The sequence below is a fragment of the Microcoleus sp. D2_18a_B4 genome, assembly GCF_036702475.1.
Lineage (GTDB): Bacteria > Cyanobacteriota > Cyanobacteriia > Cyanobacteriales > Microcoleaceae > Microcoleus.
On sequence record NZ_JAUBTL010000007.1, the window covers coordinates 57,672 to 115,342 of the forward strand.

Annotated in this window: 57 protein-coding genes (2 of these 57 cut by a window edge); 25 read left to right on the forward strand and 32 right to left on the reverse strand. The window is 45.9% G+C overall.

What is annotated here, in order from left to right; genetic code table 11:
- The 7 genes from QUB04_RS06320 to gor all read right to left on the reverse strand — a co-directional run.
- Positions 1-13, reverse strand: partial view of a hypothetical protein gene (locus QUB04_RS06320; protein ID WP_333282322.1) — the 5' end (the start) only. 434 nt of this gene lie to the left of the window's left edge; 13 of the gene's 447 nt are visible here — the first part of the coding sequence; the start codon lies at positions 11-13; its stop codon lies off the left edge, out of view.
- A complete protein-coding gene (locus tag QUB04_RS06325) occupies positions 10-600 on the reverse strand; it encodes a sigma-70 family RNA polymerase sigma factor (RefSeq protein WP_333282586.1) in 591 nt (196 codons plus the stop codon). Before QUB04_RS06325 ends, QUB04_RS06320 begins: the two co-directional genes overlap by 4 nt.
- Positions 601-985: 385 nt before the next feature.
- Entirely contained in the window at positions 986-3,031 is a 2,046-nt protein-coding gene (locus QUB04_RS06330; protein ID WP_333282325.1) for a transglutaminase domain-containing protein, read from the reverse strand.
- A gap of 2 nt (positions 3,032-3,033) precedes the next feature.
- The gene (locus QUB04_RS06335; protein ID WP_333282328.1) at positions 3,034-4,245 is read right to left on the reverse strand and encodes a DUF58 domain-containing protein; all 1,212 of its coding nucleotides are present in this window, start codon (positions 4,243-4,245) and stop codon (positions 3,034-3,036) included.
- Positions 4,246-4,389: 144 nt separating this feature from the next.
- Positions 4,390-5,352 (reverse strand): MoxR family ATPase, encoded by a 963-nt coding sequence (locus tag QUB04_RS06340; RefSeq protein ID WP_333282331.1) that lies wholly within the window; start codon positions 5,350-5,352, stop codon positions 4,390-4,392.
- A 59-nt stretch (positions 5,353-5,411) separates the two neighbouring features.
- Positions 5,412-5,948, reverse strand: a complete 537-nt coding sequence (locus tag QUB04_RS06345; RefSeq protein ID WP_333282334.1) for an opioid growth factor receptor-related protein — start codon at positions 5,946-5,948, stop codon at positions 5,412-5,414.
- Between the two features lie 343 nt (positions 5,949-6,291).
- Entirely contained in the window at positions 6,292-7,635 is a 1,344-nt protein-coding gene (gene gor / locus QUB04_RS06350) for a glutathione-disulfide reductase (protein WP_333282337.1), read from the reverse strand.
- A gap of 523 nt (positions 7,636-8,158) precedes the next feature.
- Between gor and QUB04_RS06355 the strand changes: the two genes are divergently transcribed.
- From QUB04_RS06355 to QUB04_RS06365, 3 genes are all read left to right on the forward strand, one after another.
- Positions 8,159-11,317 (forward strand): HEAT repeat domain-containing protein, encoded by a 3,159-nt coding sequence (locus QUB04_RS06355; protein ID WP_333282340.1) that lies wholly within the window; start codon positions 8,159-8,161, stop codon positions 11,315-11,317.
- Between the two features lie 112 nt (positions 11,318-11,429).
- Positions 11,430-12,110, forward strand: coding sequence for a Uma2 family endonuclease (locus tag QUB04_RS06360; protein ID WP_333282343.1), 681 nt, complete (start codon positions 11,430-11,432; stop codon positions 12,108-12,110).
- 481 nt (positions 12,111-12,591) lie between these two features.
- Positions 12,592-13,356 carry an ABC transporter ATP-binding protein gene (locus QUB04_RS06365; RefSeq protein WP_333139323.1) on the forward strand — a complete coding sequence of 255 codons (765 nt, stop codon included), beginning with the start codon at positions 12,592-12,594 and terminating at the stop codon, positions 13,354-13,356.
- Positions 13,357-13,537: 181 nt separating this feature from the next.
- Here QUB04_RS06365 and QUB04_RS06370 read toward each other — a convergent pair whose 3' ends face one another.
- The 4 genes from QUB04_RS06370 to tadA all read right to left on the reverse strand — a co-directional run bounded on the left by QUB04_RS06370 (position 13,538) and on the right by tadA (position 15,647).
- Positions 13,538-13,906: a hypothetical protein gene (locus QUB04_RS06370; protein ID WP_333282347.1), complete on the reverse strand. Its 369-nt coding sequence runs from the start codon at positions 13,904-13,906 to the stop codon at positions 13,538-13,540.
- Positions 13,907-13,985: 79 nt separating this feature from the next.
- Positions 13,986-14,138: a hypothetical protein gene (locus QUB04_RS06375; RefSeq protein WP_333282349.1), complete on the reverse strand. Its 153-nt coding sequence runs from the start codon at positions 14,136-14,138 to the stop codon at positions 13,986-13,988.
- A complete protein-coding gene (locus QUB04_RS06380) occupies positions 14,135-14,863 on the reverse strand; it encodes a lysophospholipid acyltransferase family protein (protein ID WP_333282353.1) in 729 nt (242 codons plus the stop codon). Before QUB04_RS06380 ends, QUB04_RS06375 begins: the two co-directional genes overlap by 4 nt.
- A 283-nt stretch (positions 14,864-15,146) precedes the next feature.
- On the reverse strand, positions 15,147-15,647 hold the full coding sequence (gene tadA, locus QUB04_RS06385) for a tRNA adenosine(34) deaminase TadA (RefSeq protein ID WP_333282355.1): 501 nt from the start codon (positions 15,645-15,647) through the stop codon (positions 15,147-15,149).
- Positions 15,648-15,722: 75 nt separating this feature from the next.
- Between tadA and QUB04_RS06390 the strand changes: the two genes are divergently transcribed.
- Complete coding sequence (locus QUB04_RS06390; protein ID WP_333139315.1) at positions 15,723-16,319, forward strand: TerB family tellurite resistance protein; 597 nt, start codon at positions 15,723-15,725, stop codon at positions 16,317-16,319.
- 305 nt (positions 16,320-16,624) lie between these two features.
- The gene (gene menB, locus QUB04_RS06395) at positions 16,625-17,458 is read left to right on the forward strand and encodes a 1,4-dihydroxy-2-naphthoyl-CoA synthase (protein WP_333282358.1); all 834 of its coding nucleotides are present in this window, start codon (positions 16,625-16,627) and stop codon (positions 17,456-17,458) included.
- A gap of 230 nt (positions 17,459-17,688) precedes the next feature.
- Here menB and QUB04_RS06400 read toward each other — a convergent pair whose 3' ends face one another.
- Complete coding sequence (locus tag QUB04_RS06400) at positions 17,689-18,018, reverse strand: hypothetical protein (RefSeq protein WP_333282361.1); 330 nt, start codon at positions 18,016-18,018, stop codon at positions 17,689-17,691.
- 471 nt (positions 18,019-18,489) lie between these two features.
- Here QUB04_RS06400 and QUB04_RS06405 point away from each other — a divergent pair, with 471 nt between their 5' ends.
- Positions 18,490-19,746, forward strand: a complete 1,257-nt coding sequence (locus QUB04_RS06405; RefSeq protein WP_333282364.1) for a hypothetical protein — start codon at positions 18,490-18,492, stop codon at positions 19,744-19,746.
- A gap of 268 nt (positions 19,747-20,014) precedes the next feature.
- The gene (locus QUB04_RS06410; RefSeq protein WP_333282368.1) at positions 20,015-20,719 is read left to right on the forward strand and encodes a PspA/IM30 family protein; all 705 of its coding nucleotides are present in this window, start codon (positions 20,015-20,017) and stop codon (positions 20,717-20,719) included.
- Positions 20,720-20,773: 54 nt separating this feature from the next.
- Here QUB04_RS06410 and QUB04_RS06415 read toward each other — a convergent pair whose 3' ends face one another.
- Complete coding sequence (locus tag QUB04_RS06415; protein WP_333139302.1) at positions 20,774-20,950, reverse strand: hypothetical protein; 177 nt, start codon at positions 20,948-20,950, stop codon at positions 20,774-20,776.
- A gap of 70 nt (positions 20,951-21,020) precedes the next feature.
- Here QUB04_RS06415 and QUB04_RS06420 point away from each other — a divergent pair, with 70 nt between their 5' ends.
- A complete protein-coding gene (locus QUB04_RS06420; protein ID WP_006635936.1) occupies positions 21,021-21,806 on the forward strand; it encodes a PspA/IM30 family protein in 786 nt (261 codons plus the stop codon).
- 740 nt (positions 21,807-22,546) lie between these two features.
- Here QUB04_RS06420 and QUB04_RS06425 read toward each other — a convergent pair.
- Positions 22,547-22,933, reverse strand: coding sequence for a hypothetical protein (locus QUB04_RS06425; protein ID WP_333282372.1), 387 nt, complete (start codon positions 22,931-22,933; stop codon positions 22,547-22,549).
- Here QUB04_RS06425 and QUB04_RS06430 point away from each other — a divergent pair.
- From QUB04_RS06430 to QUB04_RS06460, 7 genes are all read left to right on the forward strand, one after another.
- Entirely contained in the window at positions 22,928-23,158 is a 231-nt protein-coding gene (locus QUB04_RS06430; RefSeq protein ID WP_333282374.1) for a hypothetical protein, read from the forward strand. The genes QUB04_RS06425 and QUB04_RS06430 overlap by 6 nt on opposite strands.
- The gene (locus QUB04_RS06435; RefSeq protein WP_333282377.1) at positions 23,134-23,361 is read left to right on the forward strand and encodes a hypothetical protein; all 228 of its coding nucleotides are present in this window, start codon (positions 23,134-23,136) and stop codon (positions 23,359-23,361) included. The genes QUB04_RS06430 and QUB04_RS06435 overlap by 25 nt, the downstream gene beginning before the upstream one ends.
- 145 nt (positions 23,362-23,506) lie before the next feature.
- Positions 23,507-23,668, forward strand: a complete 162-nt coding sequence (locus QUB04_RS06440; RefSeq protein WP_333282380.1) for a hypothetical protein — start codon at positions 23,507-23,509, stop codon at positions 23,666-23,668.
- A 513-nt stretch (positions 23,669-24,181) separates the two neighbouring features.
- Positions 24,182-24,373: a hypothetical protein gene (locus tag QUB04_RS06445; RefSeq protein WP_333139291.1), complete on the forward strand. Its 192-nt coding sequence runs from the start codon at positions 24,182-24,184 to the stop codon at positions 24,371-24,373.
- Between the two features lie 201 nt (positions 24,374-24,574).
- Complete coding sequence (locus tag QUB04_RS06450) at positions 24,575-24,835, forward strand: hypothetical protein (RefSeq protein WP_333282383.1); 261 nt, start codon at positions 24,575-24,577, stop codon at positions 24,833-24,835.
- 133 nt (positions 24,836-24,968) lie between these two features.
- Positions 24,969-25,598, forward strand: coding sequence for a Uma2 family endonuclease (locus tag QUB04_RS06455; RefSeq protein WP_333282386.1), 630 nt, complete (start codon positions 24,969-24,971; stop codon positions 25,596-25,598).
- 43 nt (positions 25,599-25,641) lie between these two features.
- Complete coding sequence (locus QUB04_RS06460) at positions 25,642-26,259, forward strand: Uma2 family endonuclease (protein ID WP_333282388.1); 618 nt, start codon at positions 25,642-25,644, stop codon at positions 26,257-26,259.
- Positions 26,260-26,454: 195 nt separating this feature from the next.
- Here the strand turns inward: QUB04_RS06460 and QUB04_RS06470 are convergent, their stop codons facing one another.
- The gene (locus QUB04_RS06470; RefSeq protein WP_333282391.1) at positions 26,455-28,536 is read right to left on the reverse strand and encodes a polymorphic toxin type 44 domain-containing protein; all 2,082 of its coding nucleotides are present in this window, start codon (positions 28,534-28,536) and stop codon (positions 26,455-26,457) included.
- 181 nt (positions 28,537-28,717) lie between these two features.
- Here QUB04_RS06470 and QUB04_RS06475 point away from each other — a divergent pair, with 181 nt between their 5' ends.
- Positions 28,718-30,112 carry an ATP-binding protein gene (locus QUB04_RS06475; protein WP_333282394.1) on the forward strand — a complete coding sequence of 465 codons (1,395 nt, stop codon included), beginning with the start codon at positions 28,718-28,720 and terminating at the stop codon, positions 30,110-30,112.
- A gap of 467 nt (positions 30,113-30,579) precedes the next feature.
- On the opposite strand, the gene QUB04_RS06480 is transcribed toward QUB04_RS06475, so the two are convergent.
- From QUB04_RS06480 to QUB04_RS06505, 6 genes are all read right to left on the reverse strand, one after another.
- A complete protein-coding gene (locus QUB04_RS06480) occupies positions 30,580-31,356 on the reverse strand; it encodes a DUF6816 family protein (protein ID WP_333282397.1) in 777 nt (258 codons plus the stop codon).
- Between the two features lie 250 nt (positions 31,357-31,606).
- Positions 31,607-32,011 carry a ChuX/HutX family heme-like substrate-binding protein gene (locus tag QUB04_RS06485; RefSeq protein WP_333157197.1) on the reverse strand — a complete coding sequence of 135 codons (405 nt, stop codon included), beginning with the start codon at positions 32,009-32,011 and terminating at the stop codon, positions 31,607-31,609.
- A 248-nt stretch (positions 32,012-32,259) separates the two neighbouring features.
- Entirely contained in the window at positions 32,260-33,213 is a 954-nt protein-coding gene (locus QUB04_RS06490; protein WP_333057402.1) for a PhoH family protein, read from the reverse strand.
- Between the two features lie 374 nt (positions 33,214-33,587).
- Positions 33,588-34,109, reverse strand: coding sequence for a KH domain-containing protein (locus QUB04_RS06495; protein WP_333282400.1), 522 nt, complete (start codon positions 34,107-34,109; stop codon positions 33,588-33,590).
- Entirely contained in the window at positions 34,048-34,332 is a 285-nt protein-coding gene (gene rpsP / locus QUB04_RS06500) for a 30S ribosomal protein S16 (RefSeq protein WP_006633724.1), read from the reverse strand. The genes QUB04_RS06495 and rpsP overlap by 62 nt, the downstream gene beginning before the upstream one ends.
- Before the next feature lie 81 nt (positions 34,333-34,413).
- Positions 34,414-35,748: a D-alanyl-D-alanine carboxypeptidase gene (locus QUB04_RS06505; protein WP_333282403.1), complete on the reverse strand. Its 1,335-nt coding sequence runs from the start codon at positions 35,746-35,748 to the stop codon at positions 34,414-34,416.
- 714 nt (positions 35,749-36,462) lie between these two features.
- Between QUB04_RS06505 and plsX the strand changes: the two genes are divergently transcribed.
- The 7 genes from plsX to QUB04_RS06540 all read left to right on the forward strand — a co-directional run bounded on the left by plsX (position 36,463) and on the right by QUB04_RS06540 (position 44,133).
- Positions 36,463-37,512: a phosphate acyltransferase PlsX gene (plsX, locus tag QUB04_RS06510; protein ID WP_333282406.1), complete on the forward strand. Its 1,050-nt coding sequence runs from the start codon at positions 36,463-36,465 to the stop codon at positions 37,510-37,512.
- Positions 37,513-37,676: 164 nt separating this feature from the next.
- Entirely contained in the window at positions 37,677-38,678 is a 1,002-nt protein-coding gene (locus QUB04_RS06515) for a beta-ketoacyl-ACP synthase III (protein WP_333282409.1), read from the forward strand.
- Positions 38,679-39,080: 402 nt separating this feature from the next.
- Positions 39,081-39,962, forward strand: coding sequence for an ACP S-malonyltransferase (fabD, locus tag QUB04_RS06520; protein WP_333282412.1), 882 nt, complete (start codon positions 39,081-39,083; stop codon positions 39,960-39,962).
- Between the two features lie 920 nt (positions 39,963-40,882).
- Positions 40,883-41,596: a PspA/IM30 family protein gene (locus tag QUB04_RS06525; protein ID WP_333282415.1), complete on the forward strand. Its 714-nt coding sequence runs from the start codon at positions 40,883-40,885 to the stop codon at positions 41,594-41,596.
- Between the two features lie 10 nt (positions 41,597-41,606).
- Positions 41,607-42,551 (forward strand): phosphate ABC transporter substrate-binding protein, encoded by a 945-nt coding sequence (locus QUB04_RS06530; RefSeq protein ID WP_333282418.1) that lies wholly within the window; start codon positions 41,607-41,609, stop codon positions 42,549-42,551.
- Between the two features lie 255 nt (positions 42,552-42,806).
- On the forward strand, positions 42,807-43,445 hold the full coding sequence (locus tag QUB04_RS06535) for a lysophospholipid acyltransferase family protein (protein ID WP_333245199.1): 639 nt from the start codon (positions 42,807-42,809) through the stop codon (positions 43,443-43,445).
- A 154-nt stretch (positions 43,446-43,599) separates the two neighbouring features.
- Positions 43,600-44,133, forward strand: a complete 534-nt coding sequence (locus QUB04_RS06540) for a hypothetical protein (protein ID WP_333139247.1) — start codon at positions 43,600-43,602, stop codon at positions 44,131-44,133.
- A gap of 266 nt (positions 44,134-44,399) precedes the next feature.
- Here the strand turns inward: QUB04_RS06540 and QUB04_RS06545 are convergent, their stop codons facing one another.
- The 6 genes from QUB04_RS06545 to QUB04_RS06570 form a co-directional block, all read right to left on the reverse strand.
- Positions 44,400-44,945: a GAF domain-containing protein gene (locus QUB04_RS06545; protein WP_333282421.1), complete on the reverse strand. Its 546-nt coding sequence runs from the start codon at positions 44,943-44,945 to the stop codon at positions 44,400-44,402.
- Between the two features lie 175 nt (positions 44,946-45,120).
- Positions 45,121-45,711 carry a YdcF family protein gene (locus QUB04_RS06550; protein WP_333282424.1) on the reverse strand — a complete coding sequence of 197 codons (591 nt, stop codon included), beginning with the start codon at positions 45,709-45,711 and terminating at the stop codon, positions 45,121-45,123.
- Positions 45,712-46,432: 721 nt separating this feature from the next.
- Entirely contained in the window at positions 46,433-47,263 is an 831-nt protein-coding gene (locus QUB04_RS06555; RefSeq protein ID WP_333282426.1) for a GUN4 domain-containing protein, read from the reverse strand.
- Between the two features lie 149 nt (positions 47,264-47,412).
- The gene (locus QUB04_RS06560; protein WP_333282429.1) at positions 47,413-48,555 is read right to left on the reverse strand and encodes a hybrid sensor histidine kinase/response regulator; all 1,143 of its coding nucleotides are present in this window, start codon (positions 48,553-48,555) and stop codon (positions 47,413-47,415) included.
- 150 nt (positions 48,556-48,705) lie between these two features.
- The gene (locus QUB04_RS06565) at positions 48,706-51,387 is read right to left on the reverse strand and encodes a GAF domain-containing protein (RefSeq protein ID WP_333282432.1); all 2,682 of its coding nucleotides are present in this window, start codon (positions 51,385-51,387) and stop codon (positions 48,706-48,708) included.
- A 14-nt stretch (positions 51,388-51,401) separates the two neighbouring features.
- Positions 51,402-51,617 (reverse strand): hypothetical protein, encoded by a 216-nt coding sequence (locus tag QUB04_RS06570; RefSeq protein WP_333139235.1) that lies wholly within the window; start codon positions 51,615-51,617, stop codon positions 51,402-51,404.
- A gap of 174 nt (positions 51,618-51,791) precedes the next feature.
- On the opposite strand from QUB04_RS06570, the gene QUB04_RS06575 reads away from it, so the two are divergent.
- Positions 51,792-52,160 carry a hypothetical protein gene (locus tag QUB04_RS06575; RefSeq protein WP_333282435.1) on the forward strand — a complete coding sequence of 123 codons (369 nt, stop codon included), beginning with the start codon at positions 51,792-51,794 and terminating at the stop codon, positions 52,158-52,160.
- A 309-nt stretch (positions 52,161-52,469) separates the two neighbouring features.
- Here QUB04_RS06575 and QUB04_RS06580 read toward each other — a convergent pair whose 3' ends face one another.
- The 5 genes from QUB04_RS06580 to QUB04_RS06600 all read right to left on the reverse strand — a co-directional run bounded on the left by QUB04_RS06580 (position 52,470) and on the right by QUB04_RS06600 (position 56,921).
- The gene (locus QUB04_RS06580) at positions 52,470-53,603 is read right to left on the reverse strand and encodes a glycosyltransferase family 1 protein (protein ID WP_333282437.1); all 1,134 of its coding nucleotides are present in this window, start codon (positions 53,601-53,603) and stop codon (positions 52,470-52,472) included.
- A gap of 14 nt (positions 53,604-53,617) precedes the next feature.
- The gene (locus QUB04_RS06585; protein WP_333282440.1) at positions 53,618-54,259 is read right to left on the reverse strand and encodes a DUF4291 domain-containing protein; all 642 of its coding nucleotides are present in this window, start codon (positions 54,257-54,259) and stop codon (positions 53,618-53,620) included.
- A gap of 377 nt (positions 54,260-54,636) precedes the next feature.
- Entirely contained in the window at positions 54,637-55,785 is a 1,149-nt protein-coding gene (locus QUB04_RS06590) for an NAD-dependent epimerase/dehydratase family protein (RefSeq protein WP_333139230.1), read from the reverse strand.
- 110 nt (positions 55,786-55,895) lie between these two features.
- Positions 55,896-56,486, reverse strand: a complete 591-nt coding sequence (locus QUB04_RS06595) for a chromophore lyase CpcT/CpeT (protein WP_333282443.1) — start codon at positions 56,484-56,486, stop codon at positions 55,896-55,898.
- 222 nt (positions 56,487-56,708) lie between these two features.
- Positions 56,709-56,921: a helix-turn-helix transcriptional regulator gene (locus QUB04_RS06600; RefSeq protein WP_333282446.1), complete on the reverse strand. Its 213-nt coding sequence runs from the start codon at positions 56,919-56,921 to the stop codon at positions 56,709-56,711.
- A gap of 254 nt (positions 56,922-57,175) precedes the next feature.
- Here QUB04_RS06600 and QUB04_RS06605 point away from each other — a divergent pair, with 254 nt between their 5' ends.
- On the forward strand, positions 57,176-57,671 hold the start of the coding sequence (locus QUB04_RS06605) for a transposase (protein ID WP_333282449.1). Its footprint extends 821 nt past the window's final position; 496 of the gene's 1,317 nt are visible here — the first part of the coding sequence; its start codon is at positions 57,176-57,178; its stop codon lies off the right edge, out of view.

Sequence of the window (57,671 nt, forward strand, 5' to 3'; positions counted from 1 at the left end):
TTGGGTTATTCATAGCTCGCTGACACCTTCTTTTTGCAAAAATTGCCGCACAGCATTTCGGGCATAAAACACGCGAGATTTAACGGTTCCCGCAGGCAGTCCCAAAATTTGGGCTACTTCTTTTTGCGGGATGTCTTCTAAGTCGTGCAGCACCAAAACGCTGCGGTGTTCAAAGCTCAATTGCTCCAGTCCCCGCTGCACTAAATCTTGATAGTGCAACTGCATCAAGTCTGATGTGTTATCTTTGAGAATAACTCGATCCATTGTTTCTTGATTTTTGAGTTGGGAGTCAAAAGAATGCTGTTTAGCAAATGCTTGTCTTTGGTCGGAAGCCACATTCCAAGTGATTCGATAAAGCCAAGTAGAAAAGTTTTCCTGGTGCTTGAGTTTGGGCAATCCTTTCCAGACTCGCAGGAATACTTCTTGTGCTAAATCGTCAAGAAGCGACGGGCCGCAGAGTTGATAAAGGGTTGACCTGACTTTGTGTTGGTAGCGTTGGTAAAGGTAGCGAAAGCAAGTGCGATCGCCCTTTAGAGACTCAGCAACTAAGTCCGAGTCGGAACAGTCATCGGTTAAAACATTGGCTGACACAGCTAACACCTGTGAAGTCTCCCCCACCAGTTCGTTATCTGAAGTGTTTAGACAGGGCGATCGCAAAAAAGGTTCAAAGGATTTAAAATTTTTTTTCGACGAGGCGGCAGGTAGGGAAACGGCACTCCCGTGTCCTGATTTTCCCTGTAATTAACGGGTTTCGAGATGTAAAGCCTGGGAACCCAAATCCAGAGTCCGAGCCTTGGTTGAGAAAATGGACGCTCTGACTCGCCCCAGAAGCGTTACTTTTACAAGTGATTTAGAAAAGCTATGTATAGCGGTTCTCAATTAAGTGATGTACAAGTTTAGATTGAATAATTGAATAATTGGGGAATTTACGAATCACTTAAAAAGTCCTCAATCCCCCAATTTAAAATCTAAATCTGTACATTATCTACCTGAGAAAAGCTATAGTAGACTTACCGCTTTTATCAACCTGAGAGTTTGAGGCGATCGCCTGCCTGCGATATTGCTCGATCCAGGATTGAATAGCCAATTTAAATTCAGCTTTTTGTGCGTCTTTAATTCCTTTTGGGTCGAAGCGATCGCAATAATGAATCTTAATCAACAATGCTAACTCTTCGAGACAATATAAGTCCGGTTTTTCTTTTTTCAACCTCTCGATCCAATTTTTAAAAGACTCGGAAGGAGGGCGAATCAATCCAGACTCATTTAACACCTGTTCGATTAAATAAAATTCCGATTTCGGACTCAAAGAATCTTTGTTAGAAATAGCTTTTAGCCAGCTTTGTTTCTTAGATAAAAGGCGTACATTTTTCTTAAAATTAGGATTACACCTCCAAAAAAATATTAATGCCAGCAGGATGACTCCCCCATACTTCAATCCATTGCTACCTGATAAATATCGCAACCCCAGCAAAATTTTGTAACTCAATAGCGACCATAAATCAGAGATAAATGCCCCTGGAGGAGCAGCAGCATCCTCCATGCTTTCCCAATCAGAAGGCGTAGCATCAAAAGCTTGCCATTTTCCCGCGATATAAGCCAAAGTCCAAGCATGAGCATGGCGACTTCTTACAATATATTGGTTTTCCAAAGAACTAAATTCGTGAACAGAATATCCAACAGCATAACGGGCTGGAATACCGAGTTTTCTCAGGAGAAGTGTCGCAGCAGTAGCAAAATATTCACAATGTCCAGAGCGAGTGTTCAGTAAAAATGTTGATAGAGGCGTAGCATCATTATCTTGGCCCCTAAGCTTCAGTGAATAAACGAAATTTTTTAGGAAAAACCACTCTATTTTATCTAATATTTGTGGTGGAGACTGGCCTTGAATATCCATTTGACTGAGGATTTTATTCAGTGCAGCCATTTCTGATTTTGGTATTTGCAGGTCTTCTTCTGTCGGCGGGCTATCTACAGAAAAATTATTATTAAAGTAGCTTCGATAAGCCAGCATATCAACTTTTCCCACCACTTTAATTGTGCCATATTTATTCTTTTCCATCTGACTGACAGGCAATGCGTCAATTTTAAAAGTTCCATCTGGCAGCTTTAATAAACCTTGGTTGCCTTGGAGTGTAGCCGAAATAGTAATCGTTGATGGATTTGGTAGTTGGTCGCCTAAATCCCAAGTTGTGCCATTAGTCTTTGGTTGTACGGGAACAAAGTTAGGATTTAAGGCGAGCCACAGTGAAGAGTTGTAGCGATTATAAGTGGCTTCTCTTAGCAGTCGGGGAGGAGTCTGTTTAGCTTCAGAAGCCACTCTAAAAATAATTTCATTTGACTGTTTTAATAATCCCATCGACCCGATGTTCGTTTGTTTTTTCAAAAAATCTGTTTCTTGAGAATTCCCATTACTAAGCCATGAGATTGCTTGCTGTTCTACTGCTAGGTGAAGTTGGTGCAGGCCCATCTGTCCTATAAATCCTATACTGCCAGCAATTAACATCAGACCCAGCCAGAGAATAGATGAAAATCTTTTCGTTCTCACAGACCACAAAGCAATAGCGGTTAATGCAAATATCCCAGCATAAAAAGATATCTCTCTACTATTCGTCGCACTAGCGGATAGCAGACAACAGATAAAATATGGATAATTTAGATTCACCATCAAGGGGTTAAGTGGTGCTTTTTTTGTGGCTTTGTTTAGCCACAAAAACATTAGGCGTATATCCAGACTTTCCTTGACAGAATATCCCTGAGCAGCTACCAGGGGAAAAAATACACCAGGAAGCCACTGCAACACATTATATATCAAGTAAATAGAGCGGTTGGCGACCAGGAGATAAACCAGCAAACAGCACAAAAAAATCAGGCAGAAATTAGCAATGCGCCTAAAATCACTAGCTGAAAAATCCCACCGATAAGGCAACCAGTTAGCTGCCTCTAAAATCACAGCAATTGGCAAAGCAAAAAACCATAGTCCCGTCTGCCAGCCCCAAAAAATTACACTAAAACCCAAAAGAAACACTGGCATTTTCATAATTTCATTAACTCCTCTTGTATTTGACCTAGCTTTAAAATATGGCAGCTTGTTAAGTCATCTTTAATCAACTCTAAATTTAAGCTATCTAATTGAGCGTCTCGCTCTGTTAAAATTAAAACTAAGGTATGGATACCGCGACTTCTCAGATAATTTACTAATCTTTTTCTAGGTTCGTCCCAGCACAAAAATATACAAATGCAACCGCTTAGCAGAGAGATTTTTTCCATTAAAACTGAGGTGAGCGAGTCAAAAAGTTTATCCTGACAGGCACCGACGGAGGCGAGAATTTCTAGCATTTTATCAGTCGAGTTCAGCCCTCTGCCAAAGGTAAAACAATAAGCTTCTTGAACGACGAACATCAAATCCAATAAGGATTCTTGAGTCTGAACTTCATAGGATAATGAAGCAGCAATTGAAATTGCCTCTTCTAAAATCTCACTATATTTTACACTTTGAAATGTATCCAAAATTAGGGCGTGCCTCACGAAAAATTCATCCTGTTCTTCTTTGACCATTGGCTTACCTGCTTTTGCCCAACTTTTCCAGTGAATTTTGCGTAGCGGATCTCCCGGTCGATAATCCCGCAGAGACCTAAATTCCTCGGAATCTCCTACGGATGAAGCTAATGTTACGCCACCTGATTGATATCTTCTTGAGCCAGGAAGCTGAATTGGTGGTAAATGATATAGTTTGGGTAAAATTAACATAGATTGGGGCAAGGAAATTGTTTTACAAGCATTCCAAATCCCAAAAGGATCTGACCTAGTAACTGTTAGACCACTGAGGCGGACAATACCTCTGCAGGACGGCGTAATTTCACCTACCACTTCTGTTTTGCTATTGGGTGGAAGAGGAGGCAATTCTATGATTTTAGCTGTGGCGCATTGTTTTCTATAAATCAGCCACAGCCAACGATAATAGCCGAAGTATTTATCCAATGAAGTGCGCTTTTCTTCACCGGGTTCAGGTGTTTCAATGAATTCTTGAAAGCTTGGGTATGTGTCGGAAAAATTTTCCCACAATTTTAAGCTATTTTGACTCTGGTTAGTTTTGTTATGAATAAGTATACGGTATTTTAAAGTGACTCCAACAGTGGCAAACTTTGGCAACAACCGTACTGCATTGAAGCGGAAGCGAAAAAACTTACTAAAAATTATGGCTATTCCTATAATTGACAACAGGAAAGTAAAAATTTGATAAGTCACAGTCTGATTAGTATCTAATCCTAAAATTCCCGCTAAAAGCGTGCAGCTAAGCACTGCTAACCCATTGTTGGTCAATCGCTTCTTTCGCGAGCGATTTACACGCGCACAGAAGCGAAAAATAGCGTAGAAAAAACGTTTCATTTTTTAGGCGGGAACAGGAATAGATTTGATAATTTCTTCAACAACACCAGGGGCCATTCTACCAGAAAAACGCGCTTGAGGTTCCATTACTAGGCGATGAGCGATGACTGATACCGCCTGTTCTTGAATATGTTCTGGCGTAACAAACTCATAGCCATCGAACAAAGCTAATGCTTGAGCAACTTTCATTAAAGCTATGGAAGCTCTGGGACTCGCTCCTAGTTGTACGCCTTCGGCCCAGCGAGTTGCATTCACGATATCTACGAGGTAACGTTTCAATTCTTCACTAATTCTAACTTGCTTTACCTGCTGTTTTAAGCTAATTATATCCTCTAAATTAACGCAGGTTTGAAGTGTATCAATAGGATGTTGATTAATTTGGTCTCCGAGCAGGTTAACTTCGTCTTCGGGCGAGATGTATCCTAGACTAAATTGAACTGCAAAGCGATCCATTTGGGCTTCAGGAAGTGGATAAGTGCCACGAGATTCTACGGGATTTTGAGTAGCAATAACAAAAAATGGGTCTTTAAGTTTGTGCAAATTTCCGTCAATGCTGACTTGAAATTCTGCCATTGCTTCTAGAAGGGCGGATTGGGTTCGCGGTGATGACCGATTGATTTCGTCAGCCAAGACAATATTAGCAAAAATAGGCCCTTCGTGGAAATGAAACGTGCGTTGATTGGGGTCGAGCATGGATATGCCCAAGATATCGGATGGCAAAAGATCAGGTGTAAATTGAATGCGTTTAAAGGTGACATCGACAGATAAGGCTAGGGCTTTAGCTAGGGTAGTTTTACCTGTACCGGGATAATCTTCTAGGAGGACGTGCCCGCCACTCACAAAGGCTGACAGCAATTTCCTGATTGCTGCTGATTGCCCTTTCACCACTTTTTGAATGTTGTTAGAAATCCTTTGATAAATTTCTCTGCCCGACTGAGCGTGATTTTCTGTAATTGCTTTATCCATTATTTATTGTGTTCGTAGCGTTCGGTTAATGTCCCGGTGATTGGCTTGTGCCGATAGATTTAACTATTTACAGCATTTTTCCAATAAGTATAAGTTTTTAAACCAATAATTTTTTGATTTTCATTATATATCTCATCCAAACACCTGAAAAGAGCCAAAGCATAATTCTTCAATCCCAACTCTGTCAAACTTGTGAGAATCCTAGTCAGCCGCAGGTAGTTGTGATTAAATTGTTCAATCCACTCTCTTTTTCTTGAGAAATATTCCTCGGATTTCGCAATTACAATTTCTGCGTTTTCCCCTTCGCGGCATTCCAACCCGTAAAATGCCAGCATGACAGTGAACGAATGGAGTAAGCGATTTCTCAACTCTTCACTTGTTCTAAAAGCTTGAATTACTTCATCATTTAAAGTAGGAGCACTGGAATTAAAGCGGCTCTTTTCTCTCAGCGGAAACAGCCATTGAATGTAATTGTGCACGGATTCCAGCTTCTGGTAATCCCACGACCAAATATCCTCGATCGCCCGACCTTGTGAATCAGGCTGTTGACCGAGATAGAATGCTAAAATTTTGTTTTGTTGGGTTGAATCACTCATTGATGAGCTGTTTTGTATCTAAATTGTATTTTTGGGCGGGCGGGACGCCCAACCCCTACTCCCCACAACCAGAAAATTAAATTTTTGTGTGGAACAGGCATCCTGCCTGTTCTTCAAAATAGTTTTCTTGAGTCGGTTTTAACTCATATGTTGCACCATTGTCAATTAGCCTTTTATGAACAGGCAAGATGCCTGTTCCACAAAGAGTAGATTTTCTTGTGGGGAGTAGGGGTTGGGCTTCTAGCCCGCCCAAAAAAGGATTATTGAGAATGGTGCAAAATCTCATTTTTAACCGACTTTAGCTATTAGCCAGGGGTTTAAACCCCTGGCTGCTTCCCAGGCTTTACCGCAGAGTCACAAACTCTTCAGCAGTCGATGGGTGAATGCCAATAGTCGCGTCGAAGTCTTTCTTCGTAGCTCCCATATTAACCGCGATCGCCATTCCTTGAATAATCTCGCCGGCGTCTTTCCCAACCATGTGCACGCCCAAAACTCTGTCAGTATTAGTCTCAACGATTAACTTGACAAAAGTTTTCTCATCTGCACCTGTCAAAGCGTGAAACATCGGCCGAAACTTGGCTGTGTAGCACTTAATTGAGTCGGGGAACTTTGCTCTAGCCTGCACTTCGTTTAAGCCGACTGTACCCGCTTCCGGCTGGGAGAATACCGCCGACGGCACATTTTCGTAATTGATTGCTCTGGGATTGTGGCCAAACTCAGTATCTGCAAAAGCGCGTCCTTCGGCGATCGCAATTGGCGTTAAATTGATGCGGTTGGTGCAATCTCCCACTGCAAAAATGTGCGGCTGACTGGTGCGGCTGTCTTTGGTAACTGCGATCGCACCTTTATCTGTTTCTACTCCCGCATTTTCTAAACCCAATTTGTCTAAATTAGGCTGACGCCCGGTAGCGCACAACAGCGCGTCTACTATTAGCGTTCCTTCGGATGTTCCCGACAAAGTTAATTTTAAGCCTTCTGGGGTTTTCTCAATGTGGTTGATTGAGCTTTCTGTCAAAATGTTTATGCCGTGCTTAATCATTCCTTCTTGCACGTTGGTGCGAATTTCTGTGTCAAATTCGTTCAAAATTAAGTCACGGCGGATGATTTGAGTTACTTGGCTTCCCAACCCGTTCATAATGCAAGCAAATTCGACGCCGATGTAGCCTCCTCCCCAAATTGCCAACCGTTTTGGCTGCTCTTTTAGGAGGAAGATTTCGCGAGAGGTAATAGCGTGTTCAATGCCGACAATTGGGACTCTTTGCGCTTCTCCGCCGACAGCAATTAAAATTTTGGCTGCGGTAAATTTTTTGTCACCAACTTCGACGGTGTGGGGGTCAATAAATTTCGCGTATCCTGAGATTAATTCGACTCCGGCTTTTTCGAGGAAGCTGATGTGCAGTTTGCTCAGCCGCCGCACTTCTGCGTCTACCGTGGTGACAAGTTTTTCCCAATCAAAGCTGCTTTCGACTGGACTCCAACCGTAGCCCACCGCATCTTCGTAAAGGTGCGAAAATGTTGAAGCGTACACCATGAGTTTTTTGGGGACACAGCCGCGAATTACGCAGGTTCCGCCTACTAAGTCATTTTCGGCGATCGCCACTTTTGCGCCGTAGGATGCTGCTCGCTTGGAACTCGCCAATCCGCCGGAACCCGCACCTATCACAAACAAGTCGTAGTCGTATGTCATAATTGTCTGTACCTTCTTATCGCCCACTTACCAATTTTACGCTTTACTTTTCTTAATGATATCTCAAAAAATTTTTGTTTTTTTTGGGGTCAACTACTTTACTTTTTGCGCTTGCCTTGGTATTATTTAATAATAGGAATCTGTGCGTTAATTTTAAAATCGCTCACACTCCCATTATTAGAGTATAGCACAAGCGATCGACAAGAAACATATAAAAATGTAACTATTTTCGAGCCGCCGCCAAGAATAAAAGAGCTAATTGTCGATCGCTCGTTATAGCCGAGTCGAACTCCCGTAAATCCCTGTAAAAAAGCGCAACTTTGATGCTATTCCCGATTTTTAAGGGGTAGTAGGGGGCAACAATCAGGCGGGATCGGGGCTAATCGCAGCGCAGCGATAGAAAACTGATACTACCTTAACCTATCGGGCCAATCACGGGAGATTACCCTACAGTTTTTGATAATTTCATAAATCCTTGATAATTGCTATATTATAAACATAAATTTATTATCGGGCTAGCTGTATGATTGATTGGCTGGGACTCTGGGGAGTGACGCAAGGAGTCGGCATTCTCGTCAAACCCATCTTAGAAGAGTTGGTAGTAGATGGCGCGAAGGAGTTTGCTAAAGATGTTTTTTATTCCGTGAAAAACGTTATTTTTGGCGAAAAAGACCCCCGACAAGTCGCAGCAGGCAAAGCAATCAAAAAGTTTTTGGAGTTGGTGGAACAGCAGTTGAAAAGTTGCAGACTTCCCCCCGATAAAATTAAGCTGTATATTAAAGATGGTAAACAGTTTATCAATAACAAGTCTGTTAAGGAAATTTTGGGCAAGGCTTTTGACAGCGATCGCAAATCTCTCGATGCAGAACTTCTCGAACAAACCTGGACTCAACTAAATTTAACTTCTTTACCAGCAAGATTTAAGTGGCAAAGCATCGCCAATCAGTATCTCGAAGCGGCTCAAGAAATTCTCTTTTACTCAAAAGACTTGCGCGATATCTTGAATGCTCAAAATCTGGATAGCATTCAGAAAAATACTCAAGAAACGGCGGGGATTATCCCCGATTTTGACTTGAGGCAATATCAAAAAGCTCTGTGCGAGCGTTACAGCAATCTCAATTTAAGCAGCGTCGATCCCAATACCTACGATTATCGGGAAAAACTGAAAGTTTGGCAAATCTTTATTTCCCAAGATGTGCGATCGATTTACGAATCATTTCTGCCCCAAGCTTACGAAATTCCTAAAGAACATCAACGTCGGCTGCAAGACAGCAATCAATTAGACGCGCTCGATCTAGAAAATTTAGAGAAATATCGGCGCGGTTATTTTTCTCAGCCGATCGTATCCGTGTTAGATGTTATCAATGACAAGCAAAAGTATCCCTACATTGTTATTTTAGGCGATCCGGGTTCTGGCAAGTCTATTCTGTTACAATATTTAGCATTAGAATGGGCGAGATCGCCCTTAAATAGCGTGACATCTCTGCCGATTCCGCTGCTAATAGAACTGCGGACTTACCTTCGCAACGGGGAATCAGGAGATTGCAAGAATTTCCTCGAATTTTTCCATCAAAGTCTGGGTTCAATTTGTCACTTGAATCAGCATCAATTGCAGGAACAGCTTAAAGCAGGCGACGCTGTGGTGATGTTCGACGGGTTAGATGAAATTTTCGATACAGGAAAACGAGAAGATGTAATTACGGCGATTCATCGGTTTACCAATGAGTATCCCGGCGTGCGAGTGATTGTCACGTCTCGGATTATTGGTTACAAACCTCAACGCTTGCAAGATGCAGGGTTTCATCACTTTATTTTCCAAGATTTGAATGCGGAACAAATTCAGGATTTTGTTCACCGCTGGCACGAATTAACTTTTACTGATGCTGTGGAAAAAGCGCGGATTAGTGAGCGCATGAAAAGAGCATTAGCGTATTCATCAACGATTCGAGATTTAGCGGGTAATCCGTTATTGTTGACGATTATGGCGATTTTAAATCGCGGGCAAGAATTGCCGAGAGACAGGGCGGAACTTTACAATCATGCTTCGCGGGTATTGCTTTATCAATGGGATGTGGAAAGGTCTTTAGTAGAGGATAGCAGGCTCGATCCGAAAACAATTGATGCTAAAGATAAGCAAGAAATGCTGCGTCGAGTCGCTTACGAAATGCAAGCAGCACCTGAAGGGTTGGCTGGCAATATTATTAGTGCGGAAGATTTGGAGAATACCCTGACAGCATATCTGAAGAATAAACATTTCGATCTACCGAAAGAGCGGGCAAAGTTGATAATTAACCAACTGCGAACTCGCAACTTTATTTTATGTTATTTGGGTGCGGATACTTATGGGTTTGTGCATCGAACTTTTTTGGAATATTTCTGTGCGTCGGAGGTTGTATATCGATTTGAAAAAACGCGCCAACTTTGTTTATATGAGTTGAAAACCGAAGTTTTTGGCAAGCACTGGGATGATGAATCTTGGCAGGAAGTTTTGTGCTTGATTGCGGGATTGATTGCTGGAAAGTTTACAGGGAAATTGATTGAGTTTTTGATGGAACAGGATGGGGTAGCCCAAAAGTTCAGCAATCTGTTTTTGGCGGCGAAGTGTGTGAATGAGGTGAGGGATAGAAAAGAGATTGCTTCGGTGGAGAGTCAATTGCTTGAACGCTTAAAAGAGTTAACCAAGTACAACTTCAAGTACCATTATAAGCGCGATGGAGACAAGGCACGTCTAGTGAAGGAAATTCGCACTCAAGCAGTAAGTGCGATCGCCTTTACTTGGAAAGATGACCCGGAAACCTTACCTTGGCTCAAACAACGCACTCAATCAGACCATAATTGGGATGTGGGATATGCAGCAGTCCAAGAATTAGCACGGGGGTGGAAAGATGACCCCGAAACCTTACCTTGGCTCAAACAACGCGCTCAATCTGACCATAATTCGGCTGTGCGACGTGCAGCAGTCCAAGAATTAGTACGGGGGTGGAAAGATGACCCGGAAACCTTACCTTGGCTCAAACAACGCGCTCAATCTGACCATAAATGGGATGTGCGACGTGTAGCAGTCCAAGAATTAGCACGGGGGTGGAAAGATGACCCCGAAACATTACATATCCTCAAAGAATGCGCTCAATCTGACGATAATTGGGATGTGCGCTCTTCAGCAGTCCTAGAATTAGCACGGGGGTGGAAAGATGACCCCAAAACCTTACCTTGGCTCAAACAACTGGCTCAATCAGGCCATAATTCGGTTGTGCGACGTGCAGCAGTCCAAAAATTAGCACGGGGGTGGAAAGATGACCCCAAAACCTTACCTTGGCTCAAACAACTGGCTCAATCAGACCGTAATTCGGTTGTGCGACGTGCAGCAGTCCAAGAATTAGCACGGGGGTGGAAAGATGACCCCGAAACCTTACCTATCCTCAAACAACGCGCTCAATATGACCATAATTCGGATGTGCGACGTGCAGCATTCCAAGAATTAGTACGGGGGTGGAAAGATGACCCCGAAACATTACCTATCCTCAAAGAATGCGCTCAATATGACCATAATTCGGATGTGCGACGTGCAGCATTTCAAGAATTAGTACGGGGGTGGAAAGATGACCCCGAAACATTACATATCCTCAGAGAATGCGCTCAATCAGATGATCCTCCAGGTGCACAACTCTCCCTGTTTTCATAGGAAAAGTTGACCGAATTAGATAATTTGTAATCTAAACAAAAAAAGTATTCACAAATTATGCTAGTTCAAAAATAGTATAATTAATATCAAATAGTTCTCGGAGACAACCACTATGCAAGTCACGATCGAAGAAATTATTTATCCATGCAGCGACGGTCAACCAATGGCAGATAGCACAATACAATACAAATTAATTGTCAAAATCAAAGAAGGTTGCGAATCGCTGTTTAAAAACGACCCAAACGTGTTTGTAGCAGCCGATTTACTGTGGTATCCAGTTGAAGGTAGACCAGACATTTCTCAAGCACCGGATGTCATGGTAATATTTGGTAGACCAAAGGGCGATCGACGTTCCTACCTGCAATTTAACGAAGATAATATTGCTCCCCAAGTTGCCTTTGAGATTCGCTCTCACAACGACAGACAAACCAAGATGTACAAAAAACTTTCATTTTACAATCGCTATGGAGTCGATGAATATTACCTTTACGATCCCGAAAACAACGATTTGAGCGGTTGGCAAAGAATTGAAGGAAACTTAGAATTAATTGAGCCGATGGAGGGCTGGGTAAGTCCGAGATTGGGAGTACGATTTGAGTTGGGCGAAGCTGGGTTAGAAATATATCGACCCGATGGACAAAGGTTTCTTTCCTATGCGGAATTGGAGGAACAGGGGGAATTAAACCGCCAGCGTGCCGAACAGGAAGCTCAAAGGGCCGAACAAGAAGCTCAAAGGGCCGAACGTTTGGCAGCAAAACTGCGCGAATTGAACATCGATCCTGAGAGCATTTAAGCGAAAAATTGTTTAATTTAGGGCTTACGCATCAAGACCACAGAAACCGGGTTTTTTATGGTTTATGGGCGCTGTAGCGAATGATTTTCGTCAAAAAACCCGGTTTCTCACTACCCTTGTGTAAGTTCCATAATTACAATTTGTCCCACTTGTTTAAAGTCGCGAAGCAATCTCCATTCTTCGGGATTGGTTCACTCCAATCCGGTGCATTTGCAATGACCGAAAGCATCCAGGATACAACCCCCCGGATTCATTCCTTCCCAGACTCAGGACCCAGAGATAAAAAACCTGTATCCGATGAAACTTGCCCCCCTAATTTATCCGTGGGGTCAATGATTCAATCTAAAATCTAAAATCTAAAATCTAAAATCGATTGACGCCTGATACTGAAATTAGCCTCCAAACGATCGCCACGACCGCCGCCAAAACCGATAAGAAGTGTTAGCTTAGTAGTTAGTTGTGTCGATCGCACAGAAAAAAAATGCCTGAACTACAAACCGATACATACCAAGACCTCGACCCGCAAGTCCTCTCAAAGCCCGTTGTTGTCGGTCTGGAAGAGGTAACAAAAGTTTACGGGATTGGCGACCTGGAAGTTCGCGCCTTAAACGGCGTCAGCTTGACCGTAAGACAAGGAGAATATTGCTCGATTATGGGCGCATCGGGATCGGGCAAATCTACAGCTATGAATATTATCGGCTGTCTCGATCGACCTACGAGCGGCAGTTACTACTTAGACGGCGTAGATGTCGCCCAAATGCCCGAATCAGAATTAGCCGGAATTCGCAATTTAAAATTAGGTTTTGTCTTCCAACAATTTCACCTGTTGCCTCAATTGACAGCATTAGAAAATGTCATGTTACCGATGGTATATGCCGGCATTCCCGCAGCAGAAAGACGCGAACGGGGAGTAGATGCTTTAACGAAAGTAGGCCTGGAAAGTCGGCTGCAAAACAGACCCAATCAACTATCAGGAGGACAGCAGCAGCGCGTAGCCATTGCCAGGGCTATTGTCAACCGTCCCGTGTTGTTGCTGGCTGATGAACCGACTGGTGCATTGGATACAAAAACTACTCAAGAAGTAATGGATATTTTTACAGAATTCAATGAAAGTGGCATGACTGTTGTTATGGTAACGCACGAACCGGAAGTGGCGCGTCAAACTCGCCGCGTTGTCTGGTTCCGCGACGGTCAAGTTATTCACAATAATCTCAACCCCGAAGAGCTTTCACACGCTGTATTTTAGTATAATAGTCCGCGAAAAGCGAAAAGAAAATGGGGCGATTGAAATCGCTTCTAGACAAACGAAGTCCGCCTACGCGGACTGAAGAATCAAGAGAGTATTATTTCTATCCAAGAGGACTTTAGCTATTAGACAGGGGTTTTCAACCCCTGGCGGACTAATAGACAAAACACCCGATATCTGCTTAATGAAAAGCACTGGGAAAAGCTTCCCAAACTCGATCGACAAACTCTCTAAGTTGCCGAGATGCGATCGCACCATCCTTTTTTTCAGCATCCAGAGAGTGCAACTCAGTCAACAGTGAAATTACCTCAGTATCAAAAGCCTCCCGAAACAAGCTCAGCGGCCAAAGCAAATCAGCACCATCCCGCAAATCGGATAAAGTGTATTCTGCCGATAAATCATTCCCCGACGCCGATACAACTAACATCAAAGGGCGCACCCAACAAACTTGACGTGCCTCAACCACTTGGATTACCTCGGAATGCAGGCACGCATCTCCACATTCTAAACTGACAATTTGACCAGGCTTAAAGTTCAAAGCACAATCCATTAATGCTCACACTTAATACAGACATAACAAAGCAGCGAAATAAGTGCTGCATCTCTCGACAGCACCAGAAAAAATTATATCATAATTCCTTCTTCCTTCTTCCGACGGACATCGGACTGACATCCGTTACATCCGTTACAGAATCCGTTGCCGAACTTCCTTCTTCCTGACATCCGTTACATCCGTTACATCCGTTACAAAATCCGTTGCCGAACTTCCTTCTTCTTCTCAACTTTCATCAAGCTTTTTAAGATCCATTTCGAGCTGGGCACTCAACAATCGTGCTTCTTTTTTACCACCGCCACCATTAGCATAATCCGCCACGCAAATCGGAGCACCGATCGCAATTTTTACGTGAGCACCCCATTGAGGAATGCGCGGGCGATAGCGGATACTCATCGGTACAATTTTCACTCCCAAACCCGGTTTGCTCAATTCTGCTTGAATTGCCAAACGCGCCAACCCAGGCTTAATCGGGTGAACTTCGCCATCCTGAAAAATGCCGCCTTCGGGAAAAATGACCAACATCTCCTGGTCGAGGAGAAGTTCCACGCCGTAACGGAGACTGCTAATTGCTGGATGCTTGATATCCACAGCAAACCCTCCCAAATTTCTGATGAACCAACCTTGCACTCCTTTGACTTCATCAGCAGTTACCATAAACCGCAAATCGCGTCCAGTCACCATCTGTCCGGTTGAATAAGGCATCATCAGGGCATCCCATCTGGAACGGTGCGTAGGGGCTAAGATGACAGGCCCGTCTTTCGGCAAGTGCTCCTGTCCGGTTATCTCAATCTTGCCAAAATGAAACGGTAGGACAACATAGTGACCTAGCGGATAGAGCAAGGAGGTTAACCAAGGAGAAACGCGAGAGGTATTAGATGCTACCTTGGCAGGCATGGGCTTCACTAGAGAGGATTTACTGGACTCAACGGCGATCGTGGCGGTGTGGCGCATAGCAATTAAGCTGCCTTATCGAAATATAAAGTCTAAAGTAAGTTGTTGGACAAATCTTTAGTTTTTGGCTCAGGACAGTTTTGCTATTGGCCTTGTGCCGATCGAGCGATCGCACCCGCAAGAGATAATCTGTCACAGGTAAAACCTCAGCCAACCGGACAGCACTAATGCAGAGCAGTCGGCCGCCTCGAAAGCTTGAGCAGGCAATTACGGATCTATTATTTCAGCTAAATGGTCAAGTTCGATTAAACATCGCCCAGAATAGAGTAAAAAATTTTACCTGTTACTTTTTCCGGCGTGCTTCAAACCACGAAAGCAACTGATCGCGACAAACAGACTCCATAATACCGCCGAGTACCTCTAAGCGGTGACACGAATGCGCGCTATCGGGAATATTAGCGGCAGTCCGAATCGTGCCAGTTTTCGGGTCATCTGCTCCGTATACCAGCAAACCAATCCGAGCTTGGACGATCGCACCCGCGCACATCGGGCAAGGTTCCAGCGTTACGTAGAGCGTACATTGGTTAAGATGCCAGTCTTGCAAAACTTTGCCGGCCGCCCGCAAAGCCAAGATTTCAGCGTGAGCAGTCGGATCGCAATCTCGCTCTCGCCGATTTTGGGCTTCGGCAATCAATTTGCCAGTACCGTCAACAATTGCAGCACCAACGGGTACTTCACCAGCATCACCGGCTGCTTGCGCCAGTTCCACAGCCCTAGTCATCCAGCGTTTGTGAATAAAATAAGTAGTCTCACTAATAGCCAACGGCTCAGCTTTATAATTCACGTCATACCTAAGTAACAGAAAAACTTAAGATCGATAAATAAAGTTACATTACAGCTTAATCGAGAGTCTTTAATTATGGACACCACTACGATTACCACTGAAATTGTTGAGCTGTTGTGCCGCATTAGTCGGCAAAAGCTGCGCGAACAAGATATCACTCCTTTGGTAGTGTTTCTGACGGCTCTGATTTCCATCCTGCGCGGAGTGATGATTATTGACAGGACGATCGCAGTTGAAGAAGAAGAACGGCTGCAAAAGACTCTCAAAGCCTTTGCCAGCGGCGACCGCGATCGGATCGAACTAATTCAGCGCCTTGTCAAAGGAGTATCGAAACAGCAGGTTTACTTCAACCCCACGGAATTGCTAACCCTGACAGCTTTGTTCTCAGAATCTGAAAAACTGTTGCTCATCGGTTCCGGCTACGAAATGTCAGCGGCCGACGGACACATCGATATGCGGGAGCAAATGTACTTACAGTCGATCGCAAATCGGCTCGGCCTCGACTCCAGACACATTGCAGTCATAGACACTTTATTTACTAAAGAAGGAACCCTCGACTCAGAAGCTTTTGCCGAAGTTAAAGCTTTACTCGATCCCAGCGAATTCGAGTCCCGCGATCCGGTATTTGGCAAAGCAGCAAAGCACTTGCTGAGTATTTTACTCCGCCAATAATTTTTTGGGCAGTAAAAGTAGTGAGAGAGGATTTCGAGGATTTGACGCTTTTTCCAATTGAGACGGGACTTGTGCGCTCTTACCTTACCCTCAAAAACCGGGTTGGTTAACCCCTACCAAGAGCGCTCGCTGCACGGCGTATGTTGGTGAAAAACCTGGTTTCTGCCTAAGTCCCGCTTGATTTTTTTTTTGCAAGAGTCGATCGACCGTTGTATCCCATTGAACCGAATCCCTCTAAAATCTAAAAGCGACTTGTCGCTGCCTTGATTGACTCAGCTCAATCTCCAATCTCAAATTGATTGATTATGCAAATTGAATGGCAAACCGCCAAAACCTACGAAGACATTCTCTATCACAAAAGCGGCGGCACCGCCAAAATTACCATCAATCGACCTCACAAACGGAACGCTTTCCGTCCCAAAACCGTGCTGGAACTGTGCGATGCCTTTACTGATGCCCGCGAAGACACAAAAATCGGCGTTGTCCTTTTCACCGGTGCGGGGCCTCATACAGACGGCAAATACGCCTTTTGCGCCGGCGGCGACCAAAGCGTGCGGGGTTCGGCGGGATATGTAGACGAAGGTGGCATACCCCGGTTGAACGTGCTCGACTTGCAGAAGTTGATTCGCTCGATGCCCAAAGTTGTAATTGCTTTAGTTGCAGGCTACGCAATTGGAGGCGGTCACGTTCTGCACTTAATTTGCGACTTGACGATCGCTGCTGACAATGCTATTTTCGGACAGACCGGCCCCAAAGTCGGCAGTTTCGACGGGGGTTTCGGAGCTAGCTATCTCGCCAGAGTAGTCGGCCAGAAAAAAGCCAGAGAAATTTGGTTTTTGTGTCGCCAGTACAGCGCGCAGCAAGCCCTAGAAATGGGTTTAGTCAACTGCGTCGTGCCCGTCGAACAACTAGAAATAGAAGGGATTCAGTGGGCTGCGGAAATTCTCGAAAAAAGTCCGATCGCGATTCGCTGCTTGAAATCCGCTTTTAATGCCGACTGCGACGGTCAAGCCGGTTTGCAAGAACTGGCGGGAAATGCCACTTTGCTGTACTATATGACCGAAGAAGGCGCCGAAGGCAAACAAGCCTTTTTAGAAAAACGGCAACCTGATTTTAGTCAATATCCTTGGCTGCCATAGCTGGATGGAGAAATCAGTTTTTTTTATGCGCTCATATTAAAGTAGATGCTGCTGAGTTTTATGAGTTAGTAAAGCCAAATGCACGCGATCGTCCAAAAGTGTCAGTATGGATACCAGTTCCCAAAAAGAATGAAACTGCTTTGCCAGATCCAAACCATGATAGTCATCAGTGATTCCCCAATCGAAAATTGACAATCGAAAATGGTATGAGCTGTCCTGCTGCAGACTAACTAGACCGAGAATGCTGCAGCGGATTTTTCGGTTAAGGTTGTGCCTGTAAGCTGGCCGGCATGGCGATCGGAAAGAGTGACGGTGGCATCCTGCAGCGTCAGAGTCGATTCTTGCCACAGTCCAATTTCTTCTATGTTTTCCCAAGATGACCTAAAAGGCGAAACCGCTAAAGCACAAGCTTTCCACTGACTTTGAACCGGGCCGCCTAGTAAAGCGCAAACACCCCCGCGTCTGCCTTCAGGGGTATAGTGACGGCAGTGACCACAAGCTGAAGTTAAAGGTGAAGTTAAGGAGGTTTGCATAAAAGTTGTTAGGGAAATCATTTTCATCTCTAATTCTCCTTTGTAGAGCTAGCCTGTTTTAGAGCATCCCAACCTTTATGCTGTCTGGGTTGTAGCGATCCCCGGAGCATAAATAAATTTTATAATTTATTTATAATCTCGTTATATATAGAAACAATTAGCTCGGTCGTTGCTCATTGTATAGGTAAAAACACAGGTTAAAAGTTTATAAAGCCGTTAGGGATCAAGAAAAAGTACAAAAGCCCAACCAGTATGAGAGGTTACAAATAAGCGGTAGCAGAGAATACAAAAATTGGCTGAGAGTGTCGGTAAGCAGCCTCCGGGAAACAGCAACAATTGAGTTTTCCACTGAAAATGAAAAATAGCTGCCGACGAGCGAGCCCCTGTTGCATTGACGCCAAAAGTAGCTAATCATAAAATAGGCAAGTTTTCAACCTTCTTGTTTATCTCTACAATCAACATATTAAAATTAATTCAGAGGCGGTAGGAGTTTTGCTAATGAGTAAGCGTTCTTCGGTTGAATCCCCAAATCATCAATCCTCTTCAACCCCAATCAACCCTGCTTTGCAAGCAGTCCTGGGGAGTCTAGATGTAAACCTAGAAGCAGAACTGACAACATACAGAAGGCACAGGAGGCGCGCCGAACAGTGGGTGTCGCCCTCAGTTCGTACCGGCAAGCAAACAGCCACAACCGAGCAACAGCTAGCCCAAAATTTGCCGCCGGAGACTGCGGAGGAAACCCAGCAGCCCCTATCGCTGCCCCTATCCCTTGCCGGCACTCAGGGCGATGCCCCGCTAGCAACTACCAGGGGTGGCACAAAATTATCTAGCAGTGCCTTCGCACCCAACAAGTATCTCGAATCAAGCGAAAAACTGATCGAAAGTTTGGACGAGTCAAAAGCTGAGCCTACAGTAGAACGCAGTTTAGCCGCCAGTTTGTTAACTCCCTTGGGACTGAGTTCGATGCTGCTGTTTTTGCTGTCATGCACAGCTTTGGGCTACGCAGTCATGTACCCGTCAAATTTAGTTAAGATGGCAGGCCTGAACCGTTTGCTCGATCGCACCTCACCCTCTCCCAGCGACAGTCCCGCCTCTACTGCCATCTCAGATACCAGCACCAAAGAACTACCGAAAGCACCAAATCTGGTATCCAAGGAATTTGTCGAGCTAGATTTGAGCACTCTCAGCAATGTCAAGCCGACAGTCAGCCCGATTCCTTCCCCGTCACCAAAAGCATCAATCCCCCCAACTCCGCCAGCGCCTCCGGGCCCCAGCGGGGCTGTGCCGATTCCTACAGAAGACGGCAACCCGGCCAGAGGCAGGGAACAAGGACTCAACAATCTGAGCACGGCTTTGCTTCCCACTCCCAGCCCCAGCGCCGCCCAGCCTGTGCCGACACTGCCGACACTGCCTCCAACACCTTCCCCAGCCCAGCCTGCAGCCACATCCCCGGCGACAGCATCCCCAGCCGCCGCCTCCCCAGCCGCCGCATCCCCGGCGACAGCATCCCCAGCCGCCACACCCCCGCTGGGAAGGCCTGCACGGGCTGCAGACGGTTTCTATTACGTTGTCACCGATTACACAGACGAAAAATCGCTGCAGCAAGCCAGAACCGCAGTTCCCGATGCCTACGTGCGGAACTTCTCAAAGGGTGTCAAGATCCAAATGGGGGCTTTGAACGATGCTGCCTCAGCAGAACGTTTGGTGAAAGAACTCCAAGAAAAAGGGGTGAAGCCACAATACTATCAACCATAAATTAGGCAAAGACAATTAAACTAATGATCGGGGAGTAGGTTGGGCCCAGGCACGAACCCTCGGTTTCGCTTCACCCAACATTTGCTCAGTTTTGATGGGTAATGCTCGCGCCCTACCCATCCTAAAAATAATCATGACGACCTAACTTAGAGGGAATTAAAATTTCACAATTAAAAATTAAAAAGACGATTGATGAGTATTCATTTTTAATTTTTAATGGTGATTTCTCTGTCTTAATTCTAAAGTTTAAAATTGGGAGACTGGCAAAATGGGATTATTCGATCGCCTATGGCGAGTGATTCGAGCCAATATTAACAGTTTGGTCGGCGCTGCAGAAGACCCAGAAAAAATTCTGGAACAGGCTGTAATGGATATGCAGGAAGATTTAGTGCAGCTCAGACAAGCTGTGGCAGGAGCGATTGCAGCTCAAAAACGCACTGAACGCCAGTGTTCCCAAGCTGAGTCTACAGCAGCAGAATGGCATCAGCGGGCGCAGCTAGCTTTGCAAAAAGGCGAGGAAAATTTGGCGCGGGAAGCTCTGACGCGCAAGAAATCTTATCAAGAAACGGCAACGGCGATGAAAGCCAGTCTGGATCAGCAATCGGCTGTTGTGACTAAACTTAAAGAAAATATGCGGGCGCTCGAAAGTAAAATTTCCGAGGCAAAATCTAAAAAAGATATGTACATTGCCCGAGCTCGATCGGCCGCATCGTCGGAAAGGCTTCAAGAAATGATGGGCAATCTCAGTACCGGCAGCGCTTTGAGCGCGTTTGAACGGATGGAAGAGAAAGTCATGCAGCTAGAAGCTCGCTCCGAAGCAATCGCAGAACTCGGAACTAATGATTTAGAAAAGAAGTTTCTCTCTCTCGAAGGTGCCGACGATGTGGATACCGAGTTGGCGGCGATGAAAGCACAAATGCTTCCGGGCAACAATACACCCAAATTGCCGTCGAGCGAGCCGCCCGCATCCTGAACCCCAGGCAACAGAACAAGAGTTGGGACGAGCAAAAACTTCTCAACAGCCTAGCTAGAGATGGCTCGAAGCCTGTTGGGGAATTCCCGGATCGAAGTTAAACTCAATAGGTAGGTGCATGAATAAGCTTGCCTGCATCACATTACTCGATCGCTTTAAACTGGATTTATCTGTCTGCAAAAATTGCCAAAAACTAAATCGCACTAAAAATCTGACCAGAGTGAATTTCACAACTGCGGGCTAGGGCTATCAAGCCTGCTTTCCGCCTACTTCGTACACCTCACCCAGGAAAAATAGCATTATGGGATTATTTGACCGCATTAGCCGAGTCGTCAAAGCCAATCTTAACGATCTGGTCAACAAAGCTGAAGACCCGGAAAAGATTTTAGAACAGTCCGTTACGGATATGCAGGAAGACTTGGTGCAGTTGCGTCAGGCCGTTGCCAGCGCGATCGCCACTCAAAAGCGCACCCAGACTCAGTACAATCAAGCTGAATCTCAGTCTAACCAGTGGCAGCAGCGCGCTCAGCTAGCCCTACAAAAAGGAGACGAGACTTTGGCCAGGGAAGCGCTAGTTCGCAAAAAGTCTCACGCTGAAACGGCGGCTACCCTGAAAGCCAGTCTGGATCAGCAATCGGCTCAGGTGGAAAGTCTCAAGCGCAACTTGATCGGTTTGGAGAGCAAAATTTCCGAAGCTAAGACTAAGAAGGATATGCTCAAAGCAAGGATATCCGCTGCTAAAGCTCAGGAACAGCTCAACAATACCATTGGCACCTTGAATACTGGCAGTTCAATGGCGGCTTTCGATCGCATGGAAGAAAAAGTTTTGCAGATTGAAGCTCGCGCGGGGGCTTCGGCAGAATTGGCCGCCGGCGGCAGCAATTTAGAGGAACAGTTCCGCTTGCTCGAAAGCGGCGGTGATGTTGACGACGAGTTGGCTCAGATGAAAGCTCAACTGACCGGGGGATCTGTGTCTCAAGGTCAATTGCCTGCAGCGGGTAAAACGGCAGCAGCTAGTAGCTCGGAGTCGAGCCCGGTGATTGACGCTGAGTTGGAAGAATTGCGATCGCAGCTCAATAAAATGTAGTAATCTGTATCAAAATTTACCTATTTGTCAGATCGCAGGTTTGATAGAATGCTCCGCCGACCTACAGGACTAGCTTGGGAGGTCGGAGTTTTTTTGACAAATTCTTTTATGCACAAAGTGGTAATTATGTCAACTATATTTATATTGATTTAAGGAATTAAGTGTTTAAAAAGTGATAAAGTAATTTTATTCCTTGCAAGAGGGCTAGCTTGGGAGGTCAATCGATTTTAGATTTTAGATTTTAGATTTTAGATTCAAGAATTGAAGCATTGGCCCCACGGATAAATTCCGGGGGCAAGTTTCATCGGATACAGGTTTTTTATTTCCCCGGTCCTGAGTCTGCTTTCGGAATGAAGCCGGGGGCTTGTATCCTGGATGCTTTCGGTCGGAGTGTTTTTAGTAATTGTTAAGTACACAAACTAGAGTTGCTGTCAACTATCTTTATATTGAGTTAAGGAATTAATTGTTTAAAAAGTGATAGAGTGGTTTTATTCCTTGCAATTGCGTCGGTCTCGCCCGATCGTAAGTGTAAATAACTATCAAATATGGCTAATCTGTCATGCCCGTGCAATCTTCTAGAGGCTTTTGTAAAATCAAGTTTTTCAAGGCATTAGCGCTTGGTTTTTCAATGGCCGCTATTTGCCCCGCACTGCTATCAGCTCTAAGTCTTGGCGAGTCTATGGTTGCTACCGACTCAGGGGTGCAAGCGCCAATTTTGCATGATAATTTACCGTCTCAATTCAAACTAAATCAAGAAACCGCAGACGATCGCGATCGGCTTCGTGATTTATACTCGGGTTCAGAATTAGATAGAGGCAGTAAAGAGCAAGAAAATAGCATCCCGGAGTTCGATCAATTGACCCAAAGTGAGGCCCCAGAAACTCTCCCTCAATTGCCGAACCGAGGAGAAAACAGACACGAATTTCCGATTCCCAACCGGCGGCTGCCAAATCCGCCTCGTCTCCCGTAACCCGCGCCGCCAGCGCCCTTGCTTTCAGGCGAACAGCTTTTGCCGCCTGCTGTTCCCGCGCCAGCACAGCCTGCAGAATTGCTAAGATTCCGGGTACGATAAAAGTCGATCGATTTGAAGTAGTTGGCAGTTGACTTACCGCGAGCCGATCGTGCAAAATCCCAGAAGAGAAATTGCGATCGGTATTAGTACCAGCAGGCGAGAAAGCGATACATCTTTGCTGGGAAAGAATTTTCCGCTGTCGCCGGAAGCAGATAATCGGGGCAGAAATCGGGTTGCGGTGCTGAGGCTGTTTCAGGATTTTACTCAGAGGGGAGAGAGAGTGTCTTGGCGGCGCGATCGCAGTTCAGTCTGGGAGTGGCAGCATTTGGCGCTACGGTGAGCAGCAGCAGCCCTGACAGTCGATTTTTGATTTGGCGGGGTCAATTGCAGTACCTGCGGTTGTTGGCTCCTGAGAGGCTGCTGCGGGTGCGATCGGAGGTAGAATTGGCTGGGGCAGAGCTTTTGTCGATCGAACCATTCGGTATAGGGGGCTCAGACACATTGCGGGGCTACCGTCAATCGATTTTAGATTTTAGATTTTAGATTTTAGAGGCGACCCCACGGATAAATGCGGGGGCTTGAGGATTTTCGATTTTCGATTTTCGATTGATTCCACGGATAAATCACGTGGCGGGTACCACCTTTGAAATTCCTGGTCAGGAGGCTTTGCTGGCCGATAGCGGGATTTGTGATTCAGCCGAGTTGCGGTATCCGATGCAAGCGCACCCGCGACAACCAAGGAGTTTTGCAGGTGACGCCGTTTGTGGATTTTGGCAATGTTTGGAATCCCAGGGAAAGCGCGGTTTTGGAAGCGAATACTTTGCTGTCAGCCCGATTGCGGCTGCGGTGACTGTACGGCGAAAGGTGGAATAATCGCGGAGGCTGGGGAATTCCTGTGATTGATATTAAGTCGAGCAACAGGAGTTTACAAGAGCGCGGGCTGTATTTTTCTGTATAATTCAAACATTTTTAGGAAAAGAGTCGTTTTGCCCTTGGCGGAACTGAGCAATTCCGCTATATAGTAATAAGTATCATTTGGCACTCCTCTGTAGCTGCCAAGAGTGCATTTTACGGATAATCTTTAAATTAAACTATGTCTAAGGTGCGGTTGTTGCTTTTAAGTTCTTTTGCTTCCGGTTTTGGGCTTTGCTCAATCATTTTGGCGATGTTTACGATGACTTCCCGGCTGTCGTTTACGTCGTTTTTTACATTTGTTTTAACTTTGGTGTTTTTTGGAATTAATCTGCTTTTTGCTTTGCATTATTATACATCGCTTACTAAGCAATTGAGTGTTAAAAATAAAAGGAAAGCGAGAATTTAGCGGTTGTGAAGCAGAAGCGGAAAAAGGCATGGAGAGTTATTTATGGAATTTGAATGGAATCCAGACAAAGCGACACTAAATGTTGAGAAGCATGGTGTTTCCTTTCAAGAAGCCACAACCATATTTAATGACCAGGAATTTCTTGATGGTACCCGCCACGTGATTTATCCGTGGAATCAATCCCAAATCGAAAATCCTCAAGCCCGCCGCATTTATCCGTGGGGTCGCCTCTAAAATCTAAAATCTAAAATCTAAAATCGATTGACCCGCTATCTGTAACTTTTCCCGATCCTCAGCATTCCATCGGAGAAAGCCGGTACGTTATTATTGGTATATCCAGGTATGGACAACTTTTAATTGTTGCACACACCGATCGATGAGAAAAAGTAAGAATCATCAGTGCCAGAAAAGCTACCCGCCAGGAGCAGAGGTTTTATGAAGAAGGATATTGAGAACGAAATGGAAGACGAATTACTTGCTGAGTATGACTTTGCTCAGATGAAAGGAGGTGTTAAAGGCAAGTATGTTGAGCAATATCGTGCAGGGACAAACTTGGTGCTTTTAGACCCCGATATTGCCCAAGCTTTTCCTAATGATGCAGCAGTGAATGACGCATTGAGGATGTTAATCAAAATTGCACAGCGCCAGCAGTCAAATACTGCGGTGCAGCGGAGCCACGAAGCATCTCAACTTTGAGAAGGCGATGTCAGGAGATGGTGCGATCGCCCATATTATTTATTTGCCCAAAAAGCGATCGCCTCTGGGTTGAGACAATTATCTAGCTGTCAGCCATAATTATTTAAGGTCTAATTATTTAGGAGGTGCGATCGTGGTTATAACTCAAACCAACCCGCCAAATCTTCCAGATGCGACAAAGACTCGCTTTACTCCAGATGAATACCGGGCGATCGAGGAAACAGCCGAAGAACGTCACGAATACTGTAACGGAGAGATTATCGCTAGGCCAGGAGGTTCAGAAGTCCACAGCGCGATCGCCTGTAACTTGTTAATTTACTTGGGTTTTTTGTTGAGAGACACCGATTTTCGCTTGTATAACAGCGATTTGCGGGTTTGGATTCCCGAACATCGGTGCGGAACCTATGCTGATTTGATGGTCATCAATGGCGAACCGGAATTCAATGGCGATCGCACGGATGAAATTCTCAATCCTTTACTGATTGTTGAGGTTCTTTCCCCCTCTACTGAAGGCTACGATCGAGGTGAAAAGTTCAGAAAATATCGCTCTCTTGCTAGTTTTTGTGAATATTTGCTGGTTAGTCAAGCTGAACCCTATATTGAGCAATATTATAATGGCGATCGCCCAAGTAGCGATCGCTGGCAATGGCAAGTTTGCGATCGGCTCGATCGGGCGATCGTCCTGCACAGTTTAAATATAGAACTTCCGATGTCTGAAGTCTACCGCCGGATTAGTTTTCAAGGGCCATGTTTTAGAGTTTGAAAATGATTCTATTTAACTAGAAATATAAGTTTAGGAAAAAGCGATGGCTACTCTAATTCAAAACCAAAGGTCAAACCTCACTGAAAACCAAGTTGAAACACCTGCAGATAAAAAAATCTGGACTGATGCGGAATTCATGGCACTCAACCGAGATGGACACCGCTATGAAATTGTGAATGGAGAACTAATTGACATGGGGAATTCGGGTGCAAAACACGGTTATATTTGCAGTATCTTGATGATTTTGCTCGGTGGGTATGTCCATATTCAAAAGCTAGGCGCGATGTTCGATTCCAGCACTGCTTTTAAGAGGAAATCAGGGAATAAGCGATCGCCCGATGTTTCCTTCATGGCAAAAGAACGCCTACAAGGGCTAGACGATCTCCCCGACGGCTTCCTAGAAGGTGCGCCGGATCTTGCCGTAGAAATCCTTTCTCCTGGCAATACAGTGGCAGAAATTCACGACAAACTCGTAGAATATTTCGAGAATGGGGCGCGTTTAGTCTGGGTGATTCATCCTCAAGAAAAGTATGTGTTGGTGTATGGATCGTCCCAAGAACCCGATCGCCTGCTTAAGTCCGTTAACTCCCTCGATGGGGAAGAAATCGTCCCCGGCTTTACTCTTCCGATTGCGGAGTTGTTTCAGAAACTGGCTTTTTAATGATTGGGCGATCGGTATTGCGATCGGCAAGGTATCGGGCGTTCTTTTTCAATCAACAACTAAAACCTAGCCATTGATAGAAGGATCAACCACAGCAACGGTCGTAGCTTCACCAGCAGTCAAATCCATAGGGAAGTAGTGAGGATTACGCTTGTGCATCACTTCTCTACCTAAGTTAGCCATGAAACACAACTTTTAGGCTCCATTTTTAATGTTAAATATGTTAAGTTCGGATGCTTTACTAATTACCTTTTGTCGTAATCTTTCCGGGGTTAAATTATTGGGATTGCCTCCTGTTTCATTCCATAAGTCAATGCCTAACTTGATTGCATTGGTATCCTTAAAATTTAGATTGAGCTTCCCTACATCATTTAAAGTTGCAAAAGATTGTAACTCCAAGTCAGAAAATCCAGCAGCTTTTCCAACGTAACCGTAGTGAATATTTGACCAGATATCATAATAGAACTCACTCGCGCTATCCCCCCAGACAGGATAAGCATAATCATTGGAACCCTGCAAATTTAACATAGAGTTTAATTTTGGCTTATGATCCCATTCTTGACCATCGCTCACTTTATTTCTCCATAGACCATAAGCCCTGCCTTGAGAATTAGAATTCCACCATTGCTCTTTCAAGTTTTTTATGTCTTTCACATCATTACTTGAAGCATTATTTTTCATCTCTTGGTACATATATTGAATAGTTGTATCACCATCTGCATAATTCAAACCACCACGATTCTTATCCCATCCATTATCCCACGAAAAATCAAAAGATGCAGCACCGTCTTTTTCAAAAACATAAGCCCAGACATAATAATAGCCACTGGTGTTAGGCGTAAAACTATATTCCTTAAAAGTCTTGTAGTTGTCATTATTGTTGTAAGCAAACTCCCATTCATTCATAAAACTATTCCAGTTTTCACCATCTCGACTCACCAATAAATAAAATCCATCATCAGCTTTTACTCGAAACTTATAGGTTTTATTGGCATCAAAGTAAGAGTCGTTCCACATTCCAGCGATGAAATAGTCCGAGCGTCCCGCCGCCACAGATCCGGTTCCCCAGTCTACATTCACACCATTTAATCCATCATTACGCTTGGACAAAGTAGTATCTCCTACTTTATTCCAATTCCAATCCCAAACACCAGTTGTCCATGCTGAGGCTGATGTTTCGACTAAAATAGGCTTTCCATTGGGAGTGATAGTAACTTGGTCATTTTCAGATTTTAAAGCTAAAATATCAGGCTGACTTAAAGTAGTGCCTCGAACCAAAGCTGAAAAGATTTCTCCTTCATCTCCTAAAGCATCGATCGCATTGACACGAGAATCAATGGAATGACCGATTTCTTCAAGAATGACACTAGCGATCGCGTCTGGATTATTGGCATTTGGCAGTAGAAAATCTTCAGAGATGTAAACTGTGTTTGTTAGAAGATCAAAAGCACCTTTATAGCCCTTAATATCCTTGGCTGAAATAATCTCAATAGGAGGTAAAGATTGACTATTAGATAATTTGTGAATTAAAGATGTAGCCGACTCTAAATCAAGTTTTTCTCCAAAAGCGATAGTCATCTTTTCAGAAAAAGTAGGAGCGGTAACAAACTTTTTCAGTTGACCGATAGCCGTTTGTAAGCCTGTGCTTAATATTCCATTAATATCAGGCTCTAAAGAACTACTAGATCGTTTGTTTGAAGCATCACTACTAGCCACAAAATCCGCAAATTTGAAAGAAGGAACATTCGGAACAGGTATTCGAGGAATGTTCGGAATAGGTATTTGACGAATATTGGGCTGCTGAGACAATCCCGTGTTAGCTGGAGTACCTTGAGACGGTGAAGAAACAGGCGAAACAAGTTGTCTTCCTTCTTTTTCACCATAATTAATTAAGTGGTCAAACAACTGCTCTCCTGTTGTCAATCCGGCGGTTCTTAAATCGGGATTCGCCGCAGCATAAAAATTCAAATCAACTTTGGGAGAGAAGAGGCGTTTTTCATTGATGCCATAAGTAATTAAATGGTCAAGTAACTGTTGGGGATTTTTCAAACCGATAGCCGCTAAGTCTGGATTCACGACCACATAAAAATTCAAGTCAACATAAGGCGAAAAGCTCCGCGCTTCATTGACACCAAACTGACGGAACTGGTTCAATAATTGTTCTGGATTTATCAAACCTGCTGCTTGTAAATCAGGATTCATTTTGGAGTAGTAAGCAGCATCAAAAACTTTAGATAGTTCAAACATAATAGGACAATTAATAATTTGAGCGATCACGGTAGGTCTTGCTTCATTCAGCTTAGTTTATTGCACTAAAATATTACAAGTCTAAAAAGTACGATAAAGTCAGTGTTTTTTATAAACTTTTGTAGTAAATTATTGATTTTTATTGTAAAAGTACGGAAAAGTATGATAAATTAAGATCATCTTAAGCTATACTTCAACCAAAACTCAGCCTATGACTACTGAGGAAATGTTACAGTGGGCGGATGATCTGGTATTTACAAAAGCTGCAAAACACCTAGATTCTCTGCAAATGGCTATCCTAGAAGGGGCTTGGCAAGGATTAAAATATGAAGAAATTGCTAAAAAATGCCATCGCAGTAAGTCCCATATTAAAAATATAGCTGCCGAATTATGGCAGACTTTATCAGATATGTTAGGAGAAGATATCAACAAGGTGAATGTTCGCTCTATTTTAGAAAGAAAAGCAGTATCTACGATTTACAATTATGGTAAATCTTCACAGATTGTTAGTAGTAACATTAATAGTCATATCAATATCTGTGGAGGAAAAAGGCAAGATGCAGAAAAGACTAAAGAGCGATCGCCCTTTCCCCCTGAATCTCCCCAAAATCAAGCCCGATCGCCCATAATCGATTTAACAGACGCACCCGAACTCCCTTACTTTTACGATCGCACCTCAGAACTCTCCACCCTCAAACAATGGATTTTACAAGCCCACACCCGCTTAATTACCATCTACGGCTTAAGTGGAATTGGCAAAAGTGCGATCGCCCTCAAACTCATCGAACAAACTCCAACCCAATTTGATTATATTATTTGGTTAAGCCTCACCAACACTCCCACACTTTCAACCCTCCAAACCGAACTCAAGCAATTTTTTGGGCGATCGCAACAACCCCCATTACCCACAATCATCGATTATTTCCGATCTTCTCGCTGTCTAGTCATTCTTGATGACGTACAGAATATTTTTAGTAGCAGTCAATTAGCAGGTCAATATTTAGCAGGCTATGAAGACTATGGCAAATTTTTTAAACAAATTGCTACATCCTCTCATCAGAGTTGTTTAATCCTCCTCAGTTGGGAAAAACCCAAAGAAAGCGCCAATTTAGAAGCCGAAAACCTCTCCACGCGAAGCTTACACCTCCAAGGGTTAGGAGAACAAGCCGCAGAAATTTTTCAACAAAAAGGATTAGTCGATGAGGAAAAATGGTCAGACTTGATCGCCCTTTATCAAGGTCATCCTTCCTGGCTAAATATCATTGCTGCCACTATTTGGGAGTTATTTGATGGTAGCGTTTCCCTGTTTTTATCTGATGTAAATGATTTATTCTTAGGTGACTTAGAACCCATCTTAGAATCTCACCTAAAGCGTTTATCAGACTCAGAAAAAAAGGCGTTATACTGGTTAGCAACTCAAAATGAAACTGTAGATATTTCCCGAAAAACTACTGATAGTGAATTATCCCAATCAGAATTTTGGCAAGCCATACAATCTTTAGCGCGACGCGGCTTAGTGGAAAAAGTGTTAGTAGGAGGGCGATCGATGTTTTTTCTCAATCCCGTCTTCAAAGCATATATTCAGTGCAAGTTAAATCTTATATAAGCTATGGGTAATTTCACCCGATCGCAAAGCAATTAAACCACAGAATTACTCTTTTCTATTCTACAACGATCGCATAAAAGCATTCACCGCATCATATTGGTCTGCCATACGCGAATAAAACTCGATCGATCGCAAATCCAACTCCGGCAAGAGTTCGCTCTTACTCACCAACTCATACCCCGTTGGACGCAAACAATAAACCGAAATTACCCCATATTACCAAAACCAAACCTCCTGCACACCAACCCGACGATAGATTTCCAGCGTATCAATTCCACCACTCGTCACTGTCACAAGGAAGATGTTACCAAAGAACCGTGCATGGCGGAGAACAAAGAACCACCGAAGACACCAGCAACTCCCAACATAGCGACAGTTAAACTGATGAGGGTTATTAGGAAAGCTGATGTAAGGAGAGACAGGGGCGAAAAAAGTCGATCGCTAGGTAGATCGAGATGACAACTTAATTATGCCCGCACCAACTCCAACCGATATCGGTACAAAGCCACAGGATGCCCGCCAGCCGCAAAATAATCCGGGTCTTGCGGCGACAAATAAATCGCCGTCACCTGATCCGCCTCAATTCTTTTACTCGCAGAATCGCCATTTTTCCCGCCTGCAACAACTCGATAAGCCGTTGTAGTTTCCACCTCGTTTAAATAAATATCAGACTCTCCCCGAAAAATCTGCTGAGAAATCTCTGTAGACACAAACTCGCAAGGATTCGGCGTCTCAGTTCCCCGACTGGTAACAATCGAAATTAATTGGCGTTCCCCTTTCAAAACAGTAATTTGGCGGTTGGGATTGGTCGGATCGACTTTCACCGAAAGTACGCCACGATCGCCTAAATAAGCCTGGGCAATATTCAAACCGTTAAAAGTGCGATCGGCTACAATCTTTTGAGCCTTTTTAAATGTATAATTAGAAATTAACCCAATATTTTTTTCAGGTTGAAATCGCACTTTAAATAATACCGGCTGCTGCAAATACTGGCGGTTGCTTTCAAACCCTGGCGTGACAATATTTGGCGCTAAAGGAGCCACTAAATCTACCAAAGTGCTAGCAACATTCCAATTCCCCGCCATCCAGTCTGGATATACCAAATCTCCCTTAGCTACAGCGATAGGAGGCTTGCTTTCCCAATTGGGGAAACTTGATATGCGATCGCCCAAAACCCCCGCCCTCGCACCGCCACCCCACAGCAACACCAGCAAAACCAGACAAAAACCCCAAATTCCCTTCATACCCAATTACATTCAAACAACTAATTTTCTGTCTCTCCTTTCTTTATCTCTTCTCTGCGTTCTCTGCGCCCTCTGCGGTTCATAAATTCACAAATTAGACAACAAACGACTTAAACATCATATTTTATACCCTTCTCAGAAACACGCATCCTGCCTGTTGCACAAAAATAAATGTTCTACTGGTGGGGAGTAGGGGTTGGGCATCCTACCCGCCCCCAATATGCAATTCAAAGATGGAAAAGCCGATTTTTTAAAGCGCCTCAACAGGTGCAGGTTCCCAAACTTCCCCGTATTTTTCCTTCAAGTCGTGCCAATTTTCCACCTGTCCTGGTTCGTATTCCCCCGGCTTTCCCCACTGCAAAAACGCACTCAAAGCAGCCTCATTTTGTTCGTCGAGAAAACGAATTGCATAAGTAGTGAAATTGCCTCTTTTCGCCTCCCCCGTTTCAAACTTCACCTGTTTTATTTTGTCCATATTTAGGTGAAACTCAAATATTTCGGCGTGCATATTGGCATACTTTCCCTTCGGCAACTCCGCATAAAACAGCTTGTGAATGGAACCGCGCACTTCCAGCACAGCCGCGCTGCTAGTCACGATTAAACGCAGGGTTCCCAATTGTTCGCAAGCTTCCAAGAATTCTTTCAGATTAGGCATAATTTAATTGGGGAATTGGGAATTGGGCATGGGGCATTGGGCATTGGGCACTGGGCATTGGGCATGGGGCATGGGGCATGGGGCATTGGGCATGGGGCATTGGGCATTGATTATTGGTAATTAAAAACAACAATAACTAACAACCAACAACTACTCACTAATGACTAATGACTAATGACTAATGACTACTGACTAATGACTAATGACTAATGACTAATGACTACTGACTACTGACTACTGACTACTGACTATGTTTCGTGCAGTTCGTAAGCAGCGACAATCCGCTGCACTAGAGGATGTCGCACCACATCCGCCTGAGAGAATTCGCAGAAAGCAATGCCCTCAACGTTGCGTAGAATGTTTTGGGCGACTGACAATCCCGACTGTTGGTTTGGCGGCAAATCTGTTTGAGTGATATCCCCCGTCACTACCATTCTCGATCGAAAGCCCAGACGAGTCAACACCATCTTCATCTGAGCCGGCGTCGTATTTTGAGCTTCGTCCAAAATTACGAAAGCATTGCTGAGAGTGCGCCCCCGCATATAAGCTAAAGGAGCTACTTCGATCAAGCCTCTTTCCATTAAATCGGCCATTTTTTCAGGGTCGATCATTTCTTGCAGGGCGTCGTAAAGCGGGCGCAAATATGGATCGACTTTTTGCTGCAAATCTCCCGGCAAAAACCCTAATTTTTCGCCAGCTTCCACGGCTGGTCTTGTTAAAATTAGCCGTTCGTACTGCTTGCTCAACAGCGCTTGCACGGCGAAAATAGCTGCTAGAAATGTTTTGCCAGTACCAGCGGGGCCAATGCAAAATGTCAGGTCGTGCGTGCGTACTGCTTGGACGTATTGCCGCTGCTTGAAGGTTTTGGCTCTAATTTCTTCGCCGCGACGGGTTCTGGCGAGAACGTCTCGCTGCAAGTCTTGTAAATCGCCTTGGCGGTTGCTATCCAAAGCTTGGCGCGCCGTCTGGATTTCAACTCCAGTAATATTTTTGCCGGATTTCCAATAGTCGGAGAGCGATCGCACTAATTTATGACACAATTCTACTTGACTTTTTGTGCCCGAAATCAGCAGTTCTTGCCCTCGCATTACCAGGGTAGCACCGGTTTGCTTAGAGATCATTTTCAGGTTTTCTTCTTGATTACCGGCCAGCGACATTGCACTTTGAGTGCTCGGTAACTCTATTGTTAGTTTTTCATTCATGCCAACATAATCTCCTCCAAATAAGCCATTAAAAGTTAACAACTAAACGTTCAACCCGTCACTATTTGCGAACAAAAAGACGCCCGTTACTAGGTTTTACCTAGTATCTAAGGCGTCTTTTAGATTTAGCTCCCAAATGAGTTTGGTGCTTGAGGCACAAATCAAATCTCCCTTCTATTAAGTCAGGCAATTTTAGATTTTAGATTTGAAATTTTAGATTTTAGATTAACCTGATGCCGCTGACATTTGAAATTTAAAATTTTACATTTGTTTCCGATCGCAAAACCGGCAATTTCAAACCAAACGGGGCTTGTAATACAAACTCTCTAACAGGCAATCTAAAATCTAAAATTCTTTCTGGGTTCTGCAGTTAGTTAATAACCGGGAGTATTTCTGCTCGTTCTAAACGTAGGTGTGTTAGTACGGCGAGGTTGTTCTCTCGGAGTTCTGCTAGCCAAGGGACTCGGCGACGGAGGCGGCGTCCGGGGTCGGAAGTCGCCTCGCGGCTCGCGCGAGCCACGATCCGGGCGGTCGCGATCCGGGCGATCGCGATCGCCCCTGGGCGGGCCAGATCCACGATCGCCCGCTTCACCATCGTATATATCTAAGTAGAGGGACTGACCCGCCGTCTGCGCCACCGCTTCGAGCGTAGTTCTAATTGCCTGAATATTGCGTCCGCCCCTACCGTAAACCCGGCCTTTGTCGGGATCTTCAAAAGCAAGCCTAACCCAGACCCGCGATTGGCGCGGGTGCAGTTCGCAATCAACCCGCAAAGAGCCGGGGGTCTCTAAAAAAGGCCCAATTAAAAACTTAACCAGTCCAGCATAGTTGGGACTAGCTGACTGTTGCTGTGCTGGATTCAACGTTAGCTCCGGCTCCGACTTGTTCAAATACATGGGCTTTTCTCAGGATGTCACGCACGGTGTCAGTTGGCTGAGCGCCTTCTTGCAGGCGCTTGACAATCGCTGGAACATCCAGCCTGGTTTCGTTATTTCTGGGGTTGTAATAGCCGAGCTCTTCTAGGGGACGGCCGTCGCGGCGAGTAGAACTGTTCATCGCTACAATCCGGTAGCTTGTCTCGCGTTTTTTTCCGTATCTCTTCAATCGCAGTTTGATCATCTTCTTGCACAATAGTCTTGTTCCAATTCTAAGCTATTTTGTCAGTGCTCCTTCCTCGAACCCCAACTCAACCCCTATTTCTTAACCTCCGACCAAAATATCGCTACGATTTGCTGCCCCCAAGGCAGGTCTGGCGCCGTCAATGTGCGGTGTAATTGCTACTGGCAAAATCGATGCTGTTCCCCACTGCTGCACCAATTTTTGCAAAAATATATCTTGCTGTGCTCTCAAAGAGTCCCAATCGGTGCCGCGATTAATAATTGCAAACCACACTAAACCCCGATCGCGCGTGGGTATCGCTCCAGCCAAAGCAATCACCGTGTCCAAAGTACCAGTTTTCACCACAGCCGATCGCGGAATGTGTCGGTATTCCAAAGTTCCTCGATCGCGCCCGGACACCGGAAACAAGTCAGCAATCGTCAGCCCAGTAGTCTGAAGGTTACGCGCGAGCGCCTGCATCATCCCACAAGCCGCCCTCGGAGACATCTGATTTTCCACTCCCAATCCCGAACCGTTAACTAATTGAACTTCCTCCTGCGGCACCCCCGCAGCCCAAGTCGCTTGCTGCTGCACTATTTTTGCCCCGCCCAAATCGTCGGCCAGCATCTGAGCTATTTCATTGTCGCTGTGGACGTTCATCTGCTTGAGAATTTCGGCTAAAGGGAGCGATCGGCGCTTCAGCAGCAAACGCCCCGAACTCACAAATTTCTCAGCAATGACGCTGCCGGCAACCGTTACTTGCGGCTTTCTAGTTCCCGGAGCCATCTTAGAATACATTGCCACCACGTCCTGCGACCAACTGCGACCCTCAAGAGCTTGCCGCAGTATCTCCCCCGCCACCAAAGGATCGGACTCGTAATTCATGCGGAAATTGCCTGTCACCACCAAATTTCCCGCCACACGCTCGATACCCATTTGATTGAGAGCATTGCCCACGGCGATCGCCTCCTCCCACACAAACAGCGGATCGCCCCCGCCGCTGACCACCAAATCTCCCTGCAATACACCATTGCTAATGGGCCCCGTTGCTCGGAACCGCGTTTCAAATTGATAATCCGGGCCCCAAGTCTCCAGCGACGCCAGAGAAGTCGCAATCTTAGTCAGCGAAGCCCCAGGCATCAGCGTCTTGCCCTGCTGACTTACCAGCGGCACCATTCCCGCTTGCACCCAAATTCCCTGATTCCCATCAATCAGGTTCTTGTCTTTCAAATCTTTTAAATATTCCCGCACCGTCGCTTCTGCGGGCAAGTCTGGATTTGCCGCATTTATTCCCCCAAAAGCCAAATCTTCGGCCACCACTAACCCGGGTATCCCTCCCCGCCAAGCCAGCACTGACGCAGCATTAGGCGCGGCACTGCCTACCCCAGCCATGTCGAGCCACAGAGACATCATCCCTGAGCTAAATAAATCCAGCATTTTTTACTCCTAAAGTCAATCGATATTAGATTTTAGATTTGAGATTTCAGATGGAAGAAAGCGCTCCCACTGATAAATCCGGGGGCAAGTGATGAGGATGGGGAGCTTTTTTTTCGCTCCACGGATGAATCCGGCGTTCCCGGACTAAAGTGCTTGCGGCCATGTAAACTATTTCATTGATTTTTTCAATATGCCGTCAAAAATAGTAAAGTAGTGACAAAACAAGTTCTATCAGAGTAGCCGGAAATAAGAATTGTCCGCTCACTAGGGCGAGGGGATTTTAGTTCTTTATTCAGACTTGTGGATTCAAGCTCCTGACCGAAAGACGAGCCCGCCGGGCCCCTGGCTTTAGACATGGGGATAAGTCGGTAGCGGTTTCAACCGCCGTGTATAATCAGCACAAGCGAAAAGTGAGTAGGAATAACATAAGAGCGCATTGAAGTACCCTAGTATGGAGCAATCCCAGCAACGGACAGATCCAACTAGATTTGGAATAGTTAAAGGGCAAATAATGGCAGGGTATGGAGCGTTCAAACTTAAACATACGAAGGACTCAGAAAGTATACGCAATCTCAGCTTTAAGCTGTTTGAGTGAGTAGAGGGATACTTGAATGTCCCGTTGTCGCCTTGATTGGTGGGCAAGAATCCCCCGGCTTTAGACGTGGGGAGGTTCAATTCCTGGTAGAATTTTTAGTGTTTCTCAAACATTGGTCAATGGGATCGACACGCGCAAGAATTGCGATAGACGCTATGGGTGGGGATCATGCCCCCGCCGAAGTTGTAGCTGGAGCGCTTAAGGCACAAGAAGAATTAGGCGTAGAGATTTTGCTTGTGGGCGACCCACAGCAAATAGAAGACTCGCTCCGGCAACAAGACGCGATCGGCCGCGTCTCTACAGGTCAGCTAGAAATCGTTCCTTCTGAAGGAGCGATCGAAATGCACGAAGAACCTTTGAGTGCCCTCAAACGCAAGCCCAACGCTTCGATTAACGTAGCGATGAACTTGGTAAAGCAGCAGCAAGCTGATGCTGTGGTGTCAGCCGGTCACTCCGGCGCGGCAATGGCTGCTGCCCTGCTCAGGTTGGGCCGGCTCCCCGGAATCGATCGCCCTGCGATCGGTGCGGTTTTGCCGACAATGATACCGGGCAGCGCTGTACTCATTCTCGATGTCGGCGCTAATGTGGACTGCCGCCCCAAATTTTTGGAGCAGTTCGCTCTTATGGGAACTATTTACAGCCAGTGCGTGCTGGGCGTCGCCGAACCTAAAATCGGCCTGCTCAACATTGGCGAAGAACCTTCTAAAGGCAACGACGCAGCCGTGCGAACCCACCAGTTATTGGTGGACAACCCGAACATTCCTTTTGTGGGCAATGCCGAAGGCCGCGACGTGCTGTCGGGGAAATTCGACGTGATTGTCTGCGACGGGTTTGTCGGTAACGTGTTGTTGAAGTTTGCGGAAGCAGTGGGCGAAGTCGTAGTCCAGGTGCTTAAGGAAGAGTTGGTCAAAGGACTCCAACATCAAATTAACGACCCTATGCTGCAAAAAAGCTTGCAAGGATTTAAGCAGCGGGTAGACCACGTTGAACACGGCGGCGGTTTGCTATTGGGCGTTGCTGGAGTTTGCATTATCAGCCACGGTTCGTCTCAAGCTGGCTCGATTTTCAATGCCATTCGTTTGGCGAAGGAGGCTATTGACAACCAAGTGCTGGAGCGAATTCGATCGTCCAACAACCAAAGCGCTCTGGAACAAGAAGCTGTGAATTAGAGGCAGTAAGTAGGAATTAAAAATTAAAAATGTAAAATTAAAAATGTCAGCTTAAACCAACTGTTTTGCTTAAAAAAAAGTAATTTCAGCAGTTTAAAAAATAATTTTAATTGGTAGTTTTTAATTTTTAATTTCTCGATCGAACAGCGAGTAAATGGAGAGGAATGTTGCAGCAATCAGGGTACGGCATTGCCGTCACAGGTAGCGGTTCTTGTACACCGCAGGTTTCGCTGGATAATAACGGTTTGAGTCAGATTGTAGAAACGAATGACGAGTGGATTAGCGCGCGGACGGGCATTCGCTCCCGCAGGCTGGCGGACACTCGCACTTCTTTGTGCGATTTAGCGTCCGAGGCATCGCTTCAGGCGATCGCAATGGCAGAAATTTCGCCGACAGATATCGATTTAATTATTTTGGCGACTTCCAGTCCTGACGATTTGTTTGGCACGGCCAGTAAAATTCAATATCAGTTGGGCGCGACAAAAGCTGTGGCTTTTGATTTGACAGCAGCTTGTTCGGGCTTTATTTTTGGTTTAGTGACAGCCTCGCAGTTCATTCGGACAGGGGTTTATCAAAATGTTTTGCTGATCGGAGCAGATATTTTGTCTCGCTGGGTGAATTGGTCGGATCGGGGTACTTGCATTCTATTTGGAGACGGTGCAGGTGCGGTAGTATTGCAAGCTTCAGAAGTCGATCACTTTTTGGGATTTGAAATTCGCAGCGACGGCACGCAAAATTCGTCTCTCAATTTGGCTTACAAAGCCGAGTCAAAAGAATTAATTGAGGGCGTCAGCGTCGGAGTTGGCGGATTTGAACCTATCACAATGAATGGTCAAGAAATCTATCGCTTTGCCGTGAGAAAAGTGCCGGAAGTCATAGAAAAAGCTATGTTTCGGGCAAATATTAGCGCTGCTGAAATAGACTGGCTGTTGTTGCACCAAGCCAATCAGCGGATTCTCGATGCAGTTGCCCAAAGGCTAAAGATTCCCCCCGAAAAAGTAATCAGCAATTTGGCGAATTACGGCAATACCTCAGCGGCTTCAATTCCCCTTGCCTTAGACGAAGCCGTGCGTCTGGGTAAAGTTAAAGCGGGCGATACTATTGCTGCTGCTGGTTTCGGTGCAGGTTTGAGTTGGGGGGCGGCGATTTTTCAATGGGGAAGGTAATATTTGGCAGCCGGCTGTAAACTTGCTCCGGTTATTGTCGGGACTTCGATCGAGTAAAATACAAATCCTTTAACACGCCATACATAGGGCAAGGTTCGCAGCGGTGCACCACCCGGACAGCAGTTATTGACAAGCGCGTGCTGAAATGGAAAATCCTCTATTCTTCGATCGACTTTCCCCGGCTTAAAGGTTGAAAATTGTGCTACGCCTATTAATCAAATTAAAGTAGCAAAAAAAAATAAACCTGGTAAAAATCGCAGTTAGATGTTAGAATTATGAGTCGCGAGTAGATAGTTCGTTAACCGAAAGATAGCGGATACCAGCGAGCGAACTTAGAAGCGGGAAAGAAAGAATTTTTGCAATCACCAATTAGCAACCACCAATTAGCAGATTACCGGAAAAATGACTAAAACAGCATGGGTATTTCCCGGACAAGGTTCCCAGGCGATCGGGATGGGTGCAGACTTATTAAACTTGCCAACAGCCAAAGCCAAATTTGAGCTCGCTAAAGAAATTTTAGGTTGGTCTGTCCCGGAAGTTTGCCAAAAAGAAGAAGCACAACTATCTCGGACTCTCTACACTCAGCCTTGCTTGTTCGTAGTAGAAAGTATTTTGACCGACTTAATGCGAGAAAAAAGCGATCGACCAGCGGTAGTTGCCGGTCACAGTTTAGGAGAATATGTTGCCCTCTACGCAGCAGGCGTCTTTGACTTTGAAACCGGATTGCGCTTAGTCAAACGTCGCGCCGAACTCATGGACACTGCCTCCGGCGGGCAAATGGTGGCTTTGATCGGGTTCGACAGGCAGGAACTAGAACTGCAAATTCAATACAGCCGAGACGTAGTGCTGGCCAACGACAACAGCGAAGCACAAGTCGTGATTTCTGGAACGCCCGCAGCAGTAGAAGATTTGCTTGCCAAAATCAAAGTCAAACGCGCTGTTAAATTGAATGTTTCCGGTGCGTTTCACTCTCCCCTGATGGCATCAGTGGCTGCAGAGTTTCAACTAGCGTTAAAGTCTGCAAGGTTTTCCGATGCTAAAATGCTGGTGCTCTCGAACGCAGAACCGTCAGCCACTACCAGCGCAGCCACTTTAAAGCAGCGGTTGACTCAGCAGATGACCAAAGGCGTGCGCTGGCGTGAAATTTCCCTGCAATTGCCACAACAAGGAATCGATCGCGTAGTGGAAATTGGCCCCGGCAAAGTTCTCACAGGTTTGATCAAACGGACTTGTCCCGATTTAGCGCTGGTAAATGTTAGCAGTTTTGCAGATTTGCCCACTTAATCTATTTTTAACCTGTTATTCAACGGCAGGTTATAAAATTGAGAGTTAACAGGCCTGAAGATTGCCCAAAAACAAATAGCACAACAGGCAAATCCGCATATTGCCTGTTGTACAAATTGGGATAGACGATCGAGACAGTTAGAAAATATTAATCAAAAATCGAGAAATCGATCGACCTGACGGGGCAGGGCTGTTTCATTCGACCTAGGGGTCGTGCCAAGAGTGCCGGCCCTCTTGGTGTGACCTGCCGATTGAATGGTCTAGGGCGGGGTTATGCACTCTTGGCACTACATACAAGAGTCAAAATTCATGTTGTTGGTGAGAATGAAACAGCCATGCCTGATGGGGCGATCGACAAATCCTGATTTGACACTCCCCGGCTATCAGGCGTGGGGATTCTTGGTTCTGGCGACATACCTTAAAACTATCTATCCTCGCGGCAGTTCTTAAACCAAATATCCGTTCAAATGAACCAAATATCGAGCCTAATTTAGTTAGTCCCAGAGGGTTTTATCTCCCCAAGCGTTCGAGAATTACTTCTCACGTTTCCGTATGCCCTACGGTACGTTTTTAACTTCCAAGAATTTACTTTTCTGGTTTTGGCTTATGTTAGTTAGCCTAGCTGTGTTTTTCGTGGTGTTCGCCACCCACTAACCATTATTGTTTTCCGACCAGTCGTTTGAGCTTGGTGTCTCATGTGTATCGGCGGTTATTCTACCTGTGGTATAGTATCATTATACAACTATTTAAAATACAATGCAGTGAAATAAAATGCAGTGAAATTTGAAAAATAGATATTGACGCAACTAAACGATTATAACAAAAGTCGGCAATCAATTAAAACCGTCCTATAAGGACGGGGCTTTTACCCAAATTTCTGGTAAACTAGGCGTAAAAACCAAGCTTATCTGGATGTTTATATGAAAAAAGTCCTTTACTGGTTGATGGGCGACAAGGCAGGCAGAACCATAGTAGGTGCCTGGAATTGGATGTGGGGACTGCCCGTGGAATCCGGCGGCCAGGTGTCGGTGGCGGTAGCCGAAGAGTCACTGCGATCGATGCAAGAATCAGTGCAAAAGCTAGCAGCAGCAGTCTCCACCCAAGTTGCAGCCTACCAGCGCGCCAAAACTAAATATGAAGAAAAAGTTAGGGAAATGCAAACCGTAGAGCGCCAAGCCATCACAGCCCAGCGCAACGGCAACGAAGAAGCAGCCCGCTTGGCAATGGCGAAGGTAATTCAGACAGAACAAATTCTGCCGCAATTAGAATCCCAAGTAAAACAAGCCGAACAATACGTCAACGCTTCCAAAGACAAGCTAAATCGAGAACGGATGAAGCTGGAAGCTTACAAAACCGATATGCAAAATATGAAAGATATGGCCGAGATTAACGAAGCCCTCGGAGCCATATCCAAAGTCAACAACGACCTCAGTATAGATTCAGCTCGATCGCAGTTTGAGCAAGCCAAAAATGCCGTCCACGGCCGCCACCTCAAACAGCAAGCTTTAGCAGAAATATCTGAGAATCCCCAAGAAAGACTTCAGGCAGAATTAGACAATATGACCTTAGACGATGAAGTTAATCGCAGGCTACAAATGTTAGACGACTCCAACAACAAAGAACTTCCCAGCTAAGGACAATTTTATGGCTAAGAGCGGGCCTCCCCCCATAGTTTTTATCCTGTTATTTCTCTTGCTAGCCGGTGGTGGCTGGTTCTTTTTTCTCAACAAACCAGCATCGCAAGATGTTAGTAACAATCCCCCCACTCCCACACCCGCAGGCGATGGCGTCCCACTTCCCGTCGCGCCAGTAGTGGGCGGTGCTGCTTCGCCTGTTGCAGCTACTTCCTTTGCGCTTCCAGCTTCCGTACCTGCGGGCACGGCGGTGAGAATTGACGGTTCCACCAGCATGGTGACAATCAATCAGAACCTCAAGAACGGCTTTCAAGGCAAATTTTCGGGCACGAGAGTCGATACCAAAGCGAACGGTTCTGAAAAAGGAATTCAGGATTTGGTGGCGGGAACAGCCGATATTGCAGCGGTATCGCGACCTTTGACGGCTCAAGAACAAGGTCAGGGTTTGGCTGCTGTGCCTGTTGCCCTAGATACGATCGCCCCTGTAGTTGGCATTAACAACCCGTTTAAAGGAGGTTTAACCTCCGCTCAAGTTCAAGATATCTTCAAGGGAAATGTTCAAGACTGGTCGAAAGTCGGCGGCCCGGCAGGCCCGATTAAAGTGATAAATCGACCCGAAGTTAGTGGCACTCACCAAACGTTTAAAGAAGAAGTGCTCGGAGGTGGCGAGTTTGGGACTGCGCCAAATATTACCACGCTCGATCGAGATGCTACAACTCCCCTGCTGCAAGCTTTAGGCAACAACGGCATTGGCTATGCGACTTTCGCTCAAGTAGCCAATCAGAGAACAGTGCGCGTTGTTCCCGTTAACGGTGCGACGCCGGATGCGGGTAACTATCCTTACAAACGGCAGTTGTACTACGCCTACAAAAATCCTCCTAGCCAAGCAGTTAAGGATTTCTTGGGCTACGCGACTTCTTCGGAAGGACAGAAAGCTATGCTGGCCGGAAATTGAGCCTTTGTAAAGAATTCGCCAGAATAAATTCTGGCGCTACACAAGCTTGCAAAGCGGTTTCAACCGCCCAATCATCTAACAGCACGACACGCATAAACACGGATACACTGATGATAGTCAACTTAGCCAATTAGCTAAACAGTCCGATCGCTGGGCCTATCCGTGTATCCGTGTCAAAATCCGTGTAGTGCTACTTTTTTGATTGCTGAACTGATAGGCTAATATTCGATGTAATTTAAAATTTAAGGTTTTTCTGTGAGCAAAAGTCGCGAACCCGTCGAAAGTTTACTTCTCTACTATTTATTCAAATGGTCAATTGTCAGCCCGATGCTGCACCTATACTTTCGGGGCCGCATCTACGGTGCAGAAAATGTTCCGACAGAAGGGCCGCTGGTGGTAGTCAGCAATCACGCCAGCGATTTTGACCCGCCGATTTTGTCTAATTGCATGAGGCGGCCCGTCGCATTTATGGCAAAGGAAGAGTTATTTAAAGTTCCTATTTTGAAGCAGGCAATTACGCTTTACGGTGCTTATCCAGTTAAGCGGGAAAGTGCCGATCGCAGTGCAATTCGATCGGCTATCAACTCTTTGGAAAATGGCTGGGCGACAGGTGTATTTTTGCAGGGAACTCGCACGCCAGACGGCAGAATTACTGAACCGAAACTAGGTGCGGCGCTGATAGCTGCTAAGGCAAAAGCGCCGCTGTTACCTGTTAGTTTGTGGGGAACTCACGCGATTTCGTCGAAAGGTTCGGGAATGCCGCGTCCGGTGCCGCTGACGGTGCGAATTGGCAAGCTAATTGAAGCGCCCGGTTCCTCGGATCGCGAGGAGTTGCAAGCGTTGACTCAAAGATGTGCGATCGAGATTAATGCGATGCACGATTTGGGTCGCTGATTTTATAACTTTTGTTGCGGTTTTTCAGGTTATATCTACAGATAGATGAATGCTGAAGATAAACATCGAAAAATATCAATATAAGTGATTGAAAACAAGCGCAATAATTAGGCTTGAATTTGAGTTTAATTTTACAGGGGATAAGAAGAAAGATATGGTAACAAGCAATCAAACCCGCGCGTTGGGATTGTTTTCTAACCGCGAAGATGCCGAGCAAGCTCTGACAGAATTGAAATCTTCCGGGTTTCCAATGGATAAAGTTTCGGTTGTTGCTAGGGATGCAGGTGAGTCTGTAGGCGATACTCAAACTAGCACTCAGGTGGGCGAGAAAAATCTAGACACAGGATCAGCAGTGGTTGGAGAAACTCTGACAAATAGTGCTTTAGCCAGCTTCCTAGTTGGTCTCGGAAGTTTAGCTATTCCCGGAATCGGGCCGATGATTGCAGCGGGGACTTTCGGCGCCTCACTGGTGGCTACCGTAGCAAGCACTGGCGTCGCGGCTGCGAATTTCGGTGGAGTGGTGAAAGCCTTGACTGACTTGGGAATTCCCGAAGAAACAGCTAGAATTTACACCGATCGCCTGCGGGCCGGCGATTATTTGGTGGTAGTAGATGGCGCTGAGGATGATATTAGTCGGGCTCAAGGGGTTTTCAGCAGTCGGGGCATCCAAAATTGGGGCGTTTTTTAAACAGGAATTGTGCACTAAGTCTATCCCTAGGGCGATGCACACCTCACCATTGGTGAGAACAATCAGCTCAAATTTAGTACCCGACTTTTGTGTAAAAATTAGCGCATCGATCCCCCCTAACTTAAAAAGGGGGGAACCGGAAACGGTGTTTCTTCCCCCGGAAAGGGGATTGATCTCCGGCTAAAACCCCGACCGAGACCGGGTTTTAGTCTTAAGTTGGCATTAATTCATTGCCCACCCCCTCCCTACAAGTAAATTATTGATTTTTAGGGCTCATCTTTTGATGTTGAGGCGGTGACATAAGCGACAGCTAAAGGCGAAATTTTTTCTGTAACTGCTGCGATAACTTGGCGCTCGAAGTCAGTCCAAACTCTGGGGCGATCGAACATACAAGGCTGCAAAACCCCCCACAATAAGCCGTCAGCACAAAGGTGAGCGTGAATCAAAGCTCGATGTCCGAACTCTTTTGCCTCAAAATTTTTGTTGACTACTTCAGGATTTGCTGTTTCAACATCCTCAACAAAAATCGAAGGTTCAGTTCGCAAAGCTGCTGCAAACAAAGGGTCTTCTTCCCCTAAAGATTCTGGTTCTTTTTTCCATTCCGCGTCCCCAATCTCTGGAAAGTTCGAGTTGCGACGCCAGCAGTAAGGTACTCTGCCTCTTTGCGTTTCAGGATTGCGGAGGTAGAGAAAGACCCGATCGCAATTTAACACCTCGCCTAAAGCCGGCACCAAAGCCGAAAAAACAGCATCCGGCGTTTTGCTGTCACTCAAAATTTTATCCAGAACTTGCGGCAGAATTTGGTCGGTCATTAACTTTAGCTTTTGAAGTTCATCTATTAATTTTAAACTACTCCTTCTCTTCTCTTCTCTTCTTTTACGAATTTGTCATCAGCGTCTTCGCGGTTCGTTAAATCGCTAGAGGAGACAAGTTTTAAAACCAGAGGGAATGGAAAAAAATTAAAACTTGCTCAATGCTTTCCTTTGTTTATTCCATTCGGGCTTGGCTGAAGTTAGCACCTGTATAACCGGTGGTCAGCCAAAGAATAGCCCTAGCGCCGTCGCGAACAGCTTTTTCCATTGGTTCGGGGGTTCGCCCAGACGGAACTGCCACAGGCTTAAAACTAATGCCTCGACTACCGAGTACGATTTCGCCGATAATCTGAGCTCGCCGCATATGATCGTCAGAAGTGATCAGATACACGCTCTCAATCCCTCTAGCTTTCAATTCATCTACCAGGGTGGTAAAATTTGTTACCGTATCCACTGCTCTGTAGTCTAAGTGCACGCGATCGGACTCAATTCCCGCTTCTGAAAACACCCATTCCGCGAACTCAGGATTGCTGCCAGACGACACCCAAATTGGCAATTCAGGGTGATCCAGAGCAAATTTGGCCGCAAACACCTCTCGCTCAATAGCCCCACCTAGAACTAACACAGCTTGGGGTCTCTGAGATTCGCTCTTAAGCTGCTGGTAGCCCAACCAAAACGCCATCAAAAGCCCTACTAGGAACCAAAAACTGCGTGAAGTATTCAAAGGCTGGTAACGCCGCGTGTTTGAATTGATTCTTAACCACATCTAAACCTATAAAAATTTTATGTAACTCACAAAGGAACCATAGCAAAAAATACCGCACGTATAGCCCACTAACAGGAATTAAAAATTAAAACTTAAAACAGGGTCTGGGGATCATAGGATTTTAGATTTTAGATTTTAGATTTTAGATTGACTCTACGCTTATGTTGGGGCTTAAACGGGGGATTTTAGATTTTAGATTTCAGATGGACTCTAGAGAGAGAGGTTCTGCGTAAGTCCTCGTCTTCCAGCAAGTATTCGTCTGTGGGCGAATTCGTTAGCGGATATGCAAAAAAGAGAGGCAAAACTTAGGCTTACCCCTCCTGCTGTTAATTTTTCTTGATTTTTAACGGGACTGGCCGGGTTCGAACCGGCGACCTAGCGCTTCAGATTTGTGTGAGTTTCCCCACTCTCTGGACTATACCTTCACCATAGGCTTGCAGCCTTTAGGTGGTGACCGTCTAGTCTCTAAACCTTCCTGATTTCAATATAGGCGATTGTTTAATCGCCCTGAACTCAGGCTTGGCTTGGTATTGCCTTAGAGTCATAGGAACCCACGAACTCTTTAGGTTTCACCAAATTTGACCACATTCACTCCCAGAGTTTCCTCGCAGGGTGCCCGATTCTTCAGGAGGCGCTTGCTCTATCCATCTGAGCCACAGCCCCAGTTGCTAAACCGTTTTGATTATAGCAGTTAATGTCGATTTTGATTTTTTTTTGATGATTACCGATCGCCACTTGCGAGTTTGGCAGCGATGCGGGCAAAGTTTTCTGCTGCGGTGAGTTTACCAGCACCGTAACAGGCGCGCTGTCTCCATGCGGTGACGGGGAGATGTCCCAGGGGAGCATCTTCGTTGAAGGAGAGCTCGCTGTAATATTTCCAATTTTCCTTGACTCGCCAGCCGACTCGATCGCAAAATTCAGTATAATTTGCCTCGGTACTTTCCCAAATCTGCTGCTGCACGCTCAACCCGAACCGCCCGCTGCTGTATTGTTGCCAAAGTTTGTCGATCGTGCGAAGGTCTGTAGGAGGAAAACTGTCAATATCGGCTGCACTCAGCCAGCCTTCGTCTTCCCTGACAGCGATTTGCAGCAAGAGTTCCCAAGTGTGTTCATCAGCTTTGCGCCATTTTCCGGTTTCTAATAGCTTTGTCAGTTGGCGGTAGTCCATCCCCACTTCGGAGATAGCCGGAGTTGTCGCAGGTATAGCGCCGATTTTGTCTTCCAGCCGCAGTAGAGTGCTGACAATCAATTCGGGGTTTAGTTGTTCGAGGCGGTAGAGAACCCATTCTAACTGAGATTGCAGGTACGTGCGGGCGATCGCACCTTGCTGCAATTCCCCATGCAACTCATCAAATTTAGCTGACCAATTTTGTTGAGTGCGGGCCAATTCCCACATTTGTTTTGCCCACTGCAATCTAACTTGTTCTTTTTTTAAATAAGTTTTGGAAGGCTTAGCACGTTGCGGGTAGGGAGTCACATCCCAGCCGCAAATCGAGCAAAACTCTGCTTTTTCTTCTCTGTATTCAGCACCGCAAACTGGACAGTTAGACATATTGCCATAAATTCGGTTGCCAAGTAATTATAGGACATCTGGTAAATTAACCCTAATTCGATTAGGTACGCACGGAACACCCTACAATTACAGTTTATCTCTAGTAATGTGGGCATTTCCACCCCAAAGTTAGAGTTAATTATACCGCTCTAACAAGGCAAGCGAATAGTAAACAAACTGCCTTTGCCCAACTCTGATTTTACGTCGATCGTGCCGCGGTGAGCTTCGACTATTTGGCGACAGAGGTGTAGTCCCAAACCTGTGCTGGATTTCTTGTGAGTTCCCGAGCTAAACCTTTCAAATAACTTTGCTTGTTCGGTGGGAGAAATGCCGGCGCCGGTGTCTTTGATTTCTATGATTACCCATGCCAGCGGTTGGTTTTTGAAGCTCGTATAAGCAGGTGAATTGGCAGCTTTTAAGCTGACATCTATTGAGCCATTGTCGGTGAATTTAATCGCATTTCCGATGAGATTTGTTAGCAAGCGGTGCAGTTCCAGACGATCGCCCGGATACTTCGCAATCGGTGCACTTTCTGCACTTTCTGTCAAGTCTAAATTTATCGACAAACCTTTAGCATCCGCTAGGGGAGCTAGTTCTTCAGCTACTTCTGTAATAAGCTGGCGCAAGTCCACGGGAGCGAAACTTAGGGATTTGCGGCCTGCTTCGTAGCGATATACTTCCAGCAACATATTTACCATCGTGATCAGGTTTTTGTTGCTGCGAACCATCGTCCCGAAAGCGTCGCGCATGGGGAGGGAAATTTCTCCCAAAGCTCCCTGCTGCATTAAACTTAGCATTCGATCAGCTGCTACGAGGGGCGTCCGCAAGTCGTGAGCGAGTCGGGAGACAAAATCTTCGCGCTGGAGGGCGATCGAATTGCGCTCGTCTACGCTGTGTTTTAGCCGCAGGAGCGATCGTACCCTCGCCAGCAGTTCATCCATTTCGACGGGTTTGCGGATGAAATCGTCTGCTCCCATGTCCAATCCCTGCACTACGCTGGCACTGTCGTGAGCAGTGATCAGCAAAATCGGCATAAAGGGCAATTCCTTATTGTCTCGGATTCGTTTAGTGACTTCGTAACCATCCATTCCCGGCATCATCACGTCTAGCAGTACCAAATCCGGGGCTGACTTGTCAATTTGACTCAAGGCCGAAAAGCCGTTTTCTGCCGTGCTAATTTCGTAACCTTCTTCTTCTAGGATTGTCTGCACCAACAAAACATTATCTGGTGCGTCGTCTACCACCAGAATCCGATCGGCTTTTGTGGCATTAGGAACAGATAAATAACTCATTTAATTGTTAGCCTGGAAATAAATACTAACTTTAATATGGCATCCGATTTATGTTTTCACATTTTTCCACTTCTTAACTCTGTCATAAGGAATATATCAAAAGTTTATCAAATCTTTTTACTTTTGAACACTCGGATGTAATATAATCTACTACTTGGTTGTCATAGTATGCACGCCGTCCCAATCATCGGGCGGGGGTACTTCCAAATAGCTCAGGGATCGGTCGAGGTGAACTTCCACAGGTCGATCGTTCGGTCGCATAGCTAAAGCCGCTTCAAAACAATTAATAGCTTTGTGAAAATTTCTAGCAATATAAGCATCCCGACCGTTGCTGTAAAGTTCCAAAAACCGAACGGTTTCCCCATCAATGGGTTCAGAACTATTTTGCAGCAACTCGTAAATACCCACCGGCTGATTTTTTCCCTTAACCCGCACCTTGTCCAACTCTCGCACCCAAATCCCTTCGCGACACAAACTGTATGTAAATTCGCTCAAAATTATATCGCAGCCGTACTCCTTTGTAAGCTGTTCCAAGCGCGAACTCAAATTCACCGCATCCCCGATTACCGTGTAATCCATTCGCTTTTGGGAACCAATATTTCCCGAAACCACCTCTCCCGAACTAATCCCAATTCCGAAGCGAAACGGATCGGCGCCGGGGCGAGAATCATTAAACTCTTTCAAACGTCGGCGCATATCTAAAGCCGACTGAACCGCCATCCAACCGTGACTTTCCGGAGGATTCAGCGGCAGGGGCGCGCCGAAAACCGCCATTAAAGCATCGCCGATAAACTTGTCTAAAGTGCCTTCGTAGTGGAAAACGGCCTCCACCATCGTCTCAAAATATTCGTTCAGCAGGGATACCACATCGGACGCTCCCAAATTTTCGGTCAGCGTGGTATAGCCACGAATGTCGGAAAATAAAATAGTCACTTCTTTGCGTTCGCCCACCATCAGGGCGCCTTCACCCAAGGCCATCACTTTATCTACGACTCCAGGAGTCAGGTAGCGGTACATCGTATTTTTCATCCGCTTTTCGTGGCTGATGTCTTCGAGTACCACTAAACCGCCACGCACGCCGCCCTCTGGATTGAGCAGCGGGTTGACAGTCAAATTCAAACTACGTTCAATTACTTTTATTCGAGCGGCGGGGATGGGCAGCGGACAATAAGGGTGATACAGGGCAGAATTTCGCAGCGCAAATAGAGATTGGGCATTAGCTAATTCTGCCAGCGCTACTTCCTCAGTCCACGCGCGGTTTTCGCCCCAAGCGTAATATAAATTAGGATCAGTGCGATCGGGCACGGCCAAAATATAACTTTCTTCTTCTTCTTCTTCTTCTTCTTCTTCTTCTTCTTCTTCTTTTTGTTGAGAATTGAGCGTTTTTTCTACCAACAGTCCCACAGTTAAACTTTGTTCGGGAACGTAATGTCTGGCAGCATTGTTGAGACTGTCTTCGAGTCGAAATTGCAAATTTTCGATCGGCACAACTTCCCAAACATAGCGATTCACCAGTTTATCTTCCCAAATCTGGGGATTTGGTTTGCTTTTAGCTTGATTTACCGGACAGCCCAACAATTCTAGGGCTGCTTCGTTGATAGTCACCACTCGCCCCTTCAAATCAGTGGAAATCACTGCATCAGAAAGACTTTGCAGCATATCTTTCTGATACTGCTTTTCCACCATCACGTTCTGAAACAGTTGAGAATTTTGCAACGCCATTCCTGCTTGGGAATTAAACGCTCGCAAAAACTCTTCGTCGGAAGGGGTGAAAGTACCTTGGTTCTTATTAATTAGCTGAGTTACCCCGATCAGCTCACCTTTAGCGTTATGCACCGGCATACACAAGACAGTCCGAGTGCGGTATCCCGTTTGCTGGTCTGTAGAAGGGTCAAAGCGGGGATCGTCGTAAGCATCTGTAATATTTAGAGGTTGACCAGTCGAAGCCACGTAGCCAGCAATTCCCCTATTCGCCGGAAGGCGGACTTCCATCATCGTTGTGCCGTCAGCCTTAGCTAATTTTGTCCAAAGTTCGTTGGTTTCCCGATTTAACAAAAATAGCGTGCTGCGATCGGCCTGCATCAAGTCGCGAGCTTGATCCATGACAGAGCGCAAAGTGGTTTCCAAGTCAAGACTTTGACCCAAAGTCGTGGTCGCTCTCAAAAGTGCGGCAACCCCTCGCTGGTTGCGGGCCACGACGTAGAAAGACTGACAGCTTTCGAGAATAATCCCGATCGAATCTGCAAAAGCCTGGAACTGCTGTTCGTCTTCCTCGCTAAAGGAGACTTTGCCAGCTTTATTTAACAGTCTGACCACCGCCACGGGTTCCTGTTGGCTCTTGCTGCTAAAAATTGGCATACACAGCATGGTCTCGATGTGGTAGCCCGGTGGTTCGTCTACTTCGGAATTAAAATACTCGTGCGATCGAGCTTCGGCGACATTAATAGATTTTCCGGTTGTTGCTACGTAGCCTAAAATGCCTGCATCCATAGGCAAGCGTACTTCTACCTCCTCGCCCGTCAGTGGATCGAGTGTTTTGTGCCACAGTTGATTTTTGTTGGAGTCAACCAAAAAAATTGTTGTCCGGTCTGCTTGCAAAATTTGGCCAATTTTGACAGTGAAGGCATCTAAAAGTTGCTCTAAGAGACTTTCGAGTGCTTCATTGTTAATCAGGTCCATCGCCCGGATAAATTGCTGAAATTCAGCCGTGATAAAGTCCAGCAGGCACACTAATTCAGGAACTGGCAGGCTCTTAACACGGGAGGTCAATGCCCCCATAAAATTGACTTGAGTCAGTGTAGCCAGAACGCTACCAGTATTGGAGAATGTCATGATTAACTGCTTGCTCAGAGGGGTAGACTGACCGCAGGTCGATCGGCGCTAGATTCGGCGGCGGTGCAAACTCTTGAATTTGTTTGCCAGCGCATCGGCACTCGCTTGTCGTTTTGATGAATCGTGAGTTCAAAAGTGGCGCACGCAACTTCAGTTTGCTTGTTTTGTATGCTCGATCGATCTTTTTTCCAACCTCGATAAGCTGTTGCGGCATTTAAATTGTCTGTCAAAAAACAATCTAACTCTTGTGGGGAGTAGGGGTTGGGCGTCCCGCCCGCCCTGAATATGCAATTAAAAGGCGCGACAGCTTACTGATGAGGGTTCGTCAATTCAAGCTGAACTTGAGTTCGCAAAACAGAAGGCCTGAAAATTAGGTGACAGGCTTTAGTTCGATCGAGAGTGCAATGTGGATTGGACGCCCTGTGCTCGGCCACAGCGCGCGGTGTGACTGTTTTAGCGCACTCGGCGACCGTATCCAGTCAGGTAAAGGGCGCTATGAAAGCAGCGCGCAAGGCATTCCTACAGAGCTTACTCATAGTTTAATGGTAAACGCAACAGATACATTTAACCCGGTAAATCCAGGATTGCGCCTCGATATACTGTGTATGGCAGATCAGGCATCGCTTTTAGCGATCCCTAATAGGGAGGTATCTCTCAAAGCTTTCAACAAAATATTGAAAGCGCTATTCAATGCGTTACGCTTTTGGGGGCTGATCCGTTACGCTTACTACGAAACTTTTTCGCTTAGTCCGATGCTTCGGCGCTGGTTTTAAACGGTAGCCTATCCTATTACATACTAAGCTGTTCGACATTCAAACTGCACTATTTGTGGGCCAGACCCCATACTGCAAGGGGTTGAGGCAATAAATTTAAATGACTAACAGCTTACCAATGTCTACCGCTATCTTCTAAGAGTTTACAAGAATTCGTTTACTATACGAAAACAGCAGGATAACGACGGTAATTTATGCAGCAAAAAAGTTCGATCGGTCTTTGAAAACATCCCTATTCAATACCAAGTGACGATCGAACAGCCAAGCTAAGCTGGCGGCGATGTTTAAAGGTGCTACAGATCCTGACATTTAGGCCGCTCTGGGCATAGACTCGGCAAACACCACGGATTGATAGTACCGCTGCAGTTGTGCGGCGGCGGCGGCCCAACCCCAGCGTTCGGCTTCTCGGCGAGCGTTATGGCGCAGGGTTTCCCGTTCTTCGGGATTCGCAAACAGACGCTTGGTGGCGGCGAGTGCTCCTTCTTCGTCGGCGGGGTCAAATAAATATCCGTTAACACCGTCGGTGACGATATCGGGAATTCCGCCGCTGCGCGCCGCCACTACAGGCGTCCCCGCAGCCATTGCTTCTAGGAGCACTAAGCCCAGGGTTTCGGTGCGGGAGGGAAAAATGAAGGCGTCGGCCGATGCGTAAGCTCTTGCGAGTTCTTGCCCCTTGAGGTAGCCGACAAAATTGGTGGGTGTACCGCCAAAATATTGTTCCAGGGTTTGCCGATGCGGGCCGTCTCCTACTAGGGCGAGGCGGGCGTCGGGAATCGCTGCGAGGACTGGTTTGATGCGTTCGATTTCTTTTTCTGCACCGAGGCGGCCGACGTACAGCAGCAAGGGACTGTCTGGGTTATTTTCAGAAAGGCGCGATCGCATTTCTCGACTTGCCAATTCCGGGACAAACATTTCAGTATCTACACCCCGCTGCCACAAATCTACCCGCTCAATGCCGTGGGTTCTCAATTCTTCTACCATTGCTGTAGAAGTACATAAATTCAGTTCTGCTTGGTTGTGAGCACCTTTGAGCAATTCCCACAATAAAGGTTCGAGGACTCCAAAACCGTAGTGGTGCAAATATTTGGGCAAATGCGTGTGGTAAGAAGCCAAAATCGGAATGTTGAACTTTTTCCCGTAATATATACCCCCCAATCCCAAAATAGCGGGATTGACAACATGAATAATATCAGGTTTAAACTGCTCTAATTGGCGACCGACAGCCGGAGAAGGAAGTGCCATTTTCAATTCCGGGTACATCGGCAAAGGCAAACCCTCCACACCATAAACTCGTGCGCCTTTGTATTCTTTAATCCCGTAATCTGGAGAAAATATCAGAACTTGTTCGCCCGATCGCTGCAAGTGATCTACAGTGTGAATCAGGCGCGTTACAATGCCGTCTATTTTCGGCAAAAATGTTTCAGTGAAAAGAGCAATTTTCATAGATAGTAAGTTACTTAGGGAGCCGATAATCCTAGCCTCTGGAAGATGTCGGGGTCGATGACAGGATACACTGCCTCACAAGGAGTCAGTAATTGCGTGCTATCGCCTCCGTTATATTGACGCTGTTGCTGCACGAATTGGGAAATATCCTCAATTTTAACAATCCATTCTCGCGCGTAACTAGCTAAAACACTGCCGCGCAAACCGAGTTGAATTGCCCGCCGATCCATTTTCGATCCATTTGGGTGATGATCCGGGTCCCATTGCAGCCGTACAGCCGAATTTTTAACAGCTTGTTGCCATTCTTTTTCGCTTCCATACACTGCTGGAACGAAATTAGAATGGACAGCAGATGCTAAAATTTCGTCAAAAGCCGATCGCTTCAGCCAAATAGCAAGAATTACTTCTTGTCCGGGTTTTGTTCCCCATGCCGATCGATACATCATCCATAGAAAGTTTGGCTTAATCCAACTCATACGATTCAGGCTGAATTCCCCGCCGAAATAACCATTTTCCGCTGCAAAATGACCGATCGCCGGACGGTAGGCTTGGTACACTACGACGGTATGTTCATCAAATTGTGCCAGAATGTGACGACCTGTTTTCGGCCATTTACTTGCCTGGTTTAAGTACGGTTCTGTTAGCAGCTTCACCACAACTAATTACTCTCGTGATGTTTCTGGGGGCAACATACAAACTCCGTGAATTCCTATCCCTACAATTATCCCGCCTCAAAGCAATCCCACACCTTCGGCAAAGCAATTAATTCTGTGAATTTCCTTTGCTGTTCTGGCAATTAATATTTCTGTTCCAGAGGCAAATGGGGCTTCGCTATGGAATTTTTTAATTAACCGCAGAGGACACAGAGGACACAGAGCAAAAGAGAAAAAAGAGAGATCATCTTAATATACAGCAAACTCCATTCAGAACTTGCGAACCCTTCTCCTCTCTTCCCTTCTTTTCTCTTACTTCGCGCCCTTCGCGCCTTCGCGGTTCGTTAAAAAGCTCTTTCCCCGCAGAGAGAGGCCCGAACTTACTTCCAAGAAACCTTCGGCAAAATCTGGTTTTTATCGACACGGTGCTGATATTTTGTAGCAAAATTCAGCAGAGAATCGAGCAGGGAATCTGAGAGATAGTGCGGTTGCAAACCGAGGTCTAGCAAATTGGTGTTTTTGGCATTGAAATAATGTTCTTCTTTCTCAACTCTGGGATTTTCGAGGTGGTTGATTTCTACTTTTAATCCCATAGCCATGCCTGCTTTTTGCACCAAGGAGGCTAAGTCGCCCACGCTGAATTGTTCGGTGAATTGGTTGAAGACGCGGAATTGTCCGGCTTCGGCGGGGTTGGCGATCGCCAATTCCACGCACCGCACGGTATCCCGAATGTCTAAGAAGCTGCGGGTTTGTCCGCCCGTGCCGTAAACTGTCAGAGGATGACCGATCGCAGCTTGGATGCAAAATCTGTTCAATGCTGTACCGAATACTCCGTCGTAGTCCAAACGGTTGATCAACAGTTCATCCATGCCGGTTTCATCTGTGAGCACGCCGTAGACGACGCCCTGATTTAAGTCGGTGGCTCTTAAACCCCAGATTTTGCAAGCAAAATGGATGTTGTGGGAGTCGTGGACTTTTGACAGGTGGTAGAAACTGCCCGGTTGTTTGGGATAGGGTAGTGTATCCTTGCGACCGTTGTGTTCGATCGTAATGTAGCCTTCTTCAATGTCAATATTCGGCGTGCCGTATTCGCCCATTGTCCCCAATTTCACTAGGTGACAGTCGGGGAAGTCTTCCCGGATGGCGTACAGCAGGTTGAGTGTCCCGACGACGTTATTGACTTGAGTGAGGACTGCGTGTTCGCGATCGATCATTGAGAAAGGTGCCGAACGCTGTTCGCCGAAATGGACGATCGCCTCTGGTGCAAATTTTCTCATGCTTTTGCTGAGAAAATCGTAGTTGGTGATGTCACCGACGAACAAGTCGATCGACTTGCCCGTTAAATCTTGCCATCGCTGGAGTCTTTGCTGAATCGGTGCGATGGGAGTGAGGGTGTCGCTGCACAGTTCCAGATCCCAGTGCCGCCGCACGAAGCTGTCGAGGATGCCAACTTCGTAACCCTTGTTAGAAAGGTAGAGTGCGGTTGCCCAACCGCAATAGCCATCGCCACCAATAACCAGGACTTTCATAAATCAACGGTGAATCTTGCTTGCCAATACTGGGTTAATGTATCAGGTTATGGTGCATTCTGAACCTTTAATCAAGCGTGTTCGCCTAGGAAGGAGTCTGTTTTTTTTGATTAAACCTGAATTTCGTCGGCGAAACTGGCCCGGCGGGTGAATTCAAAGGGGCCGGCCTGGGCTCCCCAGACATGGGCGTCGGTTTCTGGGTCACGTCCGCGATCGTGGCTAATAAATTTGTCTTGGTCAATCTCGAATTCGCTGTCTAGATAGGTTTTTTTGCCCTTTCTGACCACCATGCAGCCTTTTCCGGGTTCGACAGACCCTTTGAAGCTGTGGCCCGTCCACTGCGTAATAAAGGTGCAGCCGGGAAGTAGAGTCAGTTGTGCTTTTTTGATTTCTTGCAGCCGTTGCGGGTCGCGGGCAGCGCCGTAGAATTGTTCTTCGTTTTCTATGGCATAATTTTCGATGTCGATTCGATCGCCCACCGGGACTAATTTTAAGACTCGGACTCGGTACGGTACATTCAGTTCAATATCGTAGGCTTGTTCTAGGTACAAGCTGAGCCCATCCAGAACTTCGAGGGGCAAAGGCCTCATGCAGACGCGGATGTGGGCGAAGAAGGGCGGATTTTCAAAGGCTTGGGCTTGGTTGCTGAAGTCGGCGGCCATCCAGCGGGCGAGGGTGACGATATCGGTGGAATGAGTCATTTCGATTTTAGATTTGAGATTTGAGATTTTGGATTGAGGGAGTAGAAATTATTTTAGGGGATAGCGGGCGATCGGCTATAGAAGGTAGTTATATGGTTTACGAACAAGTAAAGAAACTGCGGCGATAAGTACGGCATTAATCAACGTATCCCATTAGCGCGATCGCCCTTTTCTTCTGCCAACTCTCGAATTTGTAGTCGAACTCGCCCCATTGGTGCGCCCTCAATCTTCCAAAACCTCAACCAAATCTTCCATCGTCACGTCGAAGGCGCGGGCAATTTTGTAGACAGCAGAAAGATCGACTGTATTCAAAGCATCGCGCCTCCCGTAGCTTTTTACTGTGTTGTAGTTGACTCCCGAGCGATCGGCAACTTCTTGGAACGTCCAACCTCTTTGCTCAGCTAGTTCTCGAATCCGCAATCTAACATATCCCATTAGCGCGATCGCCCTTACTATTCCAAAAACTCGACCAAATCTTCAACTAAACCAAAAGGAGTCCCGCGCTCTACCTGTACCCAGGTGAGCGTCGGGAGGAATTTGCGTGAGCGAAGAGAGCCGCCCCGAACCAAACCGATGACTTTATGTGTCCGAAGGTGAGGGGCGGTCGATGAGCGAACAAATAATTTTTGCTACACCACTTGCTTTTGCCATCTTCACGAGATAGAATTTTCTCAGAGTTCGTGAAAGTAATGCCTCAAATAATCACCGCCAAGCTAAAACTCAACCTGAATGCCGAGCACAAAGGTTTGGTGTCTCAGACTACCTTGGCTTATCGCGATGCCTTGAATCATACTTCGCGAGTTGCTTTTGATGCGAACAAAACCAGCAATGGCGCTAAGTTGCAAAAGGCTGTTTACAACGAATTGCGTGTTCGATTTGGGCTGGGCGCTCAGATGGCTTGCAATGTACCCAGACAAGTGTCGGCAACCTACAAAACACTCTGGACTAAGGTAAAACAATCTAACGATGCTATTGCCAAAGGGTACACCAAGAAAAGGTACAAAGGACTAGACCAGCCCCCTAAGTATATTTCTCGAACCTGTACCTTGAATTATCAGCGCGACTACTCGTTCAAATCCGAGCAGAGGGTGAGTATTATTACCCTAGCTGGTAGAATAGTAGTTTCGTATGATGGCTACAACAAGCATCTGGATTTGATTGCCAAGGGTTCCAAGTTTGGAGCAG

What these genes read in the sequence shown, in the direction of transcription:
- QUB04_RS06330 (WP_333282325.1), bottom strand. Translation starts at nt 3,031, where the DNA reads ATGCCAGTGTTTCTTTTGGGTTTTAGTGTAATTTTTTGGGGCTGGCAG.
- QUB04_RS06340 (WP_333282331.1), bottom strand. Translation starts at nt 5,352, where the DNA reads ATGGATAAAGCAATTACAGAAAATCACGCTCAGTCGGGCAGAGAAATT.
- QUB04_RS06345 (WP_333282334.1), bottom strand. Translation starts at nt 5,948, where the DNA reads ATGAGTGATTCAACCCAACAAAACAAAATTTTAGCATTCTATCTCGGT.
- gor (WP_333282337.1), bottom strand. Translation starts at nt 7,635, where the DNA reads ATGACATACGACTACGACTTGTTTGTGATAGGTGCGGGTTCCGGCGGA.
- QUB04_RS06355 (WP_333282340.1), top strand. Translation starts at nt 8,159, where the DNA reads ATGATTGATTGGCTGGGACTCTGGGGAGTGACGCAAGGAGTCGGCATT.
- QUB04_RS06360 (WP_333282343.1), top strand. Translation starts at nt 11,430, where the DNA reads ATGCAAGTCACGATCGAAGAAATTATTTATCCATGCAGCGACGGTCAA.
- QUB04_RS06365 (WP_333139323.1), top strand. Translation starts at nt 12,592, where the DNA reads ATGCCTGAACTACAAACCGATACATACCAAGACCTCGACCCGCAAGTC.
- QUB04_RS06370 (WP_333282347.1), bottom strand. Translation starts at nt 13,906, where the DNA reads ATGGATTGTGCTTTGAACTTTAAGCCTGGTCAAATTGTCAGTTTAGAA.
- QUB04_RS06380 (WP_333282353.1), bottom strand. Translation starts at nt 14,863, where the DNA reads ATGCGCCACACCGCCACGATCGCCGTTGAGTCCAGTAAATCCTCTCTA.
- QUB04_RS06390 (WP_333139315.1), top strand. Translation starts at nt 15,723, where the DNA reads ATGGACACCACTACGATTACCACTGAAATTGTTGAGCTGTTGTGCCGC.
- menB (WP_333282358.1), top strand. Translation starts at nt 16,625, where the DNA reads ATGCAAATTGAATGGCAAACCGCCAAAACCTACGAAGACATTCTCTAT.
- QUB04_RS06400 (WP_333282361.1), bottom strand. Translation starts at nt 18,018, where the DNA reads ATGAAAATGATTTCCCTAACAACTTTTATGCAAACCTCCTTAACTTCA.
- QUB04_RS06405 (WP_333282364.1), top strand. Translation starts at nt 18,490, where the DNA reads ATGAGTAAGCGTTCTTCGGTTGAATCCCCAAATCATCAATCCTCTTCA.
- QUB04_RS06410 (WP_333282368.1), top strand. Translation starts at nt 20,015, where the DNA reads ATGGGATTATTCGATCGCCTATGGCGAGTGATTCGAGCCAATATTAAC.
- QUB04_RS06420 (WP_006635936.1), top strand. Translation starts at nt 21,021, where the DNA reads ATGGGATTATTTGACCGCATTAGCCGAGTCGTCAAAGCCAATCTTAAC.
- QUB04_RS06445 (WP_333139291.1), top strand. Translation starts at nt 24,182, where the DNA reads ATGGAATTTGAATGGAATCCAGACAAAGCGACACTAAATGTTGAGAAG.
- QUB04_RS06450 (WP_333282383.1), top strand. Translation starts at nt 24,575, where the DNA reads ATGAAGAAGGATATTGAGAACGAAATGGAAGACGAATTACTTGCTGAG.
- QUB04_RS06460 (WP_333282388.1), top strand. Translation starts at nt 25,642, where the DNA reads ATGGCTACTCTAATTCAAAACCAAAGGTCAAACCTCACTGAAAACCAA.
- QUB04_RS06475 (WP_333282394.1), top strand. Translation starts at nt 28,718, where the DNA reads ATGACTACTGAGGAAATGTTACAGTGGGCGGATGATCTGGTATTTACA.
- QUB04_RS06480 (WP_333282397.1), bottom strand. Translation starts at nt 31,356, where the DNA reads ATGAAGGGAATTTGGGGTTTTTGTCTGGTTTTGCTGGTGTTGCTGTGG.
- QUB04_RS06485 (WP_333157197.1), bottom strand. Translation starts at nt 32,011, where the DNA reads ATGCCTAATCTGAAAGAATTCTTGGAAGCTTGCGAACAATTGGGAACC.
- QUB04_RS06490 (WP_333057402.1), bottom strand. Translation starts at nt 33,213, where the DNA reads ATGAATGAAAAACTAACAATAGAGTTACCGAGCACTCAAAGTGCAATG.
- QUB04_RS06495 (WP_333282400.1), bottom strand. Translation starts at nt 34,109, where the DNA reads ATGTATTTGAACAAGTCGGAGCCGGAGCTAACGTTGAATCCAGCACAG.
- rpsP (WP_006633724.1), bottom strand. Translation starts at nt 34,332, where the DNA reads ATGATCAAACTGCGATTGAAGAGATACGGAAAAAAACGCGAGACAAGC.
- QUB04_RS06505 (WP_333282403.1), bottom strand. Translation starts at nt 35,748, where the DNA reads ATGCTGGATTTATTTAGCTCAGGGATGATGTCTCTGTGGCTCGACATG.
- plsX (WP_333282406.1), top strand. Translation starts at nt 36,463, where the DNA reads ATGGGATCGACACGCGCAAGAATTGCGATAGACGCTATGGGTGGGGAT.
- QUB04_RS06515 (WP_333282409.1), top strand. Translation starts at nt 37,677, where the DNA reads ATGTTGCAGCAATCAGGGTACGGCATTGCCGTCACAGGTAGCGGTTCT.
- fabD (WP_333282412.1), top strand. Translation starts at nt 39,081, where the DNA reads ATGACTAAAACAGCATGGGTATTTCCCGGACAAGGTTCCCAGGCGATC.
- QUB04_RS06525 (WP_333282415.1), top strand. Translation starts at nt 40,883, where the DNA reads ATGAAAAAAGTCCTTTACTGGTTGATGGGCGACAAGGCAGGCAGAACC.
- QUB04_RS06530 (WP_333282418.1), top strand. Translation starts at nt 41,607, where the DNA reads ATGGCTAAGAGCGGGCCTCCCCCCATAGTTTTTATCCTGTTATTTCTC.
- QUB04_RS06540 (WP_333139247.1), top strand. Translation starts at nt 43,600, where the DNA reads ATGGTAACAAGCAATCAAACCCGCGCGTTGGGATTGTTTTCTAACCGC.
- QUB04_RS06545 (WP_333282421.1), bottom strand. Translation starts at nt 44,945, where the DNA reads ATGACCGACCAAATTCTGCCGCAAGTTCTGGATAAAATTTTGAGTGAC.
- QUB04_RS06550 (WP_333282424.1), bottom strand. Translation starts at nt 45,711, where the DNA reads ATGTGGTTAAGAATCAATTCAAACACGCGGCGTTACCAGCCTTTGAAT.
- QUB04_RS06555 (WP_333282426.1), bottom strand. Translation starts at nt 47,263, where the DNA reads ATGTCTAACTGTCCAGTTTGCGGTGCTGAATACAGAGAAGAAAAAGCA.
- QUB04_RS06560 (WP_333282429.1), bottom strand. Translation starts at nt 48,555, where the DNA reads ATGAGTTATTTATCTGTTCCTAATGCCACAAAAGCCGATCGGATTCTG.
- QUB04_RS06565 (WP_333282432.1), bottom strand. Translation starts at nt 51,387, where the DNA reads ATGACATTCTCCAATACTGGTAGCGTTCTGGCTACACTGACTCAAGTC.
- QUB04_RS06575 (WP_333282435.1), top strand. Translation starts at nt 51,792, where the DNA reads ATGTGGATTGGACGCCCTGTGCTCGGCCACAGCGCGCGGTGTGACTGT.
- QUB04_RS06580 (WP_333282437.1), bottom strand. Translation starts at nt 53,603, where the DNA reads ATGAAAATTGCTCTTTTCACTGAAACATTTTTGCCGAAAATAGACGGC.
- QUB04_RS06590 (WP_333139230.1), bottom strand. Translation starts at nt 55,785, where the DNA reads ATGAAAGTCCTGGTTATTGGTGGCGATGGCTATTGCGGTTGGGCAACC.
- QUB04_RS06595 (WP_333282443.1), bottom strand. Translation starts at nt 56,486, where the DNA reads ATGACTCATTCCACCGATATCGTCACCCTCGCCCGCTGGATGGCCGCC.
- QUB04_RS06600 (WP_333282446.1), bottom strand. Translation starts at nt 56,921, where the DNA reads ATGGGATATGTTAGATTGCGGATTCGAGAACTAGCTGAGCAAAGAGGT.